The organism is Neobacillus piezotolerans (assembly GCF_003362805.1).
GTDB classification, from domain to species: domain Bacteria; phylum Bacillota; class Bacilli; order Bacillales; family Cytobacillaceae; genus Bacillus_D; species Bacillus_D piezotolerans.
The window spans coordinates 55,512-113,182 of record NZ_QNQT01000001.1 but is presented as its reverse complement, the minus strand read 5'-3'; the positions used below and the strand labels follow the sequence as shown (position 1 = coordinate 113,182).

Sequence of the window (57,671 nt, the reverse complement as noted above, 5' to 3'; positions counted from 1 at the left end):
AGTGTGGTTTATATTTAATAAAATACTTAATTAAGGAGTCTTTTAAATTGTCAGCAAAGGATACACTTAGCCTCATTTTCGCTGCGCTTGCCGAACCTACTCGCCGGAACATCCTGACCAGGCTGTCACAGAGGCCCGCGACAGTTGGGGAGGTCGCCGAGCTCTTCGAGATAAGCGCACCAGCGATTTCCCAGCACCTCAAAGTGCTTGAGCGAGCCGGGCTGATCGAACGTACAAAAAACGCCCAGTGGCGGACCTTGACGCTTCGCACCGAGCCTCTCGATGAGGCATCGGCCTGGGTCGAGAAGCACCGCCGCGAGTGGAACCAGCGTTTCGACGCACTGGAAGAACACCTCAAAACCATGGCCAAAAAGGAGGAAAAATGAATGAACATGCCTACATCCGCACCTGAGTTCACAATCACCCGCACCCTGGATGCCCGCCGCGAGCTCGTGTGGCGCGCCTGGACAGAACACAAGGAGCTTGCCGAATGGCTGCCTTCAACACCCTTGGAGTCCATCTCTTTCGACTTCCGAAAAGGCGGGCGCTACCGTTACACGATGGTCAACCATGAAACAGGCGAGAAGTTTCACACCGGAGGAGTGTTCCTCGATGTCGTACCTTTCGAACGACTCGTCTTCACCTGGGGTTACCCCGATTCTCCAATTGAGGGCTCGCCTGTCGTGACACTGACCCTCACGGAACAAGGCGACCGCACCGAAATGACCTTCCACCTGCGCGGATTCGCCGGCCACCCAGGCGATCAGTACGTTTACGATGGATGGGCCGATGCGCTCGATGACCTGGGGTCGCACGTGCACGGCCAGAAGCGGCAGAAATAATGAAGCAGGGGACGTCACAACGCGTCCCCTGCTTTATTGCTTCATTTAGCTGCTCTTTCTTTGTCCCTGATTTCCTCGACTTTGTCGGGGGTAAGAATGATGTCGCCGACGGATGATACCCTTCCCCACTCATCCTTATAAACGATGTGTTTTCGCTCGAATTTCACCGGTGTATCGATGCCCGCTGCCGCCGCGAGGTTGAACAGCCCTTCGCGCAGCGAAATGACATAGTTGGCGACACGGTACATTTTTTCTTCTATGACCAGGCCGTCCTGGAGCTTTGGATCGGTCGTTGCAACCCCCGCCGGGCAGGCGTTCGTGTGGCACTTACCGGCCATAATGCAGCCGATGCTGATCATAAAGCCGCGCGCGATGTTGACAAGGTCCGCGCCCATCGCGAGTGAGATTGCAATTTTATCGGGCGTAATGAGCTTCCCGGATGCAATGAGTTTCACCCGATCCCGCACATTATATTTCTTCAGCATTTCATCGACAACCGGCAGCGCCGATTGGATCGGCAGCCCGACGGCATCTGCGAGCTCCTGGTAGGTGGCGCCGGTTCCGCCTTCCCCGCCGTCGACGGTGATAAAATCAGGGCCCATTCCGGTATCCTTCATGATCGAAGCCATCTCTTCCAACGAATCAAGGTCCCCGACAACAATTTTTATTCCGACCGGCTTTCCGCCGACATCCCTCATCCGCTCGATAAAATCAAACATCTCATGATAATCGCTGAATTCATAAAACCGGTTCGGGCTGTTAATCGTTTTGCCTGGCTCGACAAGGCGGATGCGCGCGATTTCTTCCGTCACCTTCGCGCCTTCGAGGTGGCCGCCGCGGATCTTCGCGCCCTGGGCAAGCTTCAGCTCGAACGCCTTAACCTGTTCGATCTCACTTTTCCGCTTGAATTCTTCCCAGGAAAACTCCCCTCCCGGCGTCCGGACGCCAAACAGGCCGGGGCCAATCTGCATGATAATATCGGGGTTCCCGGCAAGATGGTATTCGGAAAGCCCGCCTTCCCCCGTATTCATCCATGTCCCGCCAGCAATCGCGAGCCCTTTCGAAAGCGCGGTGATCGCGTGTTTGCCGAGCGCGCCGTAACTCATCGCGGATTGCCCGACAAGCCCTTTTACCTTGAACGGTTTCCTGCATGTATTGGCGCCGATGATCACAGCATCTTCATCATGCAGGTAAAACGGATCCACCTGCTTTTCCTCCCGATGTTCCCTCCTTGTGATAAGGCCATCCTCATCGACTTTATAGACCATCGTATTGATTTTCTGGCTGTTGTCGATCCGCAGCTCCTCGCGCTGCTTCGGGAACATGCTGTTTCTTATATAATAGCCGCTTTTTGAAAAATCGCGTTCCGACCCGAACCCGATCAGCCGCTCCTTGTATTTGCCCGCCTTTACGACATCCTCGAATTCCTTCCTCGGGAATGGAGTACCCTCAAGATTGCTCTGGAACAAATATTGCCTGAGTTCGGGACCGATGTGCTCGGCCATGTACCTGATTCGGCCTACCAACGGGAAATTCCTCAGGATGGAGTGCTGCTTCTGCGTATCGTCCTTCCGATACACGTATGCGGCTGTCGCGGCGGCTCCAAGCAAGGCGGTTCCTTTCAAAATCGCGGGAAGAATCTTTTTCATCTCCGACATCGTATCACCCTTCGTTCGAAAGTTTTTTCATTCGGCACTATAATTCGGTCAATGCCTGGCGGATCGGCGTCTCCCCTGACGTTACTGTGATGGTTTTGTTAATAACGGAGTCCGCTTCAAGTGCCTCGACTAACACAGAGGCGAGATCTTCTTTCGGAATCTCGCCTTTTTCAAAAGCAAGGGTTTTGGCAACTTCGACTCTCCCCTTTCCAGGCTTGTCCACAGGGGCGCTCGGCCTGATGATCGTATAGGCGATGCCTTCCTTCCTTAAAAGCTCTTCAGGCATTTGTTTCGCACCCGTTGTTCCAGACCCACTCGTATCCGTTTCATCATCCCTCAAGGCACTTAGCAGGACAAAGAGCCTGACCCCGTATTCTTTGGCTGACTTGATGGAATCAAGAACGAGCTCGTGGTCGATAAGGATTGGCTTGCTCTCGCCCGTCCTTGGACTCGCACCGCCTAAGTAAATCACCGCGTCACAGCCTGTGAAAGCGCTGGAAAAATCATTCCTATCCGTCCTTAAAACATCGCTCGCGCCAAGTTTCTTTAAGCCTTCCTCTTGGTTTTCCGAACTTGCCAAAGCAACCGCCTCATGCTGCTTCTCGGCAAGCAGCTTAACCACGTGCTCCCCCGCCAAATCTTCCGTTCCAATCACGAGAACTCGCATCCTATTCCTCCTCCGGGGTTAATTGGGTTTATGCTGGGTTGATTCTGCACCACCCTCCGTTTTCCAAACACTAAAACACCACCGCCGAAAAACTTCCAAGCGAAAGAATATACAATTAGGTTTCCTTCTTACATTGGACTTTTCCACCTACACTTAGGTGTAAACTTACTAACAAGGAGGGAATGATATTCTTCCTTCCGATTCATGCTTCCTATCTGGCAAATTATGAATCAATGTTTACCCTCGCTTCTTTAAATGATATGGGTAGTTTCACTTTATCTTCTTTCGTTTTGTGCTAGAGACTGGTGGATAGGAAAAATCACCATTTAATATTACCTTTCAGATGTTGTTGATATTGAATTTAGAAATATATGTTTTACTGATTTAGATTAGGGATTCTTAAGCTTTGCCGTTCTGGTGAATGAAGCGGAGTTTACCAAAGTGGTGAAATAGTTAATTGTTTCAACATAGGGATTCTTTCTTGGAGGAGGCACGCTGACCTAAATAATCGAGGTGTAAATTTAGTATGTTTGAAAACCCATAAATGAGTTTCATGCAGGTATAATAGAGGATTATTGATGTATTTTCGAAAGAGTGTAGGCAAATGAAATTCATTATATTTCATACATTTCTCTTATTTTTTTACATTTAGAAAACTTAGGGAGTTGGGATTTTTACCCACCTCCCTAATTATTTTCTTAGAAATGGTCTATTAATAGCTTTCCTTTTCTTTAGTTCGTTATTAGAGTTTGGTTTTCTAAAACCCAACTTCTGTGAAGAGAATCATAATTTAAAACCTTTACAGTAACTTGTTTCCCAATATTAAAATATTCATTAATATCTCTAACAAATCTATTGGTAACCTTAGAAATATGAATACTCCCTTTATATTTCATTCCGTTATCGTGAATATCCACAATTACCCGGTTAGGATAAATACGTGTAACAACAGCATCATATATTTCGTTGGGTTTTAACGCTGTGGAATCATAATTATATAGATCTGTTTGATTTTTTTCTTTTTTAGCTTTTGTTACAGAGAGGGCCGTATTTAGACCGTTATGTATAACAAAAAGCCATCCTTCGTCAATTATGACTCTTTCATCACTTTTATGTTGCCAGCGATGTGACTTTAAATACGGATTATAGTTTCCGATTATCCCCACTCTATATATATCTTCAAGTAGGGTATTTAATCTTTTTACCTTTTCATTATCTACAGAAAAGTTTTCAATCCTTTTTTTGAATTCTAATAAAGAAAACGGTGATTTAAAACCTCTAATCCAAGATAACATTTCTTCCATCTCATCTGGCTTATATATAGCATTGAGTTCCCCGCAAATTTCCTCTAAACTTTTATTTGAATACTCTTTGATACTATGATTCATAACTTCTTGATCAATAAATTTTCTATTTGAAACAGTACTGTTTTTAAAAGCACTTATTAGTCTAATGACATCTCTAGGTTTATTCCACAGGCTATTTAAAATATAGTTAACAACTTTTTCTGAATTATCATTTTGTTGAAACCATGCATTATAAATTTCTTCAAGATTGTTATATCTAATTCTTTTTGATGCATCTGTAAGTTCTAATCTTTTTAACAAAATTTTAAATAATGGATGTTCGATTGCATTTGTGTTGGTATAATTCCAATTAAGCTTGCATTCAAACCCACTAATTATTTTATTCAGTTCTTTTGTTGGTATGTATCTATAAATACTATTAACTATTTCAGTTCTAATTGAACATATTAATTTTGTTTTCCCCATTTCCGAAGAAGCAATTAAAAAGTTTATTTCCTTTATAGCTAAGATTAAGTCTCTTAGCATTATTAAATCTCTTTTAAATGTATTCTCATCTGCATAAAAAGCCTCTAGTTCGTCAATAAACATATAATATGGAATATCAGTTCGTTTTAATTTCACAAATAATCTTGTACATTCTTTAACTCTTTCATCAAACAAGGTAAGATCTTTTACACTTATATCTTTTTCAAAGTCTATTTCTGCCCCGGATGTAATGTTACCATCCTTTGTAACCCCTGCAATTAATTTAATCTTATTTGGAACACTTATTTGTCTTTGTTTATAGTTAAGTATTTTAATTGATTTTACTATTTTGGAGAAATCTGCCCAATTTTCGTCATTAATGAATAAATTACAACTATTTTCTTCATTATCATCAACAATTCTTTGAAAGATAATTATTTTCCATAAATCGTGAAAATCATTCACATTTTGCATAATTCCTTGTTCAAAATTAATAGATTGAATGAGTCTTTTTGCAGCAGAATCTATTTTAACTTTTTCTAAATCTTTAAAATCTGACTTAAATAGAATAAAAGAGGTACACGTTAGAGGATCTTCTTTTAGACAAATTGATTCAATATAATATAATAAGGCCGTTTTTCCTACTCCCTTAAACCCGTTAATAAGAAATTTGGGACCACTTATTAGATCATTAATGTCATAATTAGGTGGAGCAACAAAACATTGTAAAAAAGTTTCTTCCGTTCCATAACTAATCTCATCTTTTGCATCTAGTTGTCCCATATAAATTTCTCTAATACTAGATTCTTTACTCATTCTACTACCCCCTCAAAACATTATTTACAAAATTCAACACATTTTTACACCATTATAACCTATTGAAATAATTGAACATACCAATCATAATAGCCTATTTAAAAATATTTTTTAGCTCCTGCTAATTTATATAACTGTTTACAGTTGATTACGATACGGAAAAGGACTTTGACGTGGTGGTCGAGTGTACTATAGTAAATCTTCTGAAATATTGAGCCTAAATAAACGGAATAAGTAGTGCTTGTTGAAATCGTTTATCTATATTTTTCATAGGTTTGAGTACAATATGTGAAGGGATTTTGGAAAGCTGCATATAATCGGAGGAACATGAACACAAGATTATAAATATAAAGGAAAGGGCCAAGTTTCCTTTTTAGGAATGGCTCTTCCTTCTGTTATCTTCCATTTAGTCCATTTATTTATAACATTTGCATAGTTGCAACAGAGATGTATTCAAATATTTCTTATAGAATATTATAGATTCTAATCTTTATTCCTTTTAGCTGTACCCTGTTTAAATAACCTACTTTTCCCCTTTAACGTTTTTATATGATCGAATAATGGGTAATTTCCCAAATCAGTCATTTGGTTCATAGTAAAAAGAATGTTCCTGAAAAGAAAAAGAGTCCCAGTTTACTAGACTGAAACTCCACCTAAAAAGTGTGCCAAAATAACCATTCACTGCAGTTTTGCCCGACAGTCGACAGCGATTTCTTCAACAACTTCTCCTTCCGAGATTAAATAGGCTTTTTCATATAAATTACAAACCGGACAAATATGGTTTGGTATAATCCGCACTTTATCTCCTATAGTCACTTGATTGGAAAAGCTTTCATTGTAAATGATGGCGTGTTCGTCGAAAACTCCGTGAATATGGACATCGTCAAATTCCTTTATGCGGCCGAGGCCTTTTGTTGCTGTATGTCCTATACTTCGCGTTTGGGCTGTAATTCCTTTTGCCCCTACATCCGTAATCACCCGTTCTTTAGTGGGTTTGCTGATAATTGTCGTAAGAACGGTTGCCGCACAGCGGTCATATGTGCCGATTACGTTTGCCTGCGAGGAATCCATAAAAATATACGTACCCGGCCTGATTTCTGTAACCCCGTTTGGAATCTCGAAATTTAGCATGAAAGGAGGAGTGGAACCGATGCTAACGACCTTTGGCTTTAGCCCCATTTCTTCCGCTAGTTTTGCAAAGTGCAACGTTCGGTTTACACTTTCAAGATAAAGCTCTTTGCATTCATCTATGTTTTGCGCTTTATAAGAATGCCCATCGTGAGAAAAGACCCCTATGAACTCCACATTTTTACAGGCCTTAACAGCCTCCAATAATGTCCGGAAATCATTTTCTTCAATAATCCCAGAGCGCTGTTCGCCTACTTCAATTTCTACAAGAACCTGGGCTCTTTTTTCCGCCCCTTCAAAAACCTCTTCGATTTGATTGACTTGATACGTATTATCGATACCAAACGAGATATCAATCGTCTCGGCTAATTTTCGAATCCGCTCAACTTTTGATTTTCCAACAATCTCGTTGGCGATAAAAATGTTTTTCAAACCGTTATTAGCCATGACCTCGGCTTCGCCCACTTTTGCTACGGTGATTCCAGCAGAACCTAACTCCTCTTGCAATCTAGCAAGCTTGGGCATCTTATGAGTTTTTGTATGCGGGCGTAATTGTACGTTATATTGATTGGCATAGTTTTGCATTGAGTGAAGATTATCCATCATAATTTCTTTATCAATTAATAGCGCAGGTGTATCTAGCTCGAAATAGTTCATCTGCTCGTCTCCTTTTTTAATTTGACTTAATTCCCGCACCACAAAGAGGAATGATAAATTTTTCATCCGCTGCCTTTTTATATTTTAAATATCCTGCATAGTTCGCTGCTGTTGTGATTTCCACATAGAATCCTTTGTCAGCAAGCATTTTCCGAGCCCTCTCAATTTCATCCTCTTCGATGCCGATAAATGAACCATTTGTTTCACGGACAGCCTCCAAGATTTGACTGGAGCGTGCCGGTGCTGCAATGGCAATCCCTTCTGCTAAAGTCCCTTTATTCGTTACAGGTTCTGCTTGTTCGAGCCCGTATTCAAAAGCACGTACAAGAGGCGCGCAGTTTGCTGCCTGGATTGCAATGATCTTCGGCATTTTTTCGATTAATTTGTTTTCAACTAACTCTTTAAACCCGTAGTACGCGCCAAGTACAAGTGTACCGTTGCCGACCGGGATGATTAATGCATCAGGCACTTCTTTTAACTGCTCGTAAATTTCATAAGCGTACGTTTTGGTTCCTTCATAAAAATAAGGATTATACACATGGCTTGCGTAAAAAACCTTTTCTTCGTCTACTGCTTTTTGTGCCGCGGCCGCAACGTCCTCGCGTGTACCATGAATTGCCTTTATCGTGGCTCCATGTGCCTTTACTTGAGCAATCTTTTTCGGTGACGTTTCATCACTTAAATAAATATCACAGGCAATATTGCAACGTGCCGCATATGCCGCAATCGCGGTTCCTGCATTACCGCTGCTATCAGCGATCACTTTTGAAACGCCCATTTCTTTCGCCTTCGTCATTAAAACAGCGGCGCCTCGGTCTTTAAAGGATAATGTGGGCATCATATAGTCAACTTTTACATACGTATTTGGCTCCAGAGGGTCTAGAACGATTAAAGGGGATTGGCCTTCACCCATTGTCACGGATTCCCATATCTTTGAATTCTTTGCAAATGGCATGGTTTCAACATAACGCCATAATGAGTTTGGATACTTATCCCAAGCAGCCACATCAATTTTCGGGGTATCTTTTACGATGTTTAATACTCCGCCACATTCGCATTTCCATAACGTTGGTGTACTATCATACTTATTGCCACAGCTGTTACAAATAAATTGTTCCATCCTTTGCCAACCCCTTCAGATACTTTTTTATAAAAAATAGACTTTTTTATATAAAGCGAGCAAAAAAATATAACTAAATAAACGCGATGGCTTCAATTTCAATTTTGAATCCAAAATGCAATTCATTCGTTGGCACAACCGTACGAGCTGGTTTATGTTCCCCGAAAAATTCCTTGTAAACAGCATCTACTTTATCCCATAACTTCACATCTGGAATATATAATGTCATTCGCAAAATCTGCTCTTTTCTGCTTCCAGCATTTTCTACAATCATTTCGACATTTTTAAGTGCTTGCAAAGTTTCTTCTTCGATGGTGCCAAATTTCTTTTCACGGGTCTCTGGATTAATGGAAAATTGTCCAGATACATAGACAGTGTTCTGATGAACAGTTGCCAGTGCATAGTGTCCATTTGATTTTAAATTTCCGACTTCAAATATGCTTTTCATTTGGCTTCTCCCTACCTTGATTTATTCTTGATTTCATCCAAATAACTGTAAACGGTTACTTTGGAAATACCTAATAAAGATGCGACCTTGTCAACAGATCCTTTCATTAAAAAAATGCCTTTCTCGTCCATAAATTTGATTAATTCAATTTTATCTTGGCGTTTCATGCCTGGATGCACACTGTTCTCAATAATTTGCTGAATCAATTGGTCCACGATTCCTTCAACATTTTCAATCTCATCATCTGATTTTGTTACAGGCTCTTCAGGTTTTATCGGAAGGAAGGTACTTATAAATTGCTGCATTTGATTCATTGCTCCAACATCGAAATTTATGCAGAAAGCGCCAATCACATTTTGCCTGGAATCACGTATTAATGAAGTCGAAGAACGGATTGTCCGCCTGTCTTCTGTTACAAATGTATAGCCTGCTAGATAATCTTCCTTAAAATCTTCTGACCGCAATACAGTCGTCACGAGGTGATCGAACGATTGACCGATTTCCCTTCCTGTAACATGGTTATTGACTGTAAACATGACCGAGCTTCGAGGGTTGGCCAAATCATGTATAACGACCTCGCAGTTCGGCCCAAACATTTTTGCAGTAGCTTTTGCTATTGGAATAAAATTCTCTAAGACCTTCTTACTATCTTCCATGTCTACCTACCTCATTTTTTAATGTCCATTTAATTATATATTTTTTTCTGTAAAAAATCAGTATGTAGAATTTTTTATATAATTTTTTAAAAAAATATTCTAACGGATTCGGTTTTGAGGTGCAAAAATCAAATTAACAGTACTATTCAAATAGTAATCAGCGCTAGAATTAGCAGGCAATTCGGTAAGTATTATCGAATAGAAGAATGGTTGGATTGCTCCAACCATTTTATTTCGCATTATTTTCTTTAACATGAGCACCCGTATGTTGAATACGATTACATACTATTCAGGCTTCATCTTTTTGATTTATTGATTGGTTTTTCTAAAATCATTTAGAGCTACCGACACTTCTCGGTTGGGTTCAAATTGCCTCGAAAGTAAATATAGCCTTACTTCACGATCTTCTTGACTCCCCTTTTCTTCTAAAATCTCCGTGGAATCGGCGGCGATATCTGCCACTATACGTTCATTTCGATAATATGTTAGAACTAATTGATCAATCTGGGTTGCACCGTACCCTTTATAAAAGGCGTCTATATTTTCATTTTTAAAACGATGCCCCCCACCGATAAACATCAAATCCCTTTCCTTTGGAGCTAATATAGGACTATCCCAGTCAACAATTAACATTTTTTTATTTTTATCTATCACAATGTTCCCTGGATGTAAATCTGCATGACAAAGCACATAATTGAATTTATGTTGTTTTAATTGTTCACTAATCCGTTCCGTGTTCTCTACCAATCCTATTATCTCCAGGCGATTTTTCTTCCAAAATTCCGCCAGGCTAGCTGATATAGGGTCATCGAAATTATTTGTATTTATTAGTTGGTCAAATTTTCTCACGGTACCGCACCACTTAGATGAAAAGTCCTCATTGGGAAGAAGCTGAGTAAGTTCGTCAGGTAATTCTAATGAATGGATTTCCTTTAATGTTTGCCCAAAACAAACCCATTGGGATTCAGATATTACCGTTTCGTATCCATTTTGACTCTCTATAAAAGGATAAATGGTCCATGTATATTCTTCCTCTTTTATCCAAAGTTGACGGGTTTTACTGTTCATTGGAGATATAACCCCTTCAATCCCATAAGAATGAAGATAATAAGGAACTTTAACACCAACTTCCCAAATTCCCCCTTTATTAAGTTTAAGAAAATATTTTTTATTTTCTATATCAGTCACCTGGTAGACACTTGCATTTGGATCATGTCCTATTGGCAGTAACGCTATGTTTTTAATCGAAAATCCATAATGTTCTTGTAAAACTTTAGCTATTGTTTCCGTAGATAAATGTTGGTTTGCTAACATAGGTTTTCCCCTCCATTGAATATTGTTTCTTAAACAATCCTGCTCCATTTGTTTAATAAAGAATTCAACAAAAAAGGCGATCAATCCTTCTTGGATCAACGCCCCAATAGTTAAACAATATTTTTTAGCCAAGTTAATATACGGAGAACTTGAAGTGGCTCAAACCACGTTATTAAAAATAAAATAATAAAGAAGGAAACAATTGAAATAAATTTTGTATATCCTTTTTCCTTTTTAAAGATAGCAATAAAACCAAATACAGCTCCCAAAAATATTAAAATAACTCCTATTAATACAATGGGTTCAGAATAACCCTCTATAAGCCAGTTTAATATAGAGGAGAGTAATCCTACTATAATAAATACGAGTGACAATATGCTGTATGATTTCAATATACATTCCCCCTTAAATTGATCGCAAAGAAATTTACGAATGGTTTCTGTAGCGGTAATACCTGAATCTGACTGGCATCATATGCCTGCTCTTGAACTCCTGCCATTCAACTTATTCCCCTTCACTATTCCGACTTTGTAAAAAAAAAATGGGTATTTCGTCAACAAGGTTGACTATTTAAATGTAAAGAAAAGCCCCCTAATTGTCAACCTAATTGACATTGAGGGGGAAGCACACATATGTAGTATATTTGTTGCCATTTTTACAAACACAGCCTGACCAGAAAAGCATTTTCTTTAAGCAGTATTGACTGCCTATTCCACTCATCACCTCTATATACAAATGTGAATTTGTAGTTACATGCATACACTTCTTTATTTTGATAAATAAAAATTGGCGATAAATGAACATAAAACAAGGACCCATTCTGAGGTCCTTGTTTTAAATTTCTTATTGAAGATAAGCACCCGTTAGTTTAAGTGACATTATTCACATTGTCATAAATTTTAACCTTAAAAATGGATGGGGCTGTCCCAAAAGTCATTAAAAAATGACTTTGGTGGCAGCCTTTTTTCTATAAATACAAAAAAATCGTCCTCTATTATAAAATGAAGTTACCACACAACACTTTAATAGGAGGACGATTTTCTATGAGTAATCAAATGATCACTACCCAAAATTATACCATCGAACAGACTTCTCTTCCATTATCAATTGAGGAAAAACCATTCCAACCTAAGACGGATGTGGATTCCTCAAATACAGACCGCAACCACTTCGAACCAGTGTTTATCCCTTACAACAACCAACAAGGCATGGCTATCTTCGACCTTCAGGGATTGATCCCTGAACATCATGTTGCCCGTGTCATCGACCGCATGGTCGAGTCCATTGAGGATAATATTTTCTACCAACACTATAAAGGCGGTGGACGAAGCTCCTATCATCCGAAAATGATGGTGAAGGTGCTTTTGTATGCCTATTCCCAGAAGGTCTATTCCTGCCGGGAGATTGCGAAGCTGCTGGAGGAGAACATTCCCGCCATGTGGCTCGCGGCGATGCAAAAACCCGACTACCGGACAATCAATCGTTTTCGAACCCACCAGATGGCGGAACTTTTGCCTTCCCTTTTTGAGGAGATGATTCTCAAACTGATGGAGGAAAAGTTCATCACCCTGGAAAACTACTTCCTCGACGGTACGAAAATTGAGGCCAATGCCAATAAACTTACGTATGTTTGGAAAAAAGCTATCAATAAAAATGAAACGAAGCTTTTGGCGAAAATCGAGGAAATGTACCAACAGATCCAGTCCGTTGCGAATCAGGAGAATGAAGACCTCCACGCGGAGGAGTCTAAGAAAGAATTAACGGTTGAGCAAAAGCTTCAAATGATCGAATCCGTCCTGGAGGAGGAAGTCGAACGGAAAAAGGTAGATTGGGAAACGGAGACCGAAAAGGAAGTCAGGAAGGAAAAGCGGCGTGTACTTGGAGGATTGAAAAAGTCATTGAAACTTGTCCGGAAGAACTTCATCCCCCGCTATCTGAAATACCAACACCAAAAAGAACTACTCGGCGACCGTAACAGTTATTCCAAAACCAATCCCGATGCAACTTTCATGCGGATGAAGGATGACCATATGAAGAATGGTCAGCTCAAGCCCGGTTATAATGTTCAGATGGCCACTGAAAATCAATTCATCCTGTTCTATTCGGTCCATCAACGTCCGACTGATACACGTTGCCTGATTCCGCATCTTGAAGCCTACCGGCAAACAAACCTTCCTATGCCAAAGAGAGTGGTTGCCGATGCAGGTTACGGCAGCGAAGAAAACTATCGCTACTTGATTGGGGACAGCGAGACAGAACCGATTGCCGAATTCCTCATTCCGTACAATACATATTTGAAGGAAAAAACAAAGGGCTATCGGCACAATCCATACAATGCAAAGAATTGGGATTATGTAGAAGAGGACGACTTGTTCATTTGTCCGAACGGCCGCCGTGTTCCCTTCAAGAAGTACATGAAGAAAAAGAATGCCTCCGGCTTTGTACAGGACTTCAAAATCTGAATGTGAAGACTGTAGTGATTGTCCACTGAAGGCCTTGTGCACAAAGGCGAAGGGGAACCGGCAGGTTCACTGGAACCCAGTTTATGAAGAATTAAAAGAGACGGCAAAGAAAGCCCTTGAAGATGAAACCCTTAAACATGTCTATTCCCGCAGAAAGATTGAAGTGGAGACAGTTTTTGGAATTCTCAAGGGCAATTTGGCGTTCCGTCAATTCCTGCTTCGGGGACTTGAAAAGGTCCAAACGGAATTTGGCATACTGGCAATGGCCCATAACTTGCTGAAAGTGGTGGGCCTATTGTGCAGAAACCACCTTATAAAACGAAAAATCAAAAAAGAAGGTGGAGAAAAACGATTTATTTTTCTCCACCTTCTTCATTTTAGGGACTTTTTAGACAGCCCCTTCATTATTTATGAATTCACCATAGAACTTGCAAGTTCTTCAATTACTTTTGCTGTTTTTACTACATCTTCCGCAACTAATAAGTGCGTGCAGTTTTCAAACGGAATCACTTCAGAATTCGGAATCTGTTCCTTCATGTATTCCGCTGTTTCTTTTGAGTAAAGTGTACTCTTTTCTCCATACACAATTTGTGTTGGTACAGTGATTTGTGGTAACACGTCACGATAATCGCCAACTGCCATCGCATGCCACATTGCCGCTAATACATGAGGGGTATTGCCGTTGACTACTAAATTGAGCTGCTCTTCCATCATTTCACCAGTCAAGTATGGGACGATCACTTTAAAGAAAGGCTTTGCGAATTCCATCAAGCTATCATTGATCACTGTCAAATCATTCAATGAGTCTTCCCGCGTATATTTACCGTGATAAAGACCTAAATTCCAATCCTCTTCATTGACTAATTTTGGTGTCATGTCGAACAACGATACGGCCTTCAATCTGGATACACCGAAGTTTTTTACATACTCGAATGTCGTAGAAACCCCCATCGAGTGTCCAACTAATGTGACATTCATCAAGTTAAGATGCTCCATTAGTTCTTCCAAATCGGAAGCGAATCTCTTCAATGTCAAACCATGCTCCGGGCGATCAGAAGCGCCATGTCCTCTCAAATCAAAAGACACTACATTGAACTTTTTGCTCAATTCTTCAAATGGTTGATCGAATGCTGTATGATCCGATGACCAGCCATGGACGAGCACAATCGGTTGTCCTTCTCCTTTTTGCTGATAATACAATTTGACGCCGTCACTTGTTTCGAAAAATGCCATGATGCTTTCCTCCTTCTAGTAGGTCTCAACATAAAGTTGTTGTTAAATTGTTTATAAAAACACTTTATTGCATAACTTTTTCTACCATAAATAAAGTTTACTCCTGCATTATCTGAATAAGGTTGCCACATGTATCGTCGAAGACAGCTATTGTGACTTCGCCCATTTGTACAGCTGTAGATGCTATTTCTCATTTATAAAAATTAATATGCATTCGTTATATGACTTCCCCATTCACGGTTGGGTTGCAACCAGCTAACGCTTCTTTCCACAATTAAATCATCCAGTCTTACTTCGTAATCCTTGCGGTATGGTTTAATAAATTCTTCCGCAAGCCAGCTATCTCTCGTGCCTTGCCATGTTTCATAAATAATCAAGTCATCCGGCTGATCCAGATCGTCCGATACAATGGCGCTAATGAATGCCTTCTCTGATGACATCTCCTCAATAAGGGAATATAGCTCCTTGCGGAATTCTTCTTTCTTCCCTGGTTTAGCCTTAAAACGAATATTGAGTTGAACTTGTTGATTGGTCATATTGACTCCTCCTATAAATTTTATATTTTGCGGCGATTCCGTTACACCATTCCCCAAGTACTTGAAGAACAACTTACAAGATATAGTATCCTAATTAATTTTTTTTTATATCTAATATCTTTAATTACTTGAAGAACAACTTACAAGATATAGTATCCTTCAGTAAGCACATTAACGGAAGTACCCACTTTTTTGTGATATAGTAACTAAAAAGTAATAAATGTGGAATGGGGAGCTTTAGACATGAAAAAATTTAGCTGTGGGTTTGAAGTGACAAAGGAAGTTATTGGCGGAAAATGGAAAGGTCTTGTATTATACTTTTTAATGAATGGACCAAAGAGAACGAGTGAATTAAAGCGCATTGTCCCAAATATAACTCAGAAAATGCTGATTCAAACACTTAGAGAGCTTGAAGACAGTGGACTTGTGAGCAGAAAGATGTATAATCAAGTACCACCGAAGGTTGAATATTCATCCACTGAACTTGGAGAATCTCTTAAACCTATCTTGCAGGAGCTGTGTCAATGGGGAAGCCATTATGCGGAGCAAGAGTATGCAGAAGGTGAATTTGAAATCGCACAACCAGAAGAGGCTTCTTAATGAGGAAACCAGCTTATAACACCTTATATGTAAGGTATTTTATTGTTGTACTAAGATTTGGCCATTTTAATTCGAAGTAGATGGCCTCGACTGATTCTTTAAGACCATTAAAGCTTCCTTAATGTAGTTAAAAACGGGGGTAGCGTCCTTGGAATCTACTTACGTTGAAATCCGAATTTTCCTGACGCTAACTCATTTATTATAGGGATTCTGCCCTGTTGTAACATAAGTAGAAACTTCTTTACTTTTTACTACAGGATTACTGGCACGACTATTAGAACAGAAAACAGTTACCAATTAGGTAACTGTTTTCTGTTCTCTAATATAAAATACTGAATTAATCTCACTCTGTTTCCAAATGGGTTCTCATTATCTATACAAAAGAAGTTAATTATTACGGTTTTTTTCTCCCCATTCACATAACTGTTCTAAAACAGGTAATAGGTTTCTCCTTTATTTGTAAGGCTGTATTCCACTTTAGGAGGTATTTGAGGATATTCTTTTCGTCTAACCATCCCATCTGCTTCCAAATCTTTAAGTTGTGAACTCAATGTTTTATAGGTGATCGTTCCTAATCTTCTTTTCATCTCATTAAAGCGAACGGGTTGATTCTCCGAAAGGAGATACAGAATTAGCATTTTCCATTTACCTCCAAAAACTGACAAGGTATATCCGAAAGGTGTCTCTTGGATATTACCCTTTTCTTTAAAATCAGCCATACTCATATTAACACTATCCTTTCTGGTAGTATCTATCTAAAAAGTGCGTACTATTTTTTTCTTTTTATCCATTTTATACTTACCTTACTTTGAAATAAAGGAGAGAAAAAAATGACTAATGTTAAAACCTACAATCACGACCTATCACGGCATTACCCAAGGATACAGCGTCAACGGTACTATCTACATTTCGGGGCAATTTTCACATGATATAGATGGTATGTTCGTTGGCAATGAGAGTATTGAAGCTCAGACGGAATGCTGCCGCTTTAGTTAAAGTATTCAACAAAAAGGACCTTAATCCTTTAATGGATTAAAGCCCCGTCAATATAATTGTCAATCTTGATTTACAGTGTCATTCGTATTTTTTTGTTTCTTATTCGCTCCAGAAATAGCAGCGAAAATACCACCGATTAAAGCAATTGCTATTGCTATCCAAGTCCAAAAGCTCATAATAATTCCCCCTTATATACTATTAATTTAACATAAAAAAGAACATCCTTATTAAACTAAACTGCACCGTTTGTTCAATAAGGAGTTCAACAAAAAAGGGCCGAAGTCCTTCCAGGAACATCGCACCCGTTACTTTAATAAGGCTTTTTATTTTACTGAAGAAAAAATTTTTCCAATTCTTCAACTTTATTTGTTTGAAGAACTATACCTTTGTTATCAAAAACCACGATTTCAGGAAACGAATTTAAAGATAATGCTTTTTTATAGTTATAATCATGCGAAGAGTTTTCATCTAAAATAATATACGTTAAAGAATGAATTACTTCCCTTAATTCATTGGCATCAATTAAGTCATTATTTATACTACCTTGGTATTCTTCGGATGTCGTTTTATTATCAAAAATCACAATACTGTATTTACCTTCAACTTCAGATTTCAATTTATTGACAACTCTTTCTTCATCAGAAGAACAACCGATTAAAATATAAATTAAACCTAATATAATTGCTAATTTCTTTTTCAAACTCTCTCCCCCTTTAAACTTTTACTTTAACAACATAAATTTACGGACTCTTATTAAACATTACTGCCCCGTTTGCTTAATAAGGAATTCAACAAAAAAGATGGTCAATCCTCCTTGGACCAAGCACCCGTTAGTAAGGTTACACAAATAACAGAGAATCGATTGATCAGGCTTTTATAAGGGACATTATTGCTCCAAACCAAAGGATGAGCTTCACAGATTGGTAAGTGGTAATTATAGAATAAGACTGAAACCCAACCGCAATCGGTAAGTAGAGTTACTTTGCTTGTAGGATTTGCAGATAAAGAACAGCCAACTATTGTGTTAGAAAAGCATTACGACAATATCATCCCGCTGTTGGAGATGGTGAGACAAAAAGCATCGGTCAGCTATTCTACATCGATGAACTTTTATTCGTTATAAAAGGAATTAGCCTGAGGGCTTGGTTTTTATTTTACAAATAAAGGGGATCGTTCCTTGCTTGTAGAATCACTAGCGTAAAAGGAGATGATAAGATGACCCACCAAGATAATGTAATAAAAATGGTCGCCGAAATGGAAGAAAAAGAGGCGAAGTCCTTACTAGCTGAAATTTTTCTTAAAGTTGACCGAGTTGGTACAAATTATACTAAGGATAAATGCTATGAGGATATTGAACGTATCTACCAAAATAATGTAGTAGGAAAAATGATTTTTGGAAAATAGCTATAGTTTATAAGAGCGTGTTAGAATGGCTTGTTTAAAAATGGATAGTTGGTTAAAATAGGGGGAAAAGAACCTACTCTTAAATTATCCGTTGGTCACGGGGTTATTGGAGGGTTTCTTCAAAAAAGCAGAGACAGCTTTATACGTCTCTGCTTTTTTGTTTATCAGTCAGCTCCCGATAAAAAAATAATCATTCTGAAGGTAAATAATAATTTACATTCCAGACTGCCAAGCAATAATAATAAATGTTGTCCATAATAGTGAAGGAAGAATTATTATTAAATTGAATGCGGTTAATACAATATTATTTTTAGCTTTGTTCATACAAACAATTGACATTAATAAGCAAAAATAAGATAAAAAGGCACCTACCCAGTACCAAGTCCAAGTGAAAGTACCACCTGGTCCCCAATATGCCATAGACTGAAATTTGATACTAAATATTAATCCAACCACAGTTAAAATAAATGATATAATACCCAAATATTTAATCATCCTAAAATTAAACGCCGCCCTATAATATAGTGTAAATTTACACTAATTATACCATTAGATTTTTCTAATTTATACAAATAATTCCTAATCCTCTTCAACTAAACTGCCCCGTTTGTTTAATAAGGAATTCAATAAAAAAGGGCGGTAATCCTTCCTGGATCATCGCACTCTTTAGTTCAACAAATTATAAAGGTCCTCTAATGATGTCCTTCCAGTGCTCTGGTAATTCGTGTGTCTCTAAGTGTTTATAATTAATCATTTTGACGGTAGGTCCCGCAGATACTTCAAAGGTTATACGGTCTTTTCCAACAGAAATATGCGGTCCAATTGTTGGGGTTACATCCAGTGTTATTTGCAATATAAAACCTCGAAACCCGTTCATCCGTTGTGACTTTACCACATCAACAAAATAAGGATAAACCATCGGACATTCTGTTAATATTTGTTTGTAATAATTACATACAGCATCATCAATATGAGGATTTAAAAAATTCATTAGCATATCATGAATCCTAAGCTCGGGCGAGTCTACTTGTTCGCTTAACACAGGATTCTCTTTAGGTTGTGCGTGAACTTCAAATGGCCCCAAGGCAAAAAAGGATATGATAAAGAGTTGTAGACCCAATGTTTTCAAAATAATTTCACCTCTATTCTAATTTCCCCAATTTGAATAGAGTTATCAATTCCTCTTTAACTAACCTGACATGTTTTTTAGTGCAGTAACCAAAGCTGCCGAAAACAGTATTGCTTCTTACTCGTGTAACCATTACGCATTTTCTTCTGTTGTTCCCTAACATAGGAAACGGCCTTCTCAATGGTTAATATTTTTTCACTGACCCAGTAAGCACCTATCTCTCTCACTAAAGAATGAACCATACCAATGTTACTGAAAATATCCACGTAATGTAGCAGTACATTTATGACGTCATCATTTAAACCAAGTGCCTGAAGCTCTTTAATGAGCTTTAGATCCTCTTTTGTAACCACACCGTGAATTTCTTTAAGGAAATCAATAGGTATTGTGTATGTAACCCGCTTGATATACCATTCTTCGGGATTGATTCCTGTTTTTCCTTTGATTTTTTCTACTCGTTTTGCAGCCCATTCCTCTATTGTTATCCCGTGTAATTCCTTAAATCTGTCTTCTGGAGTCAAACCGTATAGGACATTCTCTTTTAATTCTCGTTTCTTATCTTCCATCGGACCATTACTCCTTTGTATGATCAGCGTTTAGGTTGTTCAACTATCCTGCACCGTTAGCATAACAAGGATTTTCAAAATCAAATAGCACAATATAAATAGTGAATTATTTTCAATCAAAGAACGATAATAAATATTAACTTGAGGTGAGGTGAAGATTCAATGACTTACTACAAAAAAATCGAAAATATTCTAGGAATTGATGTACGTGCACGTGCACGAATCCTTTACCAAGAAAATAGAATTTCTGATCCGTTTAAAAATCCCTTGATCCATAAGCAAATAAATGGACGTGAAATTGTTCCTCTTGATGTGAAAAGATTATGGGGGAATTAATTTTTGCCCAATGGTAAAGGAATAACTTCTAAGGATGGATTACGTGAAAAAAGGAAAAAGCAACACAATTAATATTTTTCTACTCTTGTTTGTTACCGCGGTTTTTATATGGTCGATCATTAAGCCAATTGGAGGGTATGGCTTATTGGCTATAGAGGCAGGTCCTGCCGTTGTCGGGTTATTGATTGTAGTCGTTACATACAAGCGGTTTCGACTTACAACCCTGTCTTATATTATTATTGCAGTTCTAGCAATCATGATGTTCATCGGCGGTCATTACACATACTCAAGGGTTCCTCTATTTAATTGGATAAAAGACGCATATGACTTCAACCGAAATCACTATGATCGCTTTGGTCATTTGTTAAAGGGTTTGTCTGTAATAGTGATAAGGGAACTTTTATTAAGGAAAACACCGTTAAGTAAAGGTCCTTGGTTAATTACCATCATTATAAGTATTTCTCTGGCGATCAGTGCCCTTTATGAAATAATTGAATGGTTATTTTTTTTAATAACCAAGGGTGGAAAAGAATCCAGGAATTTTTTAGGTACACAAGGAAGTATGTGGGATGCACAATGGGATATGACGTTAACATTAATTGGCTCAGTTCTCGCACTTCTATTCCTGTCAAAACTTCATAACAGGCTCCTTAAGAAGGAACAAAACATTAATAATTAAAAGTTACGTCTAAAATAATAGTGTTGTTTTCGTGAACGTCCAGTACCGCTTATGGTTCATCAATATAAAAAAGCGTACTTTGATGTACGCTTTTTACAAAAGTGGCAGAGAGCAAACTCATTTTTACAAATGTATATTAATAATTCTATCTCCATACCCTATAACATCAGGAGGTGGTAAAATGACTAACCAACAACAAAATAACAATCAGCAAGAAAATCAGGTGTCTAAAGGGATAAAGGATACTGCGGGTGCCGCATTCCAAGCCGCCCATAGTGCGTTAGAGACAACAGAGAACGCTGCAATGAATGTTGTGGATGCAACAACCAATGCCGTCAACAAAGCGGCGAAGAATGTACAGAATATGGGTTCAAATGAATAGCACTCTCTTCGAAAAAAACGCCAATTGGCGTTTTTTCATTTTTATTTCAAAAGAGGTAAACTGATCATTTTGCCATTTTCTTATTAAACTAACCTGCCCCGTTTCTTCAATAAGGAATTCAATAAAAAAGGCCATTAATCCTTCTAGATCAACGCACCCGTTTCTTAAATAAGGAAATAAAGTTTATAAACTTACTATTACTGAAAAAACAAATACATTCCCAAAATAATTCCTATAATATATTTGGAGAAATGCTTAAGTTTATTAGATCGAGGAATACAAAATAAACGGTGGATCGATTCCACCGCTGTGCTCCCCTGATCCGTTTAGGTAATAGCAAGGGTTAATTAATTATGGTTGCCAAACTTCCCATATGTTCCCGTCAGGATCTGCAAACGTTATGTTTGGTCCGCTTGTTATCCGTTCTCCTAAAATATTCACTCCGTTTTTCTTAAAACGTTCTAATAGTTCCTTAATCCGTGGAGTAATGAAACACGCCATTGCATGTGGTTTGCCGTTGTCCAATGACCATGAAAAGCGTAATCGACCGCCTTCTTCGTCCGATTTGTGAAGAAATAGAGCGGGTACAACTTGCCTTAAACCAGGTGAGGGTAGATTTCCATTCAGATCTGGAAAATTCAAAACAGCCATCTCTATCCCAGGCTCAACACGGTCGTTGTTTGCAGGTTGATACCCAAGATTCTTTTGGTACCATTTAATTGACTCGTAAACATCATTTACTGGTACATAAATACAAGTTATACCAGTAATGTCTTCCATTCTTTCTTCCGCTATGATTTCCTCATTAGCCTGCATATTCATTCCCCCCCTCAATTCCACTTGTTCATTATGCTTTGTTGCTAGTTCAGTGAATTAATAATCGGTTTTCACTATTAATTGTAAGTATTCAATAAATCTCCATAATCCCCTTTTTGTGGTTGAAGCAATCGTTCGACAAATAATTCCTTATTGAACTATACTACCCCGTTTGTTCAATAAGGAATTCAACAAATAAGTGCGAAAATCATTCCTGGATCATCGCACCCTATAGTTTAAGTACATTGTTTCACAAAGTTTTTAAATAGTTTAATTAAAATCATCTTGAGATAAGTCTGTATTGACTCCCATTGCGGCTCTAGAACCTTCCGCTGCTGCAATAATCACTTGTGAAGGAGCAATAACTGAGGTATCTCCAGCGGCATATAGCCCTTCAATATTAGTTCTGCCAAATTGATCAGTTATAATTCCACCAAGCTCGTGTGTTTTACATCCTAAAGATTGACCGAAAGTGGTAGCTTGAATCCATTCAGGTGTCACAAATCCTCCATTCCTCTTTACCTCTTCACCATCCTCAAAAATTACAGCTTCTAAACTCCCATTTCCGCCAATAAGAGATTTAATTTTTTGCTCATATACTTTAATTCCTTTTCTTTGTAACATATTCTTTTGCTCTACGGTTAATATCTTCTTTCCATTGGTACAAACAATTAAGTCTTTGCTCCAATTGTAAACTGTTTTAGCCATATGGAAAGCAGAGTGGCTTTCTGAAATAATCATTAGCGGAAGGTCTTTCAACTCCCAGCCATCACAATAAGGACAGCTGAAAAGACTTTTTCCATAGAAATCCATAATGTTTTCTATTGCCGGATGAATTTCCTTAAGTCCTGTAGCTAAAATAACCTTCTTCCCTTTAATACATTCTCCTTTTTCGGTCACGACTTCGAAATGCATTCCCGTTTTTTTTACATCAATAATTTTTTCATTTCTTATCATGATAGAAGGATACTTGGCTATGTCCTGATGAGCAATTTCTCTAAATTCTCTTGGTTTAATTCCGTCTCTTGTAATAAATCCATGCGACTCTTGGGTAACTGCGTTTCTTGGAGAGTTATTGTCGAATAAAATCACATTTCTTCTTGCCCTGCCTAATACAAGTGCAGCGTTTAAACCCGCTGGACCTCCACCAACTATTACACAATCTAACATAATAATATACACTCCTTTTAATTAAATACATTAAAGACCTTTATTATCTATAATAGGAGGATAAAAAAAGACATCATTTAATTATTCAGATGTCTTAGCTAAATCAGCCAGGGTTTGCCTCCTTAATTCTTCTTCCATTTTTTCTTCGGACTTCAACATTACTTTTTGGATCTGACATTGAGGTCCATGGTCTAATCCGCACTCAAACAATGATGACTTTCCCTCAATAGCAAAAATAATATCAAGAAAAGAAATGGATTCCCAGCCTCTTGTCAATGAATATCCACCATTTGCTCCTGACACAGAAGATACCATCCCTTCTTTTACAAGCTTGGTTAGGATTTTAGATAAGTAAGTTGGTGAAACATTCAGCTTTTCTGCTAGTGTCTGTACCCCTATTGGTTTGCTTGATTTTGACAAAGCTAAATTTAACATTGTATGAAGAGCATAATTAGTTGCTTTTGAGTACTTCAATGGATTCAACCCTTCCTATCTATTAAAGACTATAAGACTCTCTAATATCTATTATAATTGTGTAAAAACGATTGTCAAGATACATGCTTTATTCAACTAAACTGCCCCGTTTGTTTAATAAAGAATTCTATAAAAAAGTGCGGAAATCCTTTCTGGATCTACGCAATCGTTAGCTTAGTAACCTTTAGTTTCCATATTTATCATCTCTTACTGGAATACCATTTTCTTTCGGGTGGTTAAAAATGTCTTCATAGGTTAAGGAGCTAACGACTTCAAACTTTTTGGTATTTGGATCGTATTCAAAAATTACTAGTTGTTCCCAACCACTGCCACTCCCAGTATCAACAACCCCAACTATATTAGGTGCAATTTGAACAACTCTCCCACCCTGGTTATTAACGTCAACATTAGGGGGCGATGTTTGAATATATTCATTCGTATTGATTCTTAAAGCAATTACAATCAGACACACTAATATTCCAGTTAAAATAACCTTAATAAAAATATCATTCTTCATTCCTTACTCCCCTTTTTTCGTAAATCTTTCCATAATATTTTTTAACTAAACTGCCCCGTTTGTACAATAAGGAGTTCCACAAAAAAGGTGGTTAATCCTTTTGGACCAACACACTAATAAAGGTATTATTCTTCTCCAAAATTATTACCCGTAACTAATCTATCGTTTATCTGTGTGATAACTGTTCCTTTTGGTAAATTGGAAACAAACTTGTCAATGGGATTATATTTCTCCTCGTTTGAAAATAAATAAAACCCTGCTCCATCGTGGGAAATTGTAATAAATGTAGTATCTGTTTCAATTTTAAAGATCGCGATTGAGCGTTTTCTTTTTCTCCCCCACTCAGTAACTTCCCCTAATTCAAATAGTAAATTGTCAGAAAAGGAAATTGAAAAAAACTCATTTTGAGCTGGCAGCCAATAAGTTTCATTTAGTAAAAGGGCTAAAGCTTCCGAATCATCAACCCTTGCAGTAAAATAAGGTGGGTGATATTGTTGCTTACCAAATGCTCTTTTTTCCTCAAGATGATTTAAGGTAAATTCAATTTTTTTCTGATTTAAAAGAGTGATATGCTCTTCCTTTTGTTCATCATAGACAATAAAGGTGATATATAAAGGGTATATATTTTGTTGAATTAAAAACTTCAGTAAAAAACCTTTATTTTGTTCTATATAATCTTCACCACCAGCTTCTATAAAATAGGCAGTTCCCAAGTCTCCATCTAGCCTTATATGGTGATCTAATTCATCAAAGAAATTTTTTGAAATTCTTTCTTTAACTATCCAAATTTCTGACATGATTATCTCCGATCCCGTTATTTTTTACTTTATTGTCTACTGTAAAAAAATATTTTTATTTAAACTATTCTGCCCCGTTTGTCCAATAAGGAATTCAACAAAAAAGGCGGTTAATCCTGGCAGAATCAACGCACCTATGGTTAAGAAGAAATCTTTAATTTGGGAAAACGAACTTATTTTAAGTCTGATTCACTATTTATCCGATTTTCTCCGCCAACTCTAAAATAATACCCTCTGGGCCACGGACGTAGCATAACTTATAACTTTCTTCATATTGCTGTATCTCACTAAAGGTTGCCGTGCCCTTCTTTTTCAATTTTGCAACAATCTCTTCAATATCTTCTACAGCAAAGCAAATATGTCGGATACCTAGCGTATTTGCAAAAGTCTGCTGAATACCTTTTTCATCTGATGGCGTTTGAAATTTGACTAGCTCGATCCATGCCTGGCCATCTGGCATCCCCAATGCTACACATGCCGTTTTAACATTATTGAGCCCGACTATTCTGTCCAACTGTTCTCCTTCCAATTCCCATTCCGCCTGCACTTCAAGTCCTAAATCCAGAAAAAACGCTTTAGCCTCTGAAAGATTATTTACATTTATACTCACATGATCTATTCTATTGATCTTCATCTCATACCTCCATGTTCCTTTTATTTTCAATACCTGTATTCGTGTATTGATTGTATGAAATTTAATAAGCTTGGAAAAGGAAATTTCCTTCTTCAACAAACCTCCCGCGTGTTGACAAACTGTTGATTACTCAATCGGCAATTCCAGTATTACATCATATATTTTTTTAGTATCCCAATACTGGCCTAAAATGCCATTATGCCCCATAACCCTTTTAAAATATCCTATCTCATAAATTACTTCCTTATTATGTTTGAAGTACAATTTAAAGTCAGGCATTTCCATGTCTGCATTTGCAGTGGTAACTGTTTTAGCTTTATTTAGTTTATCTATTAGTTCCCTTATAAATTCTTCATCTTTTATACTTGTAACAAACTCTTCTGTTTCTCCCCAAGTCACCACTTTAATTTCTGTGACACTTTTTCCTAGGTTTAAATTTTTGTTTTGGCATCCTATTAAGACAAGAGAAAATATCAGAATTAGGCTTCCCAATTTAATTTTCAACAATGACTCCCCCCTTTTTAACCGAGTCTTGAACAATTCTGCCTGTTTGTAATTTAATTGGATGTTCATTGGTTCCTTAATTGGCTACTTTTTTGAAATAGGTATAGACCTTCTCCATTTTCTTGGCCTGGTTTCCCTTTGGATTCTCCATATTTCCGAATTCAAAGAATTTCACTTTCTTGATTCCGACGAAATTGAACAAGGCCCGTTTCATGAGGATTTTATGCGCGTTGTTGAGCCAGAAGAATGGATACAGAGCCGGCCCCTTCATGGTGGACACACATACGACCGACTTCCCTTTCAGCAGACCTTCCGGAAAATAACCCTTTTTATCTTTGTACGCAAAGTTGGATGCGAATAATTGGTCGATGTAGCCAAGGAGCATCGCGGGCGGCCTTCCCCACCAAATCGGATAGATGAAAACAATTTTGTCCGCCCAAGTGAGCTGTTGCCTGTATTTTTCAATACTAGGATCCTTATGCATATCGCGGCGCCGCTTTTGTTCGTTGAACACGAGAAGCGGGTTGAAGCCCTCCTCGTATAAATCAAGGACTTGAATTTCCTTGATGTTGTCATTTTCCTTGCTGCCTTTAAGTACTTTTTGCAAAAAGGCAAAATTCAAGCTGTTATGATTGGGATAAGTATAGATGATTAACATGTTCAAAAGGCTGCACCCCTTTAATTATCATTTGATAACTAAATAATAACACCCAGACATTTGTTTATCAATTGATAATTGTTTTTTGATAATAAATTTGTTATCTTTTACAAGAGGTGAGGACATTGGACAAAAAGGTTCTTTTCGAAAAGGTTGTATCCTTTACAAGTTCCGTTCATCGTGTAACCAATGAATTAACAAAAAATGCGAAACCCGATTCGATTTCGCAAATCCAATATAATATTCTCGAATATATTGCCGTCAGCCAGCCGGTTACTCCAAGTGAAATCAATGACTGCCAGAACATGTCAATGCCGAACACGAGCCGTGAGCTGAAAAAATTAAGCGAAAAGAATTTAATTGAAAAGATTCATGACAGTGAAGATCGGAGAAAACAATACATCCGCCTCTCCAAAGAAGGTGAAGCCATGATGAATGATGCTTTTGCTACGATTGAAGCACACTTCCAAGAGCGGATACAGGATGCTACGAACGAAGACCTGGAGGAAGTCGAGCGGGCCCTGGATATCCTCAGGGCGAAACTTTTTTTGGATTAATTGAATAACCCTCGTAGAACTACAAGGTGAATTAAAGTCTTCTTGCATTATTCGGCGGGAATTATTTTAATCCAAGCACTAAAGAGGCTTACCCCTAGTCTTTAGAAATGAATTCCACCCGCGATATGTTATAGCCAAAGCTCTGCCGCACTCTCAGGTACCCCTATAAAAAGCTAGACTGGATGATTGTTTCATCTAGTCTAGCCTTTAACATTTTTTTACTTAATTCCAGGTTGGCAGACATAAACTAATAGGTACCTAAACTAAGTTTTTAGAAGCAAAAGCATCTCTATATCGTGAGGCTGGGTGACGTTTATTTAAACGATCCCCTCCAAAAAGCTTATTTCTAAAAGTAGTTTGTTCTTCATCTGGATTACGAGCTAATCCACGTTGGCGGAGCACAGGCATCAAATAATCAATGAATTCTTCATACGAACCTGGAATCGTTGCACTAATCACATTAATTCCATCGACTCCCGCCTTCTGCCACTGTTCAAGTTTGTCAGCAATTGATTCTGGAGTTCCCACCACTCTAATTGTTCGTACATGGTATCTCGCCAAATCTTCTACTGTAGGAGTTCGTTTTGGTGTATTTTGCTTCACCCAATTAAAGAAAGTACTCATTCCCTGTGAATCCACATCATCAAGAGGTATATCCATGCTGACATTGCCTAAATCTATCCCTGCAGCACCTGCCATATGTGCGACCATCATTTCCAAATCTACCTTATTTTCGAGTTCGATTGCTTTACGCTGCGCTTCTTCTTCAGTGTCCCCTATAACAAAGGATAAACCCTGATAAAACTGAAGGTCCTTTCCATCTCTTCCATGTTGAATTGCTATGCGCCGGGTTTCTTCAATCTGCTTACGAGCAAGTTCCGGATTCGGTGCTTTGATGAAAACCCCTTCCGCATTTCGAGCCGCAAAGTCCCGTCCAGTCGGTGATGATCCAGCCTGAAAAAGTACCGGCGTCCGTTGCGGTGATGGTGCAACAAGGTGAGGTCCCTCTACCTTATAGCGCTCACCAACATGATTTATTTTATGTACTTTATCTGAATCAGCATAGATTCCACTTTCTTTATCCTTCAAGAGTGCTCCTTCATCCCACGAGCCCTCCCAGAGCTTATATAACACATCTGTATATTCATCCAGCCATTTGTAGCGTTCATCGTGCTCAACCATACCATCATAGCCGAAGTTTCGAAAAGCATTATCCAAAAAACCTGTCGTCATGTTCCATGCAATCCTGCCTTTTGAAATATGATCAAGCGTCGATACACGCCGTGCAAAGTTAAACGGATGTTCTTGTAGTGGAGAGGCAGTAAAAGCTAATCCGAGATTCTTTGTGTGAACGGCCAAAGCGGATAATAGCACCATTGGGTCATTGCTCGGTATTTGTAACCCTTTTTCTACATGGTATTTCCATCCACCACAATGATTACCATATAATCCAACCACATCCGCGAAAAAAATAGCATCAAAGCCACCTTCGTCAAGTCGCTTTGCCAGTGAAATCCAGAGATCTATATCATTGAAATCCCTCTGGCGACCCTCGTCCTCGCGCCACAATCCATGTAAATTGTGATTGACTGTGTTCATTAGAAACGCAGAAAATGAAAGGGGCTTAGTCATAACTTACTCATCTCCTTCGAAAGTGAATTATATGAAGTACTCGGCACATACGTCGTCGAATCGCGCTCCTTTGTTATACGCGCTAACCCAATCGCGGAAATGCAGGCAACTACATTGACAAGCGCTACAAAGATAGGTGGAGTTAGAGCGCCAATTTTGGTTAATGAAGAGAACAACACTGGGAATAGTGCACCTCCTATAGCGACAGGTACGTTGTAAGCGATAGCCCCCGAAGTAAAGCGATGTACCGCGGGGAAAACATCGACTACGGTAAATGGAGCTAGTGCGTAATGGAACCCTACAATCAAACCGAGTATTACGATTCCAAAAATCATACCTCCAGGGACAGTAAACAACCAATAGGCAAAAACAACGAATACAGCGAAAACAGCACAGCTTGCGATGCGAAATGCTGGTATATTATCAGGGTTGCGACCGACAATCCAGGCAAAGACAGGTACCGACAATCCAAATATAAGCCCCGTAATTCCCATTGTGAGGTTCGCTTTAGTTGGTGCGAATCCACTTACATTCACAAGGTATATTGGCATATATAAAAGCACCATCACAGCCGCAGCATTGTACCCTAAGACATAGATTGTTGTAAGAATTAAGCGTTTAGGATCATATTTCAAACTATCCTTAAAAGGTGATGCCGAGACTTCTCCATTTTCCTGTAGTTTTTTGAACACTGGTGATTCGTCTAATCCAGATCGTATAAATAGCGCAATAAGCCCGAGCGGCGCAGCTGAAATAAATAATAGTCGCCATCCCCATTCGTCAAACGCATCACCACCTAACCATACTCCTAGCCCGTAGGCAGCAAACGCCGCAGCTGGATAGCATAAACAGGTGCCTAACTGAATCAAACCCATTAAAAAGACTTTATTTTTCCTATTAGAAAACTCATAAACATAGGCCGCGGCGCCGACAAATTCTCCACCTGCAGAGATTCCTTGCACAGCCCTGCACGCCATCAAAAGAATCGGAGCGCCGATTCCAATGGAAGCGTATGAGGGAATCAGTCCAATACAAAGCGTCCCTATTGCCATCATGGAAATCGTTAATACAAGGAGTTTCTTGCGACCTATCCTGTCACCAATCGCACCCATGATGACACCACTTATTGGGCGCAGGAGATATGTGAAACCAAAGGCAAGCAACGAATAAATGAGAGCGAATTCCCCAGCTTCAGAGAATAAGACCAAGGATATACCGATTGCTGCATAAGAATAGATTGCTAGATCATACCATTCGATAAAGTTGCCAATCGCACCCGATATCACAACTTTTCTAATTGTTTTCTGATCAGGAGCGCTGTTGGTTGACGATGCCAGTTCAGCTTGTTTCATTTTCATCCCTCTTTCAAAAATAATTGAGCTTGCAACACGCTCTTTCATACTTGATACTTCATGGTAAATTACCTATAGGTGTTCCTAACTGTTCGGTTTTTTTCGCTACAGATAGTTCCTCTATTAGCCTTGTGGTAAAAATAAATTGGTTGTTAAATCGATAGGGTACTAATTTTTTAACACTAAAGTTTATGCATCTGTCGATTCCTCCTACTTTTTATTCCTATTTTCCTTATAGAATAACTAGGATATAAATGCGTGTGGATGTATGTTTTTTTCTAAGAAGCTGATATGGATATAACAAAATGGACAATGGCTTTAGGCGTTCCGACTGTTGCCAAGTCCTTGTATATACCAAAAAAACCCCTTCCACTAAGGAAGAGGTTTTATAAACAGAGTCTATAGAGTCTACACCCTCCCTTATCTTCCAAGCTAAAATGCTTGCTGGACTTAGCACCTTATCACTAAAATACAATTTGAGTGATGGTTGCTGCAGGATCGCTGGACCAGATTCCTCCCCTGCTCTTAATAAGGAAAATATTCATTTTTTTAAGATTATTCTCATAATAGTTTACTAAAATAATACTGTCAAGTGTTAAACTTTTTTGTTAGATAGAAGTGACCAACTTTCCCTGTTATGTTTTGCCTTCAAAATCCGTTTGGATCAATGTTTCAACGTTTATCTAAATTTGGCTGGGCAGGGAAGCATTTTTCAGCGCGGCAACTTCTCTTTTTTTAAAAAAACTTAAAAACTCTTTTCCAGCTCATCCACAATCGTACCGATATGGGAAATTGCCTGTTTGATGACGTCGGTTGTGCTCATATCGAGCCCCGCCATTTTGTACAGGTCGAAGCCGCCCAATGTGCCTCCGCGCTTCAGGACCTCCGTCCACTGCTCGCCTACTGAAATCCCTTCCTCCTTGATCCGGTTTGCGACGACAGTGGAAGCAGATGTGCCGATGGAATAGGTGAACGGATAGAGACCCATATAATAATGCGGCTGGCGCATCCACGTCAGTTTCGCGCCTTCGTCGATCTCGACCGTGTCCCCCCAGAACTCTGATAGAATCGCGCCTTTTGTGTCGCTGATCACGCTTGTCGTCAACGGGATTTCCTGGTCGGCCATTTTGTACAGCCTTCTCAGCAGCTCGGCCTCGAGGATATGGGTGACGCAATTATGGTGGTAGCTCATCATCAAGTACATATTCAGCCAGCGGTGCAGCCTCGGGTCATCGCGGTTTTCACGAAGGTACTGGACAATTAAATGTTCGACCAAGGTGGACGGCGCCTCGACGAATAACAGAGACCCACCATTGTTGATGAATTTCTGGTTTTGCGCGGCTAGCGTAAGGTGGATGGCGTGTCCGAGCTCGTGGCCGAGGAGAATCACATCGAACAGATTGCCTCCCCATGGGTAAAATGAATAGCCATGGACGCCATGGACGCCGCCTCCGAATGCGATCATCCTCCGTCCGACGTTATCGCCCCTGTATACCCACCGGTCCGTGAATACCTTCCGCATTTGCTCCTGGTATTCAGGACCGAGCACACCGACGGCTTCAACAATGATTTCCCCAGCCTCTTCATAGCTGATTGGCGGATCAAAATCCGGGTCGAGCGGCGCTTTGACATCCGAGAAGAGCAGCTTGTCGAGGCCAAGCTGGCGTTTCCTCAGGCGCGCGTACCGTTGCATATGCGGGGCAAGCTCCTGCTGGAACGTATCGAGCACATCCTCGAAGTAATGGCGGGGAATGCCATCCCCTGAATAAAAGTTGTTGTCCGCCGGCGAATCATAGTGAAGCAGATAATCCATCGTGGTTGGATATTGGCGCAGTTTCGCAATCGCCACATTTTTATGTATTTCGTTCGTCAGTGTATGGGCGAGGCCGTGCTGATAGTTTTTCAAACCATTCGACAGCGACTTGTACGCGTTCCTGCGCAGTACGGTATCGGGGGACGTTTCTACCTGGGTCATGTACATGAAAAGCGAAACCGGTACGTCTTTTCCATCCTTGTCTTCCACCGGATCGAACTTCAGATCTGACGCTGTAATCGTCAAATAGGTTGAGTTGGATGCATTCAAGGTACGGCCCAGTGTAGACAGCAAATCTTCCATTTCCGGCTTTAGCGAGTGTTCGCGGAGATTATCGATTTTCTCGAGGAACCGATGATACGTATGCAACCCGCCCTCCTCTTCCAAGTAGGTTTGCAGGGCAGCTTTAGGCAGCTGCAGAAACTGGTTCACGACCACCGTACTGAGGCTGTACGATTTTTTTCCAAGGGACTGCGTACGCCCGAGCCTGCGCTGATTCTCCGGGTCTGTTCCATCCTCGGAATATTTATAAAAAGCGTAGCTTGATACCCTGCTGAATCTTTCCATCAAGGCATCGTATTGTTGAAGCAAAGCCAGGGTCGTTTTTGCATTATCCAGGGTGATCTTTTCTTGAAGCATCCCTTCCAGGTCTTCTCCAACCTGGATATACGCCTTCTCCCATTCTTCATCTCTTGCAAAAATCGGCGTCAAATCCCATGTTTCTTCCACCGGCACATCCTTGCGGGTAATCACACTCACTCTAAACACTCCTTTTAAAATAAAGTACATAATATTCTGATAATACCATATTTAGCGGCAAGTAATAATAAGGATTTTCTAATCTCTTAATTCAGACCCTCACTCTATGGTTTTACGGAATCTATGAGCCGTGAACAGAAAAAACCCGATGATATAGACTCATCAGGTTATATTCTGAAAACCAACTAATCATTAAAATATTACTATTTTTAAAGTCTAGTTCTGCTGCTAAATGTTTTTCATTAAATGAATATGGAAATGCGTTCTCCCTTTGACAATCTTGAACTTGGTTTAATGACTTGCTCATTTAATAGAATCGTTCCTTTTTCAATCTTTTCTACGATCTGTGATCGGCTCCAATCCTCGATTTGGTTTGCAAGTACTTTATCGATTCGATGTTTTCCTGCCACATCATCCAGAACGATGTGAATCACCTTTACTCCTAGTTCTGCTAAGCTGGTTATTGGAATGTTTGACATAATTGAAGATTCATCATTCTGCTCTCCAATTTCAGCAACATGCTCTGAGAATGTTTTGTAAATCGCTAACTTTTTGTTCCACGTATGATTTTTTTCGCATTTATAAATTGCAAATCGGTATATGCTTTTTCCGTTTGCGTTATGCCTTCGCACATTTGTATCCGTAAAAATGGATAGTTTGCCGCACATTTTGCAGTGCTTCTTTACAGCTTGTTCTGGTATATGAGAAAGTTTCCAGTGGAGTGTTATATTTGACATTTATCCTTCACCTCTTAAAAAGATAAAGGAACGCAAGCACCTATTTGGATATCTTGCAGCACAGTTATATTTTTTTGGAAAAATTAAAAAGGAGATCCTACACAAGGACCTCCTTTCGCAACGAGACTACAGGGTTGCCTGGTTCCTTTGTAATGATAAAAATGGGCATACTACCCCCTTAGAAAAAACACATTGGTTTTTTGAGGATGATGCTATCCAAATTATTGATCATTACAAAGTAAATGTTGGCATACGTGTACTCCTGTATCCTTTCCATCCAAATAGAGTTATTCACATTTTACCGAATAAACCCATTTATATGCAAACGTTTACACTTTTCTAAACTAAGTAACTCCTTAAAATCCAGTTACTCCTTTCATTCAGAAGGTTCAACCTGCTAAAAGGACGGCCGTAAGAAAAACGATCTGAAGTACAGTTCGAGGAATCAGCTTAGGTACGGGCCTCTCCCCGATCGTTAATTTTTCTCTGGCTGCCCGCAAATTTGCGGGAAACATTGCTAACAGCAGTAACGCCAATCCAAAAGACGCTGTCTTGGAGGTGGCTTGAAACAGAATGCCGATAGCTCCGACAATTTCAAGTAGTCCGGTAGCCGTCACAATCCAATCCGGTCTAGGAAAAGCCGGCGGAACCATACGGATTAAATCAGGACGCCTCGTCCCCCAATGAGCGGATGCGGTAAGCAGCAGCATGGCGGCAACCGCCCATTGTAGCGAGGTGTGCCAGCCTTCGAAATAGGATACTCCAATCAAGCCAATAGCCTTGAAAAGCAGAAAAGCAGCGATAAGCACATAAAATGGTACCATCTCGATCCCTCCCATTTAAAAACCCTTCGTTACCATAAGGTATAAAATGACGAGTGGCAGCAGAGTAGCAGCGATGCCAAAGACCGCCCACAAGCGTGAAGCATCCCGATATGCCTTGGAGATGGTACCGCTTTCGATGCATTGCGCGCTGTGCCGGATCATTTTAAGCTGCAGCGGAATAAGAATAACGGCCCAGATGATTCCGCTTACCATGAATAATATGAGCGACAACATAAGCCAGTTAAACCCCGACATTGGCATTCCCGCGCGTTCAGCCATTCTGCTGCCCGAGACGATGATAAGAGCAAGACCCGGGATTGTAAATATATAATCCGCCAGCATTACGTTTTTAACTGCTCTATGAATTTCAGCCGCTTTTTTGGTCAAATCCGCCCTTATTTTCCAAAAGGCAGCCGTAATGATATTTCCAACGAATAATACGACTCCAATCAGATGCAATGTTAACCACAAGTTCATACTGATCCCTCCTGCTTCCTTTACTGGGATTTTAAGATACCGGTAATAAACGACGAGAAATCTTGGGCCATAAAAACAGCCGGAACAGATGGTATCGTGGATCGCACACGCAAACCGATTGTCAGAAGAACGAACATTTCAGCTGTTTTGCCAGCATCGACCGATTCCAAAATAACTCCATGCCTTTGACCGGTCTCGATCCACATTCTGGATAAGAATACAGAACGCTCATAATATTGCTTGAGCGCTTCCGCTATAATCGGCTGCTCCTCCTTTCCAAGCAAATACATCAGCACTTTGTTCGTTATGTCCGCATTTGCATAAGCCGAAATACTTTCAAATATTTTTTGATACGGTTCATCAAATGATTGCCGTCCTTGCTCCACTTCGTTCATAAAAAGTTCATTCGTCTCTTCCAGCCGCTCCTGAAGCACCCAAACAAAAAGTTCGTCTTTGCTCTTCACATAATGGAAAATAGCCCCCTTTGATAAGCCCGCTCTGTCCATGATGTCCTTCAGCGTAATCGAATCGCATCCTTTTTCCTGTATCAGTTCTTTAGTCGTTTCAAGTAGAAGCCTAGTTGTCTGCGTTCTTCGTTCATCTTGCTTCAAAGTCAATCCCTCCTAAGATGTATTATCAATAATCTGAATATACCGACTATAACATACCGACCGTTGGTTTGTAAACGGGTATTAGAATCACTATTCGTTCACCTACTGAAAACTCCAGGTTATTTTTCTGGTTTGCCTTGCGCCAACACAAAATGAAATAGCCTGCTTTGCCTTCAAGCAAAGCAGGCCAATCAATCTACAGTACTTTCCCCAAAAATGCTTTTGTTCGTTCATTTTGCGGATTGCCGAAAAGCTCCTCCGGTTTTCCTTCCTCGACGATGTAGCCGCCGTCCATGAAGATGACGCGGTCGGCGACTTCGCGGGCAAAGCCCATTTCGTGGGTAACGACGACCATCGTCATGCCTTCCATCGCCAGCTGCTTCATAACATCGAGCACTTCTTTGACCATTTCCGGATCGAGCGCGGAGGTCGGTTCATCGAACAGCATGATTTTCGGCTTCATCGCAAGCGCCCTGGCGATGGCGACGCGCTGCTTTTGCCCGCCCGAAAGCTGCTCGGGATAGTTGTCGGCCTTTTCAAGGACGCCGACTTTTTTCAAAAGATCCAGCGCAAGCTTTTCCGCATCGCTTTTCGCCATTTTGCGGATCATCATTGGCGCCATTGTGACATTTTCGAGCACTGTCATATGCGGGAACAAATTGAATTGCTGGAATACCATGCCCACTTCTGTCCGGATGTCGTTAATATCCGTTTTCGGGTCATTAACTTTTTTTCCTTCAATCAGGACATCTCCGTCGGTTATATCCTCAAGCAGGTTGATGCAGCGTAAAAATGTACTTTTGCCGGAGCCTGAGGGCCCGATGACGCAGACGACTTCCTTTTCCCTGACATGGCAATCAATGCCTTTCAACACTTCGAGTTTCCCAAAATATTTATGCAGGTTTTCCACTTTGATCATGCGCGACAACCTGCCTTTCCCTTTTTCTGCGTGGATTGTAATGATTGCTGGTCCGCTTCTCAATGTAGGCAACCACTTTCGTGACAACATAGGTCAAAATCAGATAGAGGACCGCGGCCATCAAGTATGGTTCCCAGAAGCGCTGGTACGCTCCCGCGACAATCTTGCTGGCGTACAGGATATCATTCGCGGCGATAACTGTAACGAGTGACGAATCCTTTAGCAATGCAATGAATTCATTTCCTAGCGGCGGGATCATGCGGCGGAATGCCTGTGGCAAAATAATCTTCCGCATCGCCTGGCTGTGATTCAATCCCAGTGAGCGGGCCGCTTCCATTTGCCCTTTGTCAATCGACTGGATGCCCGCCCGGATGATTTCCGCGTTGTAGGCGGCGCAATTCAACAGAAGCGCAGTAATCCCCGATACCATGAAGCCGAATGACTGGCCAAAAATCGCCGGAATAAGCGCAAGGTCGATAATCAATATTTGAACGAGCAATGGCGTGCCGCGGAACAGGTCGACATAAAGCTTGCACGGCCAGTAAATCAATTTTCGCTTCGACGTTTCACCTAAGCCTATAAATACACCGAGAAGCATGCCTCCTACATACCCGCTAACCGTTAAGACAATCGTTACCCAGATACCACGGATGAAAAAATCACGGTAGTTCCAGATTATGTCCCAGCGAAAATCAAGGATGTCCATCTGAAACACTCCCTACTTAGTTAAGTTCTTGACCAGTAATTTCAGCCAATTTTCCGTTTTCCTTAATCTTTTTCAAGCCTTCGTTTAATTGATCGAGGACTTCCTTATTGCCCTTTTTGACCATGATTCCGTAATATTCTTTTTCGAAGCTCGCATCTTCAATGACTTTCAGGCCAGTATTTTTATTGTTTTTCAAGTATTCAAATACAACGGCATTATCGCCGATTGCAGCTTCCGCAGACCCATTGCGCACTTGCTGCATGGCTGTTGGCTGATTTTCATATGCCTTAATATTAGTGTTTGATTTACCTAGGATATCCTGGGCGGCTTTATGGCCGGTTGTGTTAATTTGAACAGCAACCTTCTTGTCTTTCAAATCGTCTACCGATTTTATATCAGATCCTTCCTTTACAATAATTACAAGGTTGGCCTGATAGTAAGGTTCAGTGAAATCATACGTTTCTTTACGCTCGTCGGTAATCGTGATACCGGCTACCCCAAAGTCCAATTCTCCATTTGTGATTTTTTGGAACACCGGCTCCCAGCCGACGTTTTTCAGTTCAAACTCAAAGCCCTGTGCTTCGGCGATGGCGCTAAGGACATCGACGTCTATCCCGACAATTTCACCTTTGTCATTCAGGGATTCAAACGGAGCGAAAGTAGCTTCCGTTCCACCGACTAGCTTATCGCCTCCGCCAGAACCGCTCTTTTTACCCCCCGCTTCTTGGCCCCCGCATGCCGCTAGAAACAGCGACATACAGGCAATCAGGAAAACCGCCGTTAAACCTTTTTTCTTTTTAAACATGATTACTCCCCCTTTTTGCATTTAAAGTTTCAAGTTTTGGTGCATGTAAGAATTATATAGATTTCAGAATATTATTTCAACATATATTTATAAATATATTTTAATATTTATACAAACCCTTGGTTAAATATTTGGCAGAAATGTATATTTGTGAAAAAACATCCTTTTAAGCTGCCGTCATTTTTTGTTTTACTTTGGTTGGTTGCCCTTTTTGTAATTAGCCTATTTTTAAAAAAGGTTCAGCCGTTGGAATTGCGGAGTGAATATTTATAAATTTTCACAAAGGAAAATAGCCCCATTGATTACTGCATCAATTTCTTAACTTCTGAAAATGTCCAATTAATTTATTATAGAAGGGCCTTTGGATATTTATGTTAAAATCAAGGTGGTTGGCTAATTGAATAAGAAGGTACATATATCAGATTAGGGAAGTGGTGAGACTATTTTTATAGATAACAAAACCGAAAAAAGCATAATGAACAGACTACGGAGTGAGGGGTGTATCTTCGCTGAAGAAGAAACACAGTTACTTACCTCTGAGGCTCGAAGTATAGAAGAATTAATGAATATGGTAAAAAAACGAGTAAGTGGTTTGCCGCTTGAATACGTGCTTGGCTTTACAACTTTTTGTGGCCTGCGAATAGAAGTCGAACAAGGAGTTTTTATACCACGCCCACGTACGGAGTTTCTGGTTCAGCAAGCAACATTTTTAACTCGCCAATTTGATATTGTTTTGGATTTATGCTGCGGGACCGGTGCTGTAGGCGCTGCAATAGCAACCGACCATAAAAGGATTTTATTGCACTCCGTTGATATTGACCCCGTTGCTGTCCGATGTGCTTTACGTAACTTAACAAAGATTGGCGGACACGTTTATCAAGGTGACTTATATGATGTATTGCCTCATACTTTGAGAAGCCAAGTGAACATCATAGTGGCTAACGCACCTTACGTTCCTACTGACTCAGTAAAACTCCTACCGCGAGAGGCCCGTTTATATGAACCAAAAGTGGCACTTGACGGAGGTAACGATGGCCTAGATCTTCATCGTTTGGTAGCGCAAAAGGCACCCCAATGGCTTTTACCTGGGGGCAATCTATTGATTGAAACGAGCCAAATGCAGGGTGCAAAAACAATGGAAGTCTTTGTTAAAGCCGGACTAATTGCCAAAATAGCCAGAGATGAAGAATTGGATGCAACAGTTGTTATTGGTACAAAACCGGGCTAAGGTGCAGTTGTTGTAGTTTAGAAAAATTAAGGAGAGAAACGAATGAATTTTGGTACCCCGATAGCAATAGGAAATACAGCGGAAATCTATCTCTATCAAAACAAGATTTACAAAGTTTTTAAAGACTACTTGCCCGAAACGGAATCTATTCTTGAATCCGAAAAGCAAAAATATGCTTATTCGTTTGGACTTCCTGTACCAAAAATAATTGATGTTACGAAAATAAATGGTAAACAAGCTATTATTATGGAGTATATCAAGGGCCGATCAATAGGCGATATTCTTTCTGAAAACATGGAACAAGCAGAATATTACATGAACATTTTGGTTCAAATACACCAAAAAATTCATAAGGTTGAGGCTGAGGTGGATTCAATAAAACCCATGAAAGAAAAGTTAAGTCGTCAGATAAACTCTACAAATATATTAAGTAACAGGCATAAGTCCGTTTTAATACAAAAATTGAATAACATTACCTTTAAAAGCAGACTATGTCATGGGGATTATCATCCGTTTAACGTGATAATGACAGATAATAACGCGACAATTATAGATTGGGTGGATGCCAGTGCGGGGGATATTCGCGCCGATGTATATCGTACATATCTCCTCTATTCCCAGGTTTCAACTGAATTAGCTGAGATGTACTTGGATCTTTATTGTGAGAGAAGCGGTTTGGAAAAAGATGAAGTTTTGCAATGGGCGCCAATTATAGCAGCGGCAAGAATGGCTGAAAATGTACCGGCTGAGGACTCGAAACGACTTTTAGCCATAATAAATCAATCCTGTCCTTTATAGGGAATAATACGGATATCCTTAATGTCCTTCTAAAATGGGCCGCTTTTATTTATTTAACAAACGGGGAATGGAAGGGGAAGTGGCCATTTATTGAATACTACCGGAGGTGTCCTGATGATTTCGGTTGAGAATGCGGAAAGCTACTTTAAAAATAAAATTGGTAAAGATAGCGATGATATAAGGAAGGTTTGGGAAAGATTTAAGGATTCTTGTAAAGAAACAGTCCAGGGAGAAGAAGAGAAAGAAAACCTATTTCAATGTGGTGTTTATGATTTTACCGGGGAAGAACTATTTCACCTTGATTTTGTACGTCAGTTTACCGTTTACGAAGAAGATAAGTATTCTCGTATGGAACAGCTTCACTGTGAATTTTTATTTAAACCAACAGATGAATTAAACATGTTAGAAACAGCAGAAAGGTCGATGGATTTTGATGATGTAGATGATTTTTTCAATCATATAGAAAACCTTCAGGAGTTTAAAATACCTTTGACATTAAAGCCGATTAAATTAGAAATTTATCAAAACGAAGTATAAGCCTACTGGGCTAACAGGCGGGACACCGCCAATAGTAAAAGAAAATCCAAGCTCAACGCCGTCAAGAGGCACTGAGCTTTTTTGCGCAAAATATATCGGGTGTCAGGCTAATCCTAACCTGAAAGCCCTCATCCATTATATGAATCTAGTCTCATCTTTAGGATTATTCAACAGTGTTTTTTCGAGCTCAAGCCTCATTTTCTCGGTTTCAATTAGATAGTTTTCGTGTTTGAGCTTCTCCAGTTCCAGCTGGTCTTTCACCATACCGGCTGTTATTTGCGACTGCTTTCGAATATGGCTTGTAATTATAGCCGTGATTGGGATACTAAATATCATAACAACAGGAACCAATACCATAAAAGCAGCAATAGACCCGGTCATGGCAACTCCCCCTTTTATTCAGAATACATATACTTAAATTAATAATAACAAACTTTTCTGAAAGCTATTAAATAATTTCTGAAATTAATTGTTTTAACTTATTTCGTTTAAAGTTTTAACCCACTGGCGAAAAGAGTGGGCGTTTTTATTGTCACAAAATTCTTTTGTATTCCATAATTAGATTCATTAAATTTTTTGCGTGAGCAGAGACATAATGATTTTCCAGCCAAATAACCCCTATGGACGAGGTCATATTTTCATTGCTCATTGGTATTGTGTAAAGGCTATCGATCCCATAGACATCCAAAACAGATTCAGGGATTATCGTTGATCCCATTCCTCCCTTAACCAATTCCATTAATAATTTCATATCGGAACACTCTCCAATATGATTAAGTTGAAGGTTTTGCTTAGTAAATGCCTCTAGAATTGTATTATAAATGCCCAGACCCTCCGTACTTGGAATAATAAGCGGAATCTGCGAAATTTCTTCTAATGAAATGGCGTATGTTTCCTTATTTGTTACAAAGTAAAAGGGCTCATTATTTATATGCTGGTAAGTAAAACCCCGATGTTCAAGTGGCAGCCGTACAAACGCGATTTCAATTGCCCTCGTTTTTACCATTTCAGCTAAATAATACGAATCATTTTGAACAATTTTTAATGATACAAGTGGATATCTTTTATGGAAGGATTGAATGAAATCCGAAAATCCTGAAAGAGACAAAGTATTGATTCCTACTGATAATACACCTTTTTTTCCTTCCTCGGTTTCCTGTATTTCATTTTTTATTTCTTCTATGCTGTTCACAACATTCAGGGCTCTTGTATAGAGGACAGTGCCTTTATCGGTTAATTCCATACTTTTGCCACTACGTTCGAACAATTTAACACCCAGCTCATTTTCCAATTGTTTCAACTGCATACTTAGTGGCGGTTGGGTCATGTGGAGCCGTGCGGCAGCTGCTGTTAAATTCTTTTCCTCGGCAATCGCAATAAAATACCGTAACTGTTTAATGTCCATAAGCGTCTCCTTCTATTCAAAAAACGTATAGTTCCTATTTGAATTATATATTTTTCAAATAGTTAGGTCCATGCTATGATTACCTTCATGTTTAGTTGAAAGTTAAAGCAGGAAGGTGATTCATATGGAGCGTTTTTTTAAATTTAATCAATATGATACATCAATAGGAAAAGAAATTTCCGCAGGCCTTATTTCATATATAACTGTAGCCTACATTATTGTTGTGAATGCGATGATTTTGGAGAATGCAGGAATTCCCTTGGAGGCCGGGATTATAGCAACAATATTAACGAGTTTTATTGGTTGCTTAATCGTAGGAATATGGAGTAATACACCTCTTATTCTCATTCCGGGTATGGGGCTCAATGCGATGTTTACTTACACAATCGTTCAGTCCGGGGGATTTACTTGGCAGGAAGCGCTGGCTATGGTATTTGTTTCAGGCCTGATTTTTGTCGCTATTGCCTTTACACCCCTTGCGAAAATCATTACTGCCTCAATTCCTAGTTCCTTAAAAGAAGCCATAACCATTGGAATTGGGATCTTATTAATTTTAATCGGTTTTGAAAATGCCGGCATTATTACGAAATCGGAACACACGCTGCTTGCAATTGGAGATTTAAGCAGCCCCACAGCTCTCATAACATTTGCAGGGTTGATTATTACAATTTTATTATTTGTCAAAAATGTTCCTGGAAACCTGTTAATAAGTATAGTCATTACATCTTTTTTAACAATTTGGTTTGGAGGGTCTTCCATTAAGGGCGTTTCCCTTTCATTGCCATCTTTTAATGAATACATCGGCGTGTTTGGCCAAATATCATGGGCACATGCGGGAAATATCGTTTTCTGGCTAACGTCCATCTCATTTGCCATGGTCATTGTGTTTGAGAACATTGGCTTGATACATGGGCACAGCAAAATGCTGAACCGCCCCGAAAGCAGCAAAAAATCACTTCAGGCGACAGCTGTTTCAGTTTTATCTTCCGGAATTTTCGGTACGAGTCCCACTGTAGCATCTGTGGAAGCTGCGGCGGGAATTACAGCTGGAGGAAGAACAGGCTTAACAAGCATTGTCGCAGGATTTATGTTCCTTATTTCTATTCTGTTTATACCAGTAATCAAAATCGTACCGGCAAGCGCGGTTTCGCCAATCCTTATATTAATAGGGCTTCTTATGCTGCAAAACATCGTTCACATTTCAATGGATGACTTGGCTGAGAGTATTCCGGCATTATTAATTATTGTATTGATTCCTTTGACGTATAGCATTGCGGATGGAATGGCAATTGGCTTTATCCTCTATCCACTGTTAAAACTCTTAATGGGAAAAGGGAAGGAAATTCACCCTGTCCTTTATATGATTGCGATTCTGTTTGTTAGCAATTTTGTTATACAGTATATTTTTTAAGAGGAACAGCATTGGCTCGGGAGTGGCTGTATTAAAATAGAAGCTGACCCCTGCCACGGGTTCCGTCGCCTATCGCAAAACTTAAATTTACACATTCATTAGCACCGTATTTGCGGTGCTTTTTGTTTTTTTGGAAAATTAAAATAGCCTAGCTCCGTAGAACTAAGCTATCCCCGCTTTTATTTTAAAGTTGTTTAGCCTTTAGTTTAATAACAAATATAAATTATGTCCCTTAATACTTTCCAATGCTTGTCGAAAGCTCCCCTCAAACCTTTCCCCTTGAGGGTCTATTGCATGCTCACATCTTGCAGTGTAAGCCATACAAAATGTAGCTGCAGCTGATATTTTTTGCAACTCTTTTTTTGTAAATAATTTTCCCCTATGATATTCGTAATCCCTTACAAATTCGTATGCTTCCTCACGGGAGGGAGTAATTTTGGTTTCGATATCCCAGGTAGTCGTAAATGTTGCAGCAGCGATTCCTAATAGGTTTAACTCATCTTCTACTACTAGACTGTCCCAATCATATACCATCACTACCTCATCATCCTTTAACCGAACATTCTTTAACGACCAGTCAGAATGACCAAGGATGGTTTCCCCCTTAATTTCTTGAACTGTTCTTTTTGCTTTCCTTGCAATGTCGTCTATCCATTCAGCACCTTTAGCTGATTTTTCAAAATTAAATAACGCGTTGTGCGGTTTTGGATAAAGTGTGGGGCTGGTCCACAGCGTTCCCTGGTTAAATCCAGCTTGTTTTTTATAAGGATTAGCACTTTCAATAAGTTTGTAAAACGCTGCTGCCATTGCATCCCGATTGAGGGATTGTGTGCATCTTTCTGTTCCCCAATATCCTCATAGGAGTTGGTTGTTACAATTCCAATCCCAATATCAATTGGGTCAAGGATAACTTTAGGACAAGGAAATCCATTTTTAGATAGATGCCTTTGTATCTTTGAAATCGTTGTCAAACTGTCCAATGAAATTACATTTATGTCATCTTTGTTAGTTGGTTTATTTACTTTTAGAAATATGTCTCTTCCATCAAGGAGAGATAAACCGAATGAGGCTCCAACGCTAAATCCAACATAAAGGCAAGCTCCTACAGGACTCCCCAATTTCTCTTGGCAGAAAGTACTAATCATTTCCGAAATGGTATTAGCATCAATGGTATTTAAAATAGATTTACTTAAAATTTGGTTGGTTTCTGATTCCAATATCACTGACAAAGAGTCCACTAAACTTTGTTTTTGCATTTTATCACCTTCTTTTAGTTTTTTAACTAACAATTCCAGATGCAACGGCTTCTTCGACAATATATTGAATTGCCGGTTTATCTACAACCGGAGGCATTCTTGCGGCAATTACTTGGTTGTAGGAAGCAACCTTGTCCCAATCCCGTCGCAGGAATAACAGCTTTCCTAATTTTCACTCCAACATTCTCCTTTCTTAACATTTAGATATGTATAAGACAAACCATCAAAATGTGGTTAGTGTGCTCATCACACTAAAAAAATTTAATGCAATAAACTAGTTATCTATGAAAAGGCAGTTCGCACATATTTATATTCTTTATAGGTTTTTAGACGTTTCTTCTAATAAATAACAGCAGGATACAGATTATCTTCATTGTGCATTGCCTAAATGTATTTGTGCCAATTTTTTTGAATTAGGACAAGCGTATAATCCATTATGGCAAATTTACATATCTTAACTCTTGAAAAGAAGCGCGCTGTCATAAGTATTGATGCGGATTTCAGAACGGAGGGGCGATTTCCTGGATTTCCAATGAGTCGGATCCTGTCGTTTGGAGTATGTCGCGAAATCCTATCTTTGGATATGGCTTTTGCTTAGGGCTTATATTTACATCCCCCTCGGCATCATTTGGTCTAAGAGTGGAGTATCAGGTTGACAAAGGAGGTTAAAATTGGGGTGAATGTTAATTTAAAGCCTGTTGAGCTGGTAGAATCAATCAAGAAAGGTTATTCGAAGCCTCAGTGTATAAGGTTTAGTGATGGTCATAAGTATGTAGTAAAATTTAAAAATAACCCTTCGGGAACGAGAATACTGGTGAACGAGTACATTGCTGCAAAGTTTGGCCAGCTTCTCTCACTTCCTGTGGTTCCTTTTGAAGTTGTCCAAATTTCAGACGCTTTCATCAAGGATTATCCAATTCTATCTAAACATAAATTTACTTCTGGCAGCCAGTTTGCCAGTTTGTTTATTGACAACTGCATCCATCTTGACATGAGATCACGTAATGAAAACATAATAGTAAGTAATCGGAAGCATTTGGCAGGAACAATCGTATTCGATCTTTGGATAGGCAATACGGATCGAAAAGAGAACAATTTCCTTTTGGAACCTGTTAGAAATGGGGAATATTACCTCCATTTGATTGATCATGGACGTTGTTTTTCCGATGAGGACTGGACAGTGAAGTCACTAATAAAAATGCCAGATATGAATATCAAGCAAAATGTCCATAAGTGGTTAGCTTCTCTCCTACCAAACCAAAACGAACTGCTGAAAGCAATTGAAAAAGTTGTGAATATTTCAGAAAAAGCAATTTATAATATAATCAATTCCATCCCTGACGATTGGGATGTATTGGATAAGGAAAGAGAGGCACTTGTCACTCATTTGGTCAGTGGACAAAAACTTTTACCACAGCTGCGACTCCCGTCAATCAAAAAATAAGAACTGCTCCAAAGGGGTGACTTTGGGGCAGTCTCTTATTCTACTCTGACTTTAAGTCGGTAAAGCGGAGTCGTTTTCCTACCTTTTATACCATTTTGGACTTATTTCCTGGACCAATCGAATGAATGGTTCAGCTTCCGCCGCCATATCCTAAATTAGCTTTTTAGCAAAGTGCACAGGTTGAGGATTTATCATGTGCACCACGTCAATGAACTTCATTTTTCCTCCGGGAACAAAGTAGAAGTGCCGGTCAGAATGACCGAATCGAATAAATCCTGCTTGTTAAAACGAATCGAGTAAATCAATGATTCTGATAGTTATTTCCCTATTGATCGGGTTCTTGTCCAAATATTCCAAAAGAGTTGGATGATATAAAAATTAGAATGGTTTATTTTGTCGTTTGATCTGTTTGCGTTAGGAAACGGAACCCCTTTAAGCGACGTTTTGCTGAAAACTGCACGGTTCACTCATTCTCCATAAAATTCTGCTTCTCCAAATAGTTGAGGACTGTCTGTGAAAATTCGATGTGCGATTCCTTCGTGTACTTGGCGATTGTATAGATTTGGGCAAGATTTTTCAAACCGAGCTGTTCGGTCATTTCCTTCAGCCTTGGGTTGGCCATGTACCGGTTCCATCCCTTTTCGTTTCTGTCCTTGTAGATTTCGAGAATATCTTCATCTGAATAATCACGGTATGTATCATAGTGGACGAGTCCATGCCTTGGCAAGCGATCGCGCGGCGCTGGATTTTCGGCTGGGTAGCCCAGTGAATACCCGACAACTGGGACGACATTCGGCGGCAAATTCAGCAGCTCGCCAATCTGGTCGCAATTTGCAAGCGTCGAGCCCATATAACAAATCCCCAACCCCGCATTCTCTGCGGCCAGGGCGCAGTTTTGCGCGGCAAGCGTTGCATCAATCGCACCAATCATAAAGCTCATGAAGTTATCGAAGTGGACAGGTGCATCGTTTAGCGCAAGCCATTTTCTCATCCTATTAAAATCGGCGCAAAATGTTAGCAGCACCGGCGCATCTACGACCATCGACTGCTCCATATGCGCCGTGTATAGTTTTTTCCGAAGCTCCTTTTCCCTTGTGACGACAATTGAATACGTCTGCATATTACCGCTGGAAGAGGCCCGAATTCCCGCATCTAAAATTTGCTCGAGCAGTTCCTGGCTCACTTCCCGGTCTTCATATTCCCGTATCGATCTGTGTCCGTGTATAACATCGTTGAATTCCAAACCTATCACTCCTTCTAAAGAAACTATATCATTTAATCCGAATGTTCTGAATAAAAAAATTTCGTTTTACGAAAAAACCAGTTTCCATTTGAACGTAAAAAAACCACCTGCTTATAAACCAGCAGATGGCTTTTCAGAGTGGCGGTCTATTCGTGAAACATTTTGTGAAACAAGAAAATTCGGGGAGTGACAGGCACTGTTCGGTTTTTTTCGGTTGGCGCGGTTCGGTTAGTTTTGCAAACTCCCTCTTAACCAGGCGCGTGGACGGTAAGATCCGACGGGAATTTCGATCAAACTGGTTTTTTCTTTGGAGTTGATCCTGTAAAGTTCATCACTTTGGTTCACATCGAATCCTAACAATGCATGCCCTCCCATTCCTAAAGCACAAGACACCAAGCTCAGCCGTTGGACGAGAATGCCCGCTTCCATCTGTTGAATACGGTATCCTCTATACCCAAATGTCCCTTTGAGGTGATCCTTGTCTCCAACCACATGCATACAGAGTGGAACTTGATACATATTTACAAAGGGCATGGTTAATCCAGCTTGTAAAAACTCCCGGTAATCCCCCTCGGCTATTTTCCGAAGTGCATGAGTGCCGTAGTCATATGAATAGGCACCATTAGGAATTCCCTCTACATTATAAAAACTTCCGTATAAAGAAAGACGATTCTCAATATGTCCCTGTGTATCGTCCAGATCATTTTGATACAAGAACGAAACTGTCTCTTTTAATAAAGTGGATAATTGTGTTTGGCTTACTTTTCCTAACGTAAAATCGATGCCAGGAGAATACCGCTCCCTGCAAACAGATGCGAGATCGTACGAAAAACACTCCGTAAATGGCAGCAAGACCATATCCGAACCAAAGGAATACTCAGCTTTATTATTCGTTAATTTTGCAAAGGACTGCGTTGTTTCAAACATCGATTCTTCATTCAATTTTCTCAGTATCGGATAATCAATGACTCTCTTTGAACGGTTATAGGATTCATGGTTCAACGCCGGAACTTCCCGGCACAATTCGGATGCAAAAACTATTTCATCCTTTTTTTCGTTGCCAGTACGAGGGATTGGCTTCGTGCTTAAAGGTATAACCGCATATACACTTTCCTGTTGTTCGGATAATCCAAGTAAATGATTAATTGACCGATCAAGAAATTGATAACATACCTGTGTTGAGAAGCCCATTGTATTGGCCACTTCTAACGATTGCCCAATGGCCACTCCGGCATCCAGCCCTTGGAGCCTGTAGGAAAAATTATTATATTTGTAAAAGTTTTTCCAAAACATAGTTGAGACAAAAACGGTGCAAAAACAATCTGAAATAGGAAGACGATTCCCAAGGCTTCTGGATAAGTAGTTATCGTAATTTCCTTCCCTTAACAAAATAAGGCGATGGTGCGCCACATCGTAATGGTAAATTCCTGTTGGGGCGTCATCTAACTTTACATACACATATAATTCATTAGGATACAATGCCCCTCCCGAGGGAACAAATCTCCGTAAAGACTGTATAAAGCTAACATTCTCGCCCTTGGCTCCATCAATTAAAGGAGATTGAGAGAATTGAGTTTGGCCGTATACATACCATAAGAAATGGCCAAGCTCATCCAGACTAGGGTTTAGATTATCTTCTCTCTTCTTTAGGGTTAAGGGGACTTCAGCGGATAGAGTAATCGCTGGTAAGCCACGATACAATTTATAGGGAAGTGGCGCGTCGTCCCAATCCACTTCCCAATCTGGCGGAAAGATTTTTTCCGTGTCAAAATGCAGTTGGTGTATAAATGTGTCCAGTTCCAAATGTTTTGTCCTCCTACTCTTCCACTATGGGAATGGATGGGGAAATGGATTAAGCTGTTCATACGTTAATGGTTTCGCCTTAAATCCTAGCTGCATGGGTATCTTGAGCACCCGTTCCAAACCTTTCACGCGAGTAAGGTGATGCCCAAATGTCATGGGCAGCATGCCGGGAATGATTACTTTTACACAGAACAATCCATTCCGTTTGATGGTAGGCGAGGTTTGGTCAACTACAATCACATCAAGATTCAAACTTCGGAACCTCTGAAGGATAACTTGAAGATCATCCTTTAAATCAGCATAGGCAGGCGGCTCCTTAAATTCCTCAGCAAACGTACGTAAGGGACCATGATCTTCCAATAAAAAGTTCAGACGTTCCTCTGCCTCTTTCAACCCGTATAACATACCATGGTCCTCCATAGTCCGGACTTCGAACGAATCGTGCAGCATCCTTTCATATGTCTGTCTATTTGTCTCCAATTTTTCATCATCCCTAAACATCATTCCCGCAAGCTCGAATATTGCGCTCTTTACGGCCTTTATAGGATCAGGGTTTGCACCTGCTGCACAAATAATGTTTACACCTTCAGATCTTCTGTTTTTTGCCACTGCCCACACACTTGGAATACCATGCTCCATTGTTGAATTATAAAGATAAAGGTCATACCCCGCCACTTCTTGAATACGGTCCACCATCAGCTGTACTTCTGTATCGTTTGCCGAACGAAGATCAAGCCGTGGAAGGGGGAGCTTGGCATACCAGGATAATAAGAATGAATCCCGTTCGACTACCTCCATGATGCCATGAAAAATGGCTTCCTCTAAACTCCCCCCTAATGCGCATCCGTTTGATGTTTCATATACAAAGCCCTCCCCACAGCCTAAACTATAGTAGGCGAGTAACTCTGGAACCAGAAGCGGGCGTTCTTGTAAAAATGAGTAACCCCAGACCCAATCCATTGCGGCATCAGGATCAAACTTTTTAAAAGGAAAATGAGGCTTTTCATAGTTTTTGGGTTCATGAACACCTACACTTGTAGGATTTAATGCGTTATTTTCTAAATGGCGATAACTATCACGAACGACTGTCCTTTTTCCTCGAGGCTCGATTCCGCAATATCGCTCCAAACCTTCCAAAATGGCAGTCAACTCACTTATTTCATAAGAATTAGTCCGCCCTGCTACCCCCTCAATTCCCCCAAACAGAGGCATCATCACTAAAACATCAGCAAACGGCAGCCTGATATCTTGCATTTTCCCATTCATTATTCCGGTACGCGGATCGAGGTAATCTTTAACTAGCACAGCTTTTAATTCATCCATCGAACGACTGCGATAACTGCCACCATTGATTTTAGGACTTGATTCTAAACGGATTCGGGCTAATTCAGATGTGTCTATGGCCAATGAACTGCACATCGGGCACGATGGGTCAGGCAAGAAAAAGTGACTAGAAGTTGATAACGTCTTCAGATTCATAATGAATACTTTTTCCTGTAAGTTGCTGGGCTCTCCTTGAAGAATTCTCCTTACTTCATTACTGATCAAATCTGCCATTTGAGCTAATCCCGTGTGCGATACCCAGGCATCTCGCAGTGGACCTTCTCCTGCTGCCCTTTGCCCTCGAAACGCCAACATTTCCCGTTGATCTGAACCCGCTATTAAAATCCGGATATCAGCACAGCAGGAACATCCCGGTGTATCTGGGTGTACGAATGGACCAATGATTCCTTCCCCAAACGAAACGAAACCTCGAAGCCATGGGATGCCTGCTTCCCTAAGTCTTTCCTCCGCTTTTTGATGAACCAATGGTTGCCAAGTATCATGGAGTACAAGAGCTAACCCTGTCTCAGCCGGAACGTCTTCTCCTATACTTTGACGCTTTATGTTATGGCTTCCAAACAATTGATTATAGACAAGATCTGCCAATAATCCCTTTCCATCCATTAGAATTAATGCTGCCAATAGGATTCCTCCTCCCGAACCTGTACCCCAAATACCCCTGTTAGTTCCTCTTTTAAAAAAGGTTCGAACGAAAGATCATAAACAAACAAGTGTTTCCTATTTTCTTTTAAGACTTGAATAGCAGATTGCAGTAGCTCTAATTGAGTCATTTCATCACAAGAAGGAATGTTGAGTCTGAATCCCCTTTTTTCCAAAAAATCGGCTGGCTCTTTTTTTTGCCTTATCATTGAATGAACCTGGTTTTGAGTATTTAAAAGTGCTAGTTGTAATGCATTTCGTAATGCAAGTGTTAAATTTATACCTGCCTTTGTGTACGATTGGCCTTTCGACCTTACCCGTATGACAGGGAAACCCAGAATATCGTCTCTTAACTCGATGTTCGATGGACCATTTAAGGTGTTCAGTGCATTTAAATAATATCTGCAATGCTTATCCTCAATTAATACTTGCTGCAAATCTATAATCGTTCCCTGTTGGTCTCCCTTTCTTTCATTTAATTCTTCATCCAAAAATCTTTGCAGCCCTCGGCAAACGGCCTCTTCGATTGTTTCTCCCGCTCCGATACCCATAAAACCCTCTTGAGCGCTCGAGTTATCGATCAATTGGGAAACGTACATTTCAACGCCAGTCAGCCCGGCATGCCGTTTTGCTTCCTCATGTGTTAAACCAGCACAAATTACTTCGGGAAGAAGTTCTGATGGCCCCTCGGAAACTGGATTAACTGCCTGAACATAACACTGCGCCAGAGGCAGCTGTGTCAAATCCCGTTCCTCCCATGTATGGAGAATTCCTATCTCTTCAGAAGTTAACAGACTAAAGTATTCCAATAGTTTAGTAGGTGGAGAATTTCTGTTAGATTCATGTTCAATCCTTAAATCAAGGTCTTCTAACAGCCTTGGCGTTGTATTTGTAGACGTAACCAAAGGGTGTGCAAGGAATGATAACCAGTCGCCTTCCAATGTTTCAAGATCAAGCATGTAAATTTGATTGCTTTGAGTCGAACCTGCAATGCCTGCAGCCTTCTTGAAAAATTCAAATACAAGGACATTTGCCAAAATGGATCCAGCTGTTGAAGAGAAGTTGTTAGGCTGCTGATTAACTACTCCAACGGCAGAATGATGAAGGCGGCGCCAAGCAGACTCCCAGCATTCCTCTGATTCTGGATGAACGACAGGCCCAGATAGCCCTACCTGTTCTAAACATATAGCAGGCAGGAATACCTTTCCTTCCTCCTTGCAAACTGCATTAAGGTTCCTAAGTTCATTTACATTCCCATCCTGCGAGACATATAGAACCCAATCATAGGCTTTCACAGCTTGTTTCCAAAAACCTTTGTGTTCCCCTTTTTCAAATGGGATTCCCTTAACCTCCACCTCGGAGTCGACTTCACGGGCATTCTGCACCAGCTCAGCAATCCGCAGTCGATTTGTAGGCATCGATTCAGTTGCCAGAAAATTGAATTTAGGAAGTCCCGATTCAATCAATGCACCCACCAAAGAAACTAAAATGGGACCAGCCCCGACTGCCAGAACTTTAGCCTGACGGAACTCCTGAAATCGGTACGTACCGGAATCAACAAAATTCTCGATAAATTCAATTTGCGAAGAATATTTTTCAAGAACTGTACGGTTTAATTCATGTGGTCGTTCTTGACTTATATCTCGTACAAAACCATTCTTGAACAACGTTTCTCCAATCTCATATACCCTTGTGCTATACTGGGCAGTTAGTCCCTCTGTTAATTCCCCCAATGTTCGCTCCCCGTTGAACATTGGCATCAGCGTTTCGATCCACTGATAAATCGTACTGCCTTTCATTCGGAAAGAGCTTTCGTTATTTCTAAAATACACACCACCTTCTGGATCTGGCAGATAAAATGTATCTCTTTTTACCTTCAGCCTTGTTGACGAGTTAAGTTTTGTCATTCCGCTCCTCCTTAATTCTAATCAATACAACTCTGCACTATTATTCTATGTAGTTTTATTTGTCCCATATGATTTATGAAAAGCGAAAGCGCCTTCGAAGCTTACTCTTGTGGAGTTGGACAATTCTCGAAGAGAAGGTATACTTTCTATTTTTACAAAAGCAGTGTCCCTGCCATAAGCTCGCAGGGACACACATTTTGGTAAAATACAAGTTTTTTTAAATCCAAAAGCCAATGCCGAAACAACTAAAACCGAAACAACCACCGCAACCAAAACCGAAACAACCACCGCAACCAAAACCAAAACAACCGCCGCAACCGCCACAACGGAAAAAGCCTCCGCAACGACCAAAACCAAAACCTCCGCAACGGCCAAATCCTCCACAGCGGCCAAAGCCTCCGCAACGGCCAAAGCCTCCGCAACGGCCAAACCGTGCATCCTCACTATAAGGATCCAGAGGAATTAACTCGCCAGCTTGGTATGGGGCAATTTCCAAGCTTTGCAATGGATTTTGAAAATTCTGCATTTTTCCCTCTCCTTTGTATATTTTTTATCAGGTGAAGCCAACACCTGACGTGAGAGCTGAAAGGATTAATAATCAATTTGGGCATATCCATCCATCAGATAATTCGTGTACTCTCCTCAACAAAGTATGATTTATTTTAGGCCGCTGTTACTGATGTAAGAGCCTATTTCCAAGTAAACGTTTTTATCTTTATTTTCATTGTCAAAGGCACTTAAAAAATATCACTTTTTTTCAATCAGCACCGACTTGAGAACTCAAGGTGAGAATGCCGATCTGTGGTGTTCTCATTGGATAAGAAAATTCAGTTGTACGAGCACTGCGAAACATAAAAATCCACTTTCCTCTCGAGGATAAGCGGATAGTTTCAGCAGTGGCATTTCGGTGTTCCGGTTAACTGTGAAACACTCCGTGAAACAAAAAAACAGGGAGGGACAGGCACTGTTCGCATTTTCCTACGCCAAACCGCTGTGAAACACTCCGTGAAACAAGAAAATTCGGGGAGGGACAGGCACTGTTCGCATAAAAAAGTGCTTCCCCGGGTTATCTGGGGAAGCACAATTTTTTACGCTATTATTTTGACAGATTTAATGCACTTTGGGATACAAAGAAGTCTTTCCCGTTATATACAGTTACACCGTCAAGTGTCTTGGTGGACGTTTTTTGGTTTTGAGTGACGTGGGCAACATTTTTGTTAACAGGGATTTCAATCTTGATCGTTTGTTTCTCTGCAATGAATACAGGGTTATGTTTATCAGTTACATCAATGCGAGTAGTGTAGCCTTTATTTTCAAATGATTCCCTTGCATTGACAAAGAGCTTGTTGGATGTTTGTTTCAGGTCGAAGCCCATGAATTTTGCCATTGTTTTCGCGATGTCGGTATTGTCGATCAGTCCGTACGGTTTTGATGGGCCGTACGCATAAAGGAAGACATCTTCACCGGTATGGCCACCAGTCGTGAAACCAATGTTCGCACGGTTAGCCAGCATTTTCACCATATCCGCTTGCAAGGTTTTTGATGCTTTTAAAGCGTCAATTTCCTCTTGTGAAAGGTTATCCAGACCATATAATTCAGCTACTTCTTTCATATTGGAGCGGTCGGCTTTTAGCTGCTTCAATGCCCCTTCAACAGTCATCGATGCTTTCTTCAATGGATCAATGTAAGTTGAAACTGGAATCTCAGGGTAGTTGGAGTTGGTGTTCTGGTTACCCATTGTGATACCGCTGTTGCCGTGATCACTCACAGCGATAACCATAGTGTTTCCATCTTTTTTCGCGAATTCCAAAGCCTCTTTTACCGCATCGTCAAAAGCCAATACATCGCTAAGCATGCCAATTGTATCATTAGCGTGAGCGGCCCAGTCCACTTTACTTCCTTCTACAAATAGGAAGAAGCCGTCTTTATCCTTGGATAATGTATTGATTGCTTTATTTGTCATTTCAGCAAGGGATGGTTCGCTATTGTTTACTTTCTTACGATCGAAGTCATATGCAAGTGCGGAAGGAGCAAATGAACCCCAAATCTTTTCAGACTTTGAATTTAATAATTGATCCCTTGTCTCTACAAAATCATATCCATTTTGATTCAATACGTTTAAAAGATTTTCTCCATCAACACGCGCATTTTTTGTTGTGCCTGGCGCGAGTGATTCTTTTCCTCCACCAAGAACAACATCAATTCCCTGGTAAACTTGCTGCTCGGCAATGTCCTGGTAATTGCTGCGATGTGCCGCATGGGAAGAAAACCCTGCAGGCGTAGCATGCTGGATTTCTGAAGTAGAAATGATTCCAGTTGCCTTGCCCTGTAGTTTCGCGCCTTCTAAAACGTTCGCAACCGGTTTTAATGCATCTTTAGGGTCAACTGAATCCACACCAGGAGTATTCACAACCTGAGGGAGAAGTCCAACAATTTTATCGTTGCTCTTATTTCCTGTTGCCAGCGCTGTTGCAGCTGGGGCAGAATCAGTAATCGCGGATTCGGCAGAATGGGTTCGAACTCCCCCAATAAGGATTTCATCCAATGCCAGGTTCCCGCCTTTGTACCATCTTGCGAGAGAAGTAGCTCCCGCGCTTGTACCGTCCATCACCATCATAATGACGTTGGTAGGTTGCTTTTTCGTGTCTTTTGCTTCAGTAAAATTGTTGTACCCGGCAAAGCCTAAAGAAGAAACGGCGACCGCAGCGGCCACTGAGACACCAGCTAGTTTCTTTTTTAAATTTCGATTCATTTTCAAATCATCCCCCTAAGAAAAGAGTAGTAAAGCCACCTTTATCATAGATGGGGTATATTAAATTTAGTTTAGGATCATGTTAAATTTAGTTGAGGTTAAGTAAAGGGTTTGTAAAACTTACAATTTGAGAAAAATAGGTAAATAAAACTTTTCCAAAAATTTGTATAACAGCTTAAAAAGCCACTTGCTCAGCAGAAAGTGGCTTTTCAGTGTTCCGGTTTTTTGTGAAACATTTCTGTGAAACAAGAAAATTCGGGGAGTGACAGGCACTGTTCGCCTTTTCAGATGGGTTGGTTGAATCCTTTGGTTAGGAGCCAGACTGCGAGGATCATTTCGTTGGCTGCTACGGGCACCGCCAAGATGCCGCCCCAAACTGATATTTGTTCGATGATGCCGAACATGACCAATAGGGAACAAATGAAGACGGAAGCGGCTCCGGTAATTCCAAGTGTGGATAGAAACCTTGGCACGAGCCTTGTTTTGTAAAAAATATAGCTGTACATCATCGTATTGATGCCAAGCATGAACAAAGGTCCGAGCATAAACGTCCAGTCGTGGATTGCTTTTAATACGGTACCTGAAGCTTGAAAAGAAGCAGGATCCACTGAAGCCCCTGCTGCTACATATTCACGGCTCAAGGTCAACAGGGAAAGCACACTGATAACGCCAACCGTAATGACTATCGCTTCAAGGAACCTGAAGCAAACATGCCAGAGCGCGATTGTTTCGTTATATTTCCTTAAAATCGGGAACATCGTCGTTGCGGTGCCAATCGCCGAAACAACAAGCAGTAACTCCATAACCGCCCCCAGCACCACCCGGCTGCCATTCGCGGAACCTTTCTCCAGATAATCCGGCCCTATCAGGATAGGGTCATATAATTTAAGGCCGATTACCGCCGTAACCGCTGCCAGGATGAACAGGAATCCAACAATTTTTGCCGCCTTCTTGTCTGAACTCATTTGCTCCCCTACTTTCGATTTATTCAAATGGTTTTACAGATTAGGATCTTCCCCATAAAAGAATACTTCTTCCAGCGGCAAGTTAAAGGCGCGGGCGATGCGGAAAGCGAGTTCCAAGGATGGGGAGTAGTTTCCCTTTTCGAGTGCCACGATCGTCTGCCGGGTTACGCCAGCCTTGTCAGCCAGTTGCTGCTGAGTCATTTCATCATGGTTGAATCGTAATTTGCGGATATGATTGCCGACAAGATTTTTACCCACGGTTACACTCCTTTCCGGTAATGATAAAGCCGAGTTATCGAGCCCATGATATCGGCCAGGAAACCTGATGCTATCAGGATGATGAACATCATTTCTGACGGCTGAAAAAAGACCAGAGAACCCATTGCGAAAAGGAATCCACTGACAAACACAAAAAATGAATTCCGGAATGCCTTCAAACCAATTAGTTTATCCAACTCATCTTCAAATGACGGCACCTTTTCTCTGGTTGTAATTCTAAATAGGATCGTAAAAATAATGCTGATTATGATTTGTGCGAAGACTGAAAACAAAGTCAGAATAAGGACGAAGGAACCCCAATATTGGAATGTTTCAGTCGAGCCAAGTCCCCCGCTTGGATGCCGCGGGTACATGTACAGGCAATAAGCGGCAAAAATGAAGATTGTGCTAATCAATGATACGATGCTTTTCTTCTCTTGATACGTCATGTATTCACCTCTTGTCTAATTTAGTTTACTTAAAGTATAGTTTTATATACTTAATGTAAACTAAACTAT

Annotated in this window: 60 protein-coding genes, 5 pseudogenes and 1 riboswitch (1 of these 66 only partly in view); of the genes and pseudogenes, 16 read left to right on the top strand and 49 right to left on the bottom strand. The window is 40.2% G+C overall.

The features are described from left to right. Positions 1 to 386, top strand: partial view of an ArsR/SmtB family transcription factor gene (locus tag DRW41_RS00645; RefSeq protein WP_181884357.1) — the 3' portion only. 10 nt of this gene lie to the left of the window's left edge; 386 of the gene's 396 nt are visible here — the last part of the coding sequence; its start codon lies off the left edge, out of view; its stop codon occupies positions 384 to 386. Then, positions 387 to 842 (top strand): SRPBCC family protein, encoded by a 456-nt coding sequence (locus DRW41_RS00640; RefSeq protein ID WP_245959299.1) that lies wholly within the window; start codon positions 387 to 389, stop codon positions 840 to 842. Between the two features lie 41 nt (positions 843 to 883). Here the strand turns inward: DRW41_RS00640 and DRW41_RS00635 are convergent, their stop codons facing one another. The 9 genes from DRW41_RS00635 to DRW41_RS00595 form a co-directional block, all read right to left on the bottom strand. Next, positions 884 to 2,500 carry an FMN-binding glutamate synthase family protein gene (locus DRW41_RS00635; protein ID WP_115450028.1) on the bottom strand — a complete coding sequence of 539 codons (1,617 nt, stop codon included), beginning with the start codon at positions 2,498 to 2,500 and terminating at the stop codon, positions 884 to 886. Positions 2,501 to 2,537: 37 nt separating this feature from the next. Next, a complete protein-coding gene (locus DRW41_RS00630) occupies positions 2,538 to 3,167 on the bottom strand; it encodes an NAD(P)H-binding protein (protein WP_115450027.1) in 630 nt (209 codons plus the stop codon). Positions 3,168 to 3,898: 731 nt separating this feature from the next. Next, entirely contained in the window at positions 3,899 to 5,755 is a 1,857-nt protein-coding gene (locus tag DRW41_RS22765) for a P-loop ATPase, Sll1717 family (protein ID WP_181884356.1), read from the bottom strand. A gap of 678 nt (positions 5,756 to 6,433) precedes the next feature. Further along, positions 6,434 to 7,540 (bottom strand): D-TA family PLP-dependent enzyme, encoded by a 1,107-nt coding sequence (locus tag DRW41_RS00620; protein WP_115450026.1) that lies wholly within the window; start codon positions 7,538 to 7,540, stop codon positions 6,434 to 6,436. Positions 7,541 to 7,556: 16 nt separating this feature from the next. Further along, positions 7,557 to 8,660, bottom strand: coding sequence for a threonine synthase (locus tag DRW41_RS00615; protein ID WP_115450024.1), 1,104 nt, complete (start codon positions 8,658 to 8,660; stop codon positions 7,557 to 7,559). Between the two features lie 73 nt (positions 8,661 to 8,733). Next, positions 8,734 to 9,108 (bottom strand): RidA family protein, encoded by a 375-nt coding sequence (locus DRW41_RS00610; protein ID WP_115450023.1) that lies wholly within the window; start codon positions 9,106 to 9,108, stop codon positions 8,734 to 8,736. A gap of 11 nt (positions 9,109 to 9,119) precedes the next feature. Next, entirely contained in the window at positions 9,120 to 9,764 is a 645-nt protein-coding gene (locus DRW41_RS00605; RefSeq protein ID WP_115450021.1) for a helix-turn-helix transcriptional regulator, read from the bottom strand. Between the two features lie 309 nt (positions 9,765 to 10,073). Further along, positions 10,074 to 11,210 carry a phosphotransferase gene (locus DRW41_RS00600; protein ID WP_142752162.1) on the bottom strand — a complete coding sequence of 379 codons (1,137 nt, stop codon included), beginning with the start codon at positions 11,208 to 11,210 and terminating at the stop codon, positions 10,074 to 10,076. Next, on the bottom strand, positions 11,189 to 11,470 hold the full coding sequence (locus DRW41_RS00595) for a hypothetical protein (RefSeq protein WP_115450018.1): 282 nt from the start codon (positions 11,468 to 11,470) through the stop codon (positions 11,189 to 11,191). The genes DRW41_RS00600 and DRW41_RS00595 overlap by 22 nt, the downstream gene beginning before the upstream one ends. 651 nt (positions 11,471 to 12,121) lie before the next feature. Between DRW41_RS00595 and DRW41_RS00590 the strand changes: the two genes are divergently transcribed. Together DRW41_RS00590 and DRW41_RS23730 are read left to right on the top strand one after the other, a co-directional pair. Next, complete coding sequence (locus tag DRW41_RS00590; protein WP_181884355.1) at positions 12,122 to 13,540, top strand: IS1182 family transposase; 1,419 nt, start codon at positions 12,122 to 12,124, stop codon at positions 13,538 to 13,540. After that, positions 13,506 to 13,805: pseudogene (locus tag DRW41_RS23730) on the top strand (transposase); the annotation flags it as partial. The gene DRW41_RS00590 and the pseudogene DRW41_RS23730, both read left to right, overlap by 35 nt. A gap of 143 nt (positions 13,806 to 13,948) precedes the next feature. Here the strand turns inward: DRW41_RS23730 and DRW41_RS00580 are convergent. The 3 genes and pseudogenes from DRW41_RS00580 to DRW41_RS00570 form a co-directional block, all read right to left on the bottom strand. After that, positions 13,949 to 14,773 carry an alpha/beta fold hydrolase gene (locus DRW41_RS00580; RefSeq protein WP_115450015.1) on the bottom strand — a complete coding sequence of 275 codons (825 nt, stop codon included), beginning with the start codon at positions 14,771 to 14,773 and terminating at the stop codon, positions 13,949 to 13,951. Positions 14,774 to 14,870: 97 nt separating this feature from the next. After that, positions 14,871 to 14,942, bottom strand: a pseudogene (locus DRW41_RS00575) (VOC family protein); the annotation flags it as partial. A gap of 34 nt (positions 14,943 to 14,976) precedes the next feature. Beyond that, the gene (locus DRW41_RS00570) at positions 14,977 to 15,309 is read right to left on the bottom strand and encodes an antibiotic biosynthesis monooxygenase family protein (RefSeq protein ID WP_115450014.1); all 333 of its coding nucleotides are present in this window, start codon (positions 15,307 to 15,309) and stop codon (positions 14,977 to 14,979) included. A gap of 243 nt (positions 15,310 to 15,552) precedes the next feature. Here DRW41_RS00570 and DRW41_RS00565 point away from each other — a divergent pair, with 243 nt between their 5' ends. Beyond that, a complete protein-coding gene (locus tag DRW41_RS00565) occupies positions 15,553 to 15,909 on the top strand; it encodes a winged helix-turn-helix transcriptional regulator (protein WP_007085798.1) in 357 nt (118 codons plus the stop codon). 387 nt (positions 15,910 to 16,296) lie between these two features. Here the strand turns inward: DRW41_RS00565 and DRW41_RS00560 are convergent. After that, positions 16,297 to 16,634 (bottom strand): annotated as a pseudogene (locus tag DRW41_RS00560) (winged helix-turn-helix transcriptional regulator). Positions 16,635 to 16,739: 105 nt separating this feature from the next. On the opposite strand from DRW41_RS00560, the pseudogene DRW41_RS23310 reads away from it, so the two are divergent. Next, positions 16,740 to 16,884, top strand: a pseudogene (locus DRW41_RS23310) (RidA family protein); the annotation flags it as partial. Positions 16,885 to 17,233: 349 nt separating this feature from the next. On the opposite strand, the gene DRW41_RS00550 reads toward DRW41_RS23310, so the two are convergent. Continuing rightward, the gene (locus DRW41_RS00550) at positions 17,234 to 17,605 is read right to left on the bottom strand and encodes a hypothetical protein (RefSeq protein ID WP_115450012.1); all 372 of its coding nucleotides are present in this window, start codon (positions 17,603 to 17,605) and stop codon (positions 17,234 to 17,236) included. A 515-nt stretch (positions 17,606 to 18,120) separates the two neighbouring features. Between DRW41_RS00550 and DRW41_RS00545 the strand changes: the two genes are divergently transcribed. Further along, positions 18,121 to 18,309: a hypothetical protein gene (locus tag DRW41_RS00545; RefSeq protein ID WP_115450011.1), complete on the top strand. Its 189-nt coding sequence runs from the start codon at positions 18,121 to 18,123 to the stop codon at positions 18,307 to 18,309. 213 nt (positions 18,310 to 18,522) lie between these two features. On the opposite strand, the gene DRW41_RS00540 is transcribed toward DRW41_RS00545, so the two are convergent. The 3 genes from DRW41_RS00540 to DRW41_RS00530 form a co-directional block, all read right to left on the bottom strand. Next, complete coding sequence (locus DRW41_RS00540) at positions 18,523 to 18,792, bottom strand: hypothetical protein (protein WP_245959298.1); 270 nt, start codon at positions 18,790 to 18,792, stop codon at positions 18,523 to 18,525. 196 nt (positions 18,793 to 18,988) lie between these two features. After that, the gene (locus tag DRW41_RS00535; protein WP_115450009.1) at positions 18,989 to 19,438 is read right to left on the bottom strand and encodes a DUF3888 domain-containing protein; all 450 of its coding nucleotides are present in this window, start codon (positions 19,436 to 19,438) and stop codon (positions 18,989 to 18,991) included. Between the two features lie 77 nt (positions 19,439 to 19,515). After that, positions 19,516 to 20,004 (bottom strand): replication initiation and membrane attachment family protein, encoded by a 489-nt coding sequence (locus tag DRW41_RS00530; RefSeq protein ID WP_115450008.1) that lies wholly within the window; start codon positions 20,002 to 20,004, stop codon positions 19,516 to 19,518. Positions 20,005 to 20,166: 162 nt separating this feature from the next. Here DRW41_RS00530 and DRW41_RS22760 point away from each other — a divergent pair, with 162 nt between their 5' ends. The 3 genes from DRW41_RS22760 (at position 20,167) to DRW41_RS00520 (ending at position 21,401) form a co-directional block, all read left to right on the top strand. Next, on the top strand, positions 20,167 to 20,340 hold the full coding sequence (locus DRW41_RS22760) for a hypothetical protein (protein ID WP_181884354.1): 174 nt from the start codon (positions 20,167 to 20,169) through the stop codon (positions 20,338 to 20,340). A 34-nt stretch (positions 20,341 to 20,374) separates the two neighbouring features. Then, entirely contained in the window at positions 20,375 to 21,019 is a 645-nt protein-coding gene (locus DRW41_RS00525; protein ID WP_115450007.1) for a DUF2238 domain-containing protein, read from the top strand. Positions 21,020 to 21,200: 181 nt separating this feature from the next. Continuing rightward, positions 21,201 to 21,401 (top strand): hypothetical protein, encoded by a 201-nt coding sequence (locus tag DRW41_RS00520; protein WP_115450005.1) that lies wholly within the window; start codon positions 21,201 to 21,203, stop codon positions 21,399 to 21,401. Between the two features lie 351 nt (positions 21,402 to 21,752). Here DRW41_RS00520 and DRW41_RS00515 read toward each other — a convergent pair whose 3' ends face one another. The 8 genes from DRW41_RS00515 to DRW41_RS00480 form a co-directional block, all read right to left on the bottom strand. Further along, positions 21,753 to 22,217, bottom strand: a complete 465-nt coding sequence (locus tag DRW41_RS00515; protein ID WP_181884353.1) for a VOC family protein — start codon at positions 22,215 to 22,217, stop codon at positions 21,753 to 21,755. Positions 22,218 to 22,487: 270 nt separating this feature from the next. After that, a complete protein-coding gene (locus DRW41_RS00510; RefSeq protein ID WP_115450859.1) occupies positions 22,488 to 23,390 on the bottom strand; it encodes an NAD(P)/FAD-dependent oxidoreductase in 903 nt (300 codons plus the stop codon). A 78-nt stretch (positions 23,391 to 23,468) separates the two neighbouring features. Next, positions 23,469 to 23,861 carry an Rrf2 family transcriptional regulator gene (locus tag DRW41_RS00505; protein ID WP_066303669.1) on the bottom strand — a complete coding sequence of 131 codons (393 nt, stop codon included), beginning with the start codon at positions 23,859 to 23,861 and terminating at the stop codon, positions 23,469 to 23,471. A 184-nt stretch (positions 23,862 to 24,045) separates the two neighbouring features. Then, positions 24,046 to 24,378, bottom strand: coding sequence for a hypothetical protein (locus tag DRW41_RS00500; protein WP_115450002.1), 333 nt, complete (start codon positions 24,376 to 24,378; stop codon positions 24,046 to 24,048). Positions 24,379 to 24,503: 125 nt separating this feature from the next. Beyond that, positions 24,504 to 25,175 (bottom strand): hypothetical protein, encoded by a 672-nt coding sequence (locus DRW41_RS00495; protein ID WP_115450000.1) that lies wholly within the window; start codon positions 25,173 to 25,175, stop codon positions 24,504 to 24,506. Positions 25,176 to 25,371: 196 nt separating this feature from the next. After that, positions 25,372 to 25,809 carry a VOC family protein gene (locus DRW41_RS00490; protein WP_115450858.1) on the bottom strand — a complete coding sequence of 146 codons (438 nt, stop codon included), beginning with the start codon at positions 25,807 to 25,809 and terminating at the stop codon, positions 25,372 to 25,374. Positions 25,810 to 25,935: 126 nt separating this feature from the next. Then, positions 25,936 to 26,313, bottom strand: a complete 378-nt coding sequence (locus DRW41_RS00485; RefSeq protein WP_142752161.1) for a hypothetical protein — start codon at positions 26,311 to 26,313, stop codon at positions 25,936 to 25,938. A gap of 76 nt (positions 26,314 to 26,389) precedes the next feature. Further along, positions 26,390 to 26,977 (bottom strand): NAD(P)H-dependent oxidoreductase, encoded by a 588-nt coding sequence (locus DRW41_RS00480; protein ID WP_115449998.1) that lies wholly within the window; start codon positions 26,975 to 26,977, stop codon positions 26,390 to 26,392. Positions 26,978 to 27,096: 119 nt separating this feature from the next. On the opposite strand from DRW41_RS00480, the gene DRW41_RS00475 reads away from it, so the two are divergent. Beyond that, on the top strand, positions 27,097 to 27,528 hold the full coding sequence (locus tag DRW41_RS00475) for a MarR family winged helix-turn-helix transcriptional regulator (RefSeq protein WP_115449997.1): 432 nt from the start codon (positions 27,097 to 27,099) through the stop codon (positions 27,526 to 27,528). 258 nt (positions 27,529 to 27,786) lie between these two features. On the opposite strand, the gene DRW41_RS00470 is transcribed toward DRW41_RS00475, so the two are convergent. The 10 genes from DRW41_RS00470 to DRW41_RS00425 all read right to left on the bottom strand — a co-directional run bounded on the left by DRW41_RS00470 (position 27,787) and on the right by DRW41_RS00425 (position 38,163). Then, positions 27,787 to 29,160 carry an LLM class flavin-dependent oxidoreductase gene (locus DRW41_RS00470; protein WP_115449995.1) on the bottom strand — a complete coding sequence of 458 codons (1,374 nt, stop codon included), beginning with the start codon at positions 29,158 to 29,160 and terminating at the stop codon, positions 27,787 to 27,789. Next, entirely contained in the window at positions 29,157 to 30,560 is a 1,404-nt protein-coding gene (locus DRW41_RS00465; RefSeq protein WP_115449994.1) for an MFS transporter, read from the bottom strand. The genes DRW41_RS00470 and DRW41_RS00465 overlap by 4 nt, the downstream gene beginning before the upstream one ends. 369 nt (positions 30,561 to 30,929) lie before the next feature. Continuing rightward, positions 30,930 to 31,047: riboswitch (SAM riboswitch) on the bottom strand. 210 nt (positions 31,048 to 31,257) lie between these two features. After that, positions 31,258 to 33,084 (bottom strand): M3 family metallopeptidase, encoded by a 1,827-nt coding sequence (locus DRW41_RS00460; RefSeq protein WP_181884352.1) that lies wholly within the window; start codon positions 33,082 to 33,084, stop codon positions 31,258 to 31,260. Positions 33,085 to 33,326: 242 nt separating this feature from the next. Further along, on the bottom strand, positions 33,327 to 33,821 hold the full coding sequence (locus tag DRW41_RS00455; protein ID WP_115449992.1) for a S4 domain-containing protein: 495 nt from the start codon (positions 33,819 to 33,821) through the stop codon (positions 33,327 to 33,329). Positions 33,822 to 34,210: 389 nt separating this feature from the next. Next, positions 34,211 to 34,645: a DoxX-related protein gene (locus tag DRW41_RS00450; RefSeq protein WP_115449991.1), complete on the bottom strand. Its 435-nt coding sequence runs from the start codon at positions 34,643 to 34,645 to the stop codon at positions 34,211 to 34,213. 15 nt (positions 34,646 to 34,660) lie between these two features. Next, a complete protein-coding gene (locus tag DRW41_RS00445) occupies positions 34,661 to 35,122 on the bottom strand; it encodes a DUF2269 family protein (RefSeq protein ID WP_115449990.1) in 462 nt (153 codons plus the stop codon). A gap of 20 nt (positions 35,123 to 35,142) precedes the next feature. Then, the gene (locus DRW41_RS00440) at positions 35,143 to 35,733 is read right to left on the bottom strand and encodes a TetR/AcrR family transcriptional regulator (protein WP_115449989.1); all 591 of its coding nucleotides are present in this window, start codon (positions 35,731 to 35,733) and stop codon (positions 35,143 to 35,145) included. A gap of 196 nt (positions 35,734 to 35,929) precedes the next feature. Next, positions 35,930 to 36,652 (bottom strand): amino acid ABC transporter ATP-binding protein, encoded by a 723-nt coding sequence (locus DRW41_RS00435; protein ID WP_115449988.1) that lies wholly within the window; start codon positions 36,650 to 36,652, stop codon positions 35,930 to 35,932. Next, on the bottom strand, positions 36,627 to 37,358 hold the full coding sequence (locus DRW41_RS00430; RefSeq protein ID WP_115449987.1) for an amino acid ABC transporter permease: 732 nt from the start codon (positions 37,356 to 37,358) through the stop codon (positions 36,627 to 36,629). The genes DRW41_RS00435 and DRW41_RS00430 overlap by 26 nt, the downstream gene beginning before the upstream one ends. A gap of 16 nt (positions 37,359 to 37,374) precedes the next feature. Beyond that, entirely contained in the window at positions 37,375 to 38,163 is a 789-nt protein-coding gene (locus tag DRW41_RS00425; RefSeq protein WP_115449986.1) for a basic amino acid ABC transporter substrate-binding protein, read from the bottom strand. A 448-nt stretch (positions 38,164 to 38,611) separates the two neighbouring features. On the opposite strand from DRW41_RS00425, the gene DRW41_RS00420 reads away from it, so the two are divergent. From DRW41_RS00420 to DRW41_RS00410, 3 genes are all read left to right on the top strand, one after another. After that, a complete protein-coding gene (locus DRW41_RS00420; protein ID WP_115449985.1) occupies positions 38,612 to 39,391 on the top strand; it encodes a putative protein N(5)-glutamine methyltransferase in 780 nt (259 codons plus the stop codon). A gap of 42 nt (positions 39,392 to 39,433) precedes the next feature. Next, positions 39,434 to 40,189 carry a phosphotransferase family protein gene (locus tag DRW41_RS00415; RefSeq protein ID WP_115449984.1) on the top strand — a complete coding sequence of 252 codons (756 nt, stop codon included), beginning with the start codon at positions 39,434 to 39,436 and terminating at the stop codon, positions 40,187 to 40,189. A 114-nt stretch (positions 40,190 to 40,303) separates the two neighbouring features. After that, entirely contained in the window at positions 40,304 to 40,726 is a 423-nt protein-coding gene (locus DRW41_RS00410; protein ID WP_115449983.1) for a hypothetical protein, read from the top strand. Between the two features lie 135 nt (positions 40,727 to 40,861). On the opposite strand, the gene DRW41_RS00405 is transcribed toward DRW41_RS00410, so the two are convergent. Both DRW41_RS00405 and DRW41_RS00400 read right to left on the bottom strand, forming a co-directional pair. After that, entirely contained in the window at positions 40,862 to 41,107 is a 246-nt protein-coding gene (locus DRW41_RS00405) for a hypothetical protein (RefSeq protein ID WP_115449982.1), read from the bottom strand. Between the two features lie 151 nt (positions 41,108 to 41,258). Continuing rightward, positions 41,259 to 42,131: a LysR family transcriptional regulator gene (locus DRW41_RS00400; protein ID WP_115449981.1), complete on the bottom strand. Its 873-nt coding sequence runs from the start codon at positions 42,129 to 42,131 to the stop codon at positions 41,259 to 41,261. Between the two features lie 124 nt (positions 42,132 to 42,255). Between DRW41_RS00400 and DRW41_RS00395 the strand changes: the two genes are divergently transcribed. Next, entirely contained in the window at positions 42,256 to 43,542 is a 1,287-nt protein-coding gene (locus tag DRW41_RS00395; RefSeq protein WP_115449980.1) for an NCS2 family permease, read from the top strand. Positions 43,543 to 43,743: 201 nt separating this feature from the next. Here DRW41_RS00395 and DRW41_RS00390 read toward each other — a convergent pair whose 3' ends face one another. From DRW41_RS00390 to DRW41_RS23305, 3 genes and pseudogenes are all read right to left on the bottom strand, one after another. Continuing rightward, positions 43,744 to 44,079 carry a hypothetical protein gene (locus DRW41_RS00390; RefSeq protein WP_115449979.1) on the bottom strand — a complete coding sequence of 112 codons (336 nt, stop codon included), beginning with the start codon at positions 44,077 to 44,079 and terminating at the stop codon, positions 43,744 to 43,746. A 110-nt stretch (positions 44,080 to 44,189) separates the two neighbouring features. Continuing rightward, complete coding sequence (locus tag DRW41_RS00385) at positions 44,190 to 44,831, bottom strand: hypothetical protein (protein ID WP_181884351.1); 642 nt, start codon at positions 44,829 to 44,831, stop codon at positions 44,190 to 44,192. Beyond that, positions 44,824 to 44,998 (bottom strand): annotated as a pseudogene (locus DRW41_RS23305) (sugar phosphate nucleotidyltransferase); the annotation flags it as partial. The pseudogene DRW41_RS23305 and the gene DRW41_RS00385, both read right to left, overlap by 8 nt. 452 nt (positions 44,999 to 45,450) lie before the next feature. Here DRW41_RS23305 and DRW41_RS00375 point away from each other — a divergent pair. Next, entirely contained in the window at positions 45,451 to 46,242 is a 792-nt protein-coding gene (locus tag DRW41_RS00375; RefSeq protein ID WP_115449977.1) for a HipA family kinase, read from the top strand. Positions 46,243 to 46,705: 463 nt separating this feature from the next. Here the strand turns inward: DRW41_RS00375 and DRW41_RS00370 are convergent, their stop codons facing one another. From DRW41_RS00370 to DRW41_RS00330, 9 genes are all read right to left on the bottom strand, one after another. After that, positions 46,706 to 47,494: a nitroreductase family protein gene (locus DRW41_RS00370; protein ID WP_245959297.1), complete on the bottom strand. Its 789-nt coding sequence runs from the start codon at positions 47,492 to 47,494 to the stop codon at positions 46,706 to 46,708. A gap of 219 nt (positions 47,495 to 47,713) precedes the next feature. After that, the gene (locus tag DRW41_RS00365; protein ID WP_115449975.1) at positions 47,714 to 49,288 is read right to left on the bottom strand and encodes a SagB family peptide dehydrogenase; all 1,575 of its coding nucleotides are present in this window, start codon (positions 49,286 to 49,288) and stop codon (positions 47,714 to 47,716) included. A 24-nt stretch (positions 49,289 to 49,312) separates the two neighbouring features. Continuing rightward, positions 49,313 to 51,253: a TOMM precursor leader peptide-binding protein gene (locus tag DRW41_RS00360; RefSeq protein WP_115449974.1), complete on the bottom strand. Its 1,941-nt coding sequence runs from the start codon at positions 51,251 to 51,253 to the stop codon at positions 49,313 to 49,315. Beyond that, the gene (locus DRW41_RS00355; RefSeq protein ID WP_115449973.1) at positions 51,241 to 53,178 is read right to left on the bottom strand and encodes a putative thiazole-containing bacteriocin maturation protein; all 1,938 of its coding nucleotides are present in this window, start codon (positions 53,176 to 53,178) and stop codon (positions 51,241 to 51,243) included. Before DRW41_RS00355 ends, DRW41_RS00360 begins: the two co-directional genes overlap by 13 nt. Before the next feature lie 217 nt (positions 53,179 to 53,395). Further along, positions 53,396 to 53,704, bottom strand: a complete 309-nt coding sequence (locus tag DRW41_RS23915) for a heterocycloanthracin/sonorensin family bacteriocin (RefSeq protein ID WP_115449972.1) — start codon at positions 53,702 to 53,704, stop codon at positions 53,396 to 53,398. Positions 53,705 to 54,274: 570 nt separating this feature from the next. Next, positions 54,275 to 55,930, bottom strand: coding sequence for an alkaline phosphatase (locus tag DRW41_RS00345; RefSeq protein ID WP_115450857.1), 1,656 nt, complete (start codon positions 55,928 to 55,930; stop codon positions 54,275 to 54,277). A 284-nt stretch (positions 55,931 to 56,214) separates the two neighbouring features. Beyond that, positions 56,215 to 56,895, bottom strand: coding sequence for a DUF4386 domain-containing protein (locus DRW41_RS00340; RefSeq protein ID WP_115449971.1), 681 nt, complete (start codon positions 56,893 to 56,895; stop codon positions 56,215 to 56,217). Positions 56,896 to 56,928: 33 nt separating this feature from the next. Continuing rightward, positions 56,929 to 57,153, bottom strand: a complete 225-nt coding sequence (locus tag DRW41_RS00335; protein ID WP_115449970.1) for a helix-turn-helix transcriptional regulator — start codon at positions 57,151 to 57,153, stop codon at positions 56,929 to 56,931. A gap of 2 nt (positions 57,154 to 57,155) precedes the next feature. Continuing rightward, complete coding sequence (locus DRW41_RS00330; protein ID WP_115449969.1) at positions 57,156 to 57,602, bottom strand: hypothetical protein; 447 nt, start codon at positions 57,600 to 57,602, stop codon at positions 57,156 to 57,158. Between the last annotated feature and the right edge of the window lie 69 nt (positions 57,603 to 57,671).

What these genes read in the sequence shown, in the direction of transcription:
- DRW41_RS00640 (WP_245959299.1), top strand. Translation starts at nt 387, where the DNA reads ATGAACATGCCTACATCCGCACCTGAGTTCACAATCACCCGCACCCTG.
- DRW41_RS00635 (WP_115450028.1), bottom strand. Translation starts at nt 2,500, where the DNA reads ATGTCGGAGATGAAAAAGATTCTTCCCGCGATTTTGAAAGGAACCGCC.
- DRW41_RS00630 (WP_115450027.1), bottom strand. Translation starts at nt 3,167, where the DNA reads ATGCGAGTTCTCGTGATTGGAACGGAAGATTTGGCGGGGGAGCACGTG.
- DRW41_RS22765 (WP_181884356.1), bottom strand. Translation starts at nt 5,755, where the DNA reads ATGAGTAAAGAATCTAGTATTAGAGAAATTTATATGGGACAACTAGAT.
- DRW41_RS00620 (WP_115450026.1), bottom strand. Translation starts at nt 7,540, where the DNA reads ATGAACTATTTCGAGCTAGATACACCTGCGCTATTAATTGATAAAGAA.
- DRW41_RS00615 (WP_115450024.1), bottom strand. Translation starts at nt 8,660, where the DNA reads ATGGAACAATTTATTTGTAACAGCTGTGGCAATAAGTATGATAGTACA.
- DRW41_RS00610 (WP_115450023.1), bottom strand. Translation starts at nt 9,108, where the DNA reads ATGAAAAGCATATTTGAAGTCGGAAATTTAAAATCAAATGGACACTAT.
- DRW41_RS00605 (WP_115450021.1), bottom strand. Translation starts at nt 9,764, where the DNA reads ATGGAAGATAGTAAGAAGGTCTTAGAGAATTTTATTCCAATAGCAAAA.
- DRW41_RS00590 (WP_181884355.1), top strand. Translation starts at nt 12,122, where the DNA reads ATGAGTAATCAAATGATCACTACCCAAAATTATACCATCGAACAGACT.
- DRW41_RS00580 (WP_115450015.1), bottom strand. Translation starts at nt 14,773, where the DNA reads ATGGCATTTTTCGAAACAAGTGACGGCGTCAAATTGTATTATCAGCAA.
- DRW41_RS00570 (WP_115450014.1), bottom strand. Translation starts at nt 15,309, where the DNA reads ATGACCAATCAACAAGTTCAACTCAATATTCGTTTTAAGGCTAAACCA.
- DRW41_RS00565 (WP_007085798.1), top strand. Translation starts at nt 15,553, where the DNA reads ATGAAAAAATTTAGCTGTGGGTTTGAAGTGACAAAGGAAGTTATTGGC.
- DRW41_RS00545 (WP_115450011.1), top strand. Translation starts at nt 18,121, where the DNA reads ATGACCCACCAAGATAATGTAATAAAAATGGTCGCCGAAATGGAAGAA.
- DRW41_RS00530 (WP_115450008.1), bottom strand. Translation starts at nt 20,004, where the DNA reads ATGGAAGATAAGAAACGAGAATTAAAAGAGAATGTCCTATACGGTTTG.
- DRW41_RS22760 (WP_181884354.1), top strand. Translation starts at nt 20,167, where the DNA reads ATGACTTACTACAAAAAAATCGAAAATATTCTAGGAATTGATGTACGT.
- DRW41_RS00525 (WP_115450007.1), top strand. Translation starts at nt 20,375, where the DNA reads ATGGATTACGTGAAAAAAGGAAAAAGCAACACAATTAATATTTTTCTA.
- DRW41_RS00520 (WP_115450005.1), top strand. Translation starts at nt 21,201, where the DNA reads ATGACTAACCAACAACAAAATAACAATCAGCAAGAAAATCAGGTGTCT.
- DRW41_RS00515 (WP_181884353.1), bottom strand. Translation starts at nt 22,217, where the DNA reads ATGCAGGCTAATGAGGAAATCATAGCGGAAGAAAGAATGGAAGACATT.
- DRW41_RS00500 (WP_115450002.1), bottom strand. Translation starts at nt 24,378, where the DNA reads ATGAAGAATGATATTTTTATTAAGGTTATTTTAACTGGAATATTAGTG.
- DRW41_RS00495 (WP_115450000.1), bottom strand. Translation starts at nt 25,175, where the DNA reads ATGTCAGAAATTTGGATAGTTAAAGAAAGAATTTCAAAAAATTTCTTT.
- DRW41_RS00490 (WP_115450858.1), bottom strand. Translation starts at nt 25,809, where the DNA reads ATGAAGATCAATAGAATAGATCATGTGAGTATAAATGTAAATAATCTT.
- DRW41_RS00470 (WP_115449995.1), bottom strand. Translation starts at nt 29,160, where the DNA reads ATGACTAAGCCCCTTTCATTTTCTGCGTTTCTAATGAACACAGTCAAT.
- DRW41_RS00465 (WP_115449994.1), bottom strand. Translation starts at nt 30,560, where the DNA reads ATGAAAGAGCGTGTTGCAAGCTCAATTATTTTTGAAAGAGGGATGAAA.
- DRW41_RS00455 (WP_115449992.1), bottom strand. Translation starts at nt 33,821, where the DNA reads ATGTCAAATATAACACTCCACTGGAAACTTTCTCATATACCAGAACAA.
- DRW41_RS00450 (WP_115449991.1), bottom strand. Translation starts at nt 34,645, where the DNA reads ATGGTACCATTTTATGTGCTTATCGCTGCTTTTCTGCTTTTCAAGGCT.
- DRW41_RS00445 (WP_115449990.1), bottom strand. Translation starts at nt 35,122, where the DNA reads ATGAACTTGTGGTTAACATTGCATCTGATTGGAGTCGTATTATTCGTT.
- DRW41_RS00435 (WP_115449988.1), bottom strand. Translation starts at nt 36,652, where the DNA reads ATGATCAAAGTGGAAAACCTGCATAAATATTTTGGGAAACTCGAAGTG.
- DRW41_RS00430 (WP_115449987.1), bottom strand. Translation starts at nt 37,358, where the DNA reads ATGGACATCCTTGATTTTCGCTGGGACATAATCTGGAACTACCGTGAT.
- DRW41_RS00425 (WP_115449986.1), bottom strand. Translation starts at nt 38,163, where the DNA reads ATGTTTAAAAAGAAAAAAGGTTTAACGGCGGTTTTCCTGATTGCCTGT.
- DRW41_RS00415 (WP_115449984.1), top strand. Translation starts at nt 39,434, where the DNA reads ATGAATTTTGGTACCCCGATAGCAATAGGAAATACAGCGGAAATCTAT.
- DRW41_RS00410 (WP_115449983.1), top strand. Translation starts at nt 40,304, where the DNA reads ATGATTTCGGTTGAGAATGCGGAAAGCTACTTTAAAAATAAAATTGGT.
- DRW41_RS00405 (WP_115449982.1), bottom strand. Translation starts at nt 41,107, where the DNA reads ATGACCGGGTCTATTGCTGCTTTTATGGTATTGGTTCCTGTTGTTATG.
- DRW41_RS00400 (WP_115449981.1), bottom strand. Translation starts at nt 42,131, where the DNA reads ATGGACATTAAACAGTTACGGTATTTTATTGCGATTGCCGAGGAAAAG.
- DRW41_RS00395 (WP_115449980.1), top strand. Translation starts at nt 42,256, where the DNA reads ATGGAGCGTTTTTTTAAATTTAATCAATATGATACATCAATAGGAAAA.
- DRW41_RS00355 (WP_115449973.1), bottom strand. Translation starts at nt 53,178, where the DNA reads ATGACAAAACTTAACTCGTCAACAAGGCTGAAGGTAAAAAGAGATACA.
- DRW41_RS23915 (WP_115449972.1), bottom strand. Translation starts at nt 53,704, where the DNA reads ATGCAGAATTTTCAAAATCCATTGCAAAGCTTGGAAATTGCCCCATAC.
- DRW41_RS00345 (WP_115450857.1), bottom strand. Translation starts at nt 55,930, where the DNA reads ATGAATCGAAATTTAAAAAAGAAACTAGCTGGTGTCTCAGTGGCCGCT.
- DRW41_RS00340 (WP_115449971.1), bottom strand. Translation starts at nt 56,895, where the DNA reads ATGAGTTCAGACAAGAAGGCGGCAAAAATTGTTGGATTCCTGTTCATC.
- DRW41_RS00330 (WP_115449969.1), bottom strand. Translation starts at nt 57,602, where the DNA reads ATGACGTATCAAGAGAAGAAAAGCATCGTATCATTGATTAGCACAATC.